Raw genomic sequence first — 57671 nt, 5'->3', positions numbered from 1 at the left:
CACGCTGGGACTGACCGATCGCTTCGATTCGTTTCTCATCGATGTCGTCCAACCACACGCCCTCGTCTCACTCGACCACCGCCTCGGCGGGGGTGGGGGACAGCCGGAGCCGATCCATCTGCGCGAGCTCGCCGAGGAGAACTACATCCAGCTCGATATGCCGTTCTCCCGGCAGTACTACGATGAGCTCTTCCGCATCGCCGGCGTCGTACCGAAGGTCCGGCACAGCTTCGCCGGTTACGAGACCGTGCGATCGTTCGTCGCGATGGGCCATGGGTACTCGCTGCTGAGCCAGAGCGTGTCCCCAGGCACCTACGTCGGGTTGAAGGCCGTCGATGTGCCGCTGCTCGACGACTTCCCAAGCATCGATCTGTCCGTCGTCTGGCCGAAGGAAGTGCGTCTGAGCAGGCGTGCGCGTGCGTTCAGCGAGCTGACCCGCGAAATTCTGGGGCCCGCGGGGCAATAGCCCCATGGGGCAGTAGGCCCACGGATTCCTTGGGTCAGTTTCCCAGTCCGAACAGCCTCTGGATGAGGTTGCCCTTCTGCTTGGGTTCGTCGTCATGTCCTCCGCACCACTGGTGTGCGGGCACCTCGCGCTTGACGGAGTCGACGTGTTGTCCGCATCCGGCCCAGGTGGTCTTGCCGCAGGTCTTGCAGGTAACTGCTCGGCACATGGTTCTTCTCCTTGAATGGTTCGTGCTTGATGATCGGTGTTAGTCCAGGCTGGTGGTTCAGGCCAGGGACAGGAAGAGTTTTTCGAGCTCTTCAATGGTGAGGGAGTCCTCCTCGTGTGCACCGGAGTTTGCGGCGTCAGACGCTTCGACAGCTCCTACGGTGTCGAGGCAGTTCTTCATGGCGTTGGAGACGATGAGGAACCCGGCGCGATCGAGCGCTGTCGACACTGCCGACAGCTGTGTGACCACGTCCCGGCAGGAGCCTTCGTTCTCCACCGCATCAATCACGGCGTCGAGCTGACCGCGAGCCCGATTGAGGCGATTGGCGATCTTCCGCTGGGTCTGCGGGTCTGCGTTCTTCATCGTCTATATCCCTTAGTAGGTGATGCCGAGGCTGGGTGAACTCTCGCTCGAAAATATACCCTATGGGGTATTTGAGAGGCAAAGGCGATCGGCCAGCGACCTGGTGACTGGATGAGAGCCTCATAGATTGTGTTGATGCCTGTGTTCTGCATAATCTGTTGGACTGATGTATCGGGGCGGGCAACAATGGTTCCGATACTGAAGGACGCAGCAAGGGAGCTATCATGTCCGCAACACTCTCGGCATCGACGACGCCATCTGGACAGTCTCGCAAGTCCACGGGCATGCAGAAGAAGGTGCTCGTCGGCGGCAGCATCGGCCAATTCGTTGAGTTCTATGACTTCACGCTCTACGGCCTCTCGGCCGTCATCCTCTCCGAGTACTTCTTCCCCGACGGAGACCGGGTCACCGGCCTGCTCGTCATCTTCGCGACCTTCGGAGTCGCTTTCGTCATGCGGCCCCTGGGCGGACTGTTCTTCGGCTCTCTCGGTGACAAGGTGGGTCGTCGCAAGACCCTGACCATCACGATCTTCCTCGTCGGCTGCTGCACCGCGCTGATCGGCATCCTGCCCGGGTTCGACCAGATCGGCTGGTTCGCTCCTATTCTGCTCATCCTCGCCCGCCTAGGACAGGGCTTCTCCGCCGGTGGCGAATCGGTCGGTGGGCCCTCTTTCGTCTACGAACATGCGCCGGTGGGCAAGCGCGGCCTGTGGATCAACATCACACTGGCCGCCACAGCACTGCCCTCGGTCTTCGCCGGCGGACTCATCCTTCTGCTCTCAACAGTGATGAGCGACGCTTCGTTCGACTCCTGGGGGTGGCGCATTCCCTTCCTCCTGGCACTGCCGCTCTCGGCCGTGGGACTGTGGATCCGGTCCCGGACCGATGAGTCCGAGCTGTTCAAGAAGACCGCGGCCGAACGCCCCAAGGAATTCAGCCCGATCCGCGACTCCTTCCGTGAGAACTCGGTCGGGATGCTTCAGGTCTTCTTCGTCCTCGGGCTCACCGCACTGGGCTTCTACATGCTCTCGGCCTACTTCGTCACCTACATCCAGACCACCGGCGACCTCACCCGCGAACAGTCACTGCTGACCAACGCCATTGCCATGGCCAGCTACACGATCTTCTTGCCCATCGCCGGAGCCATCAGCGATCGGGTCGGACGCAAGCCCATGCTCATCGCCGGTTCCATCCTCCTGGCTGTCACCTCCATTCCCGCATTCGGACTTGTCACCAGCGGAAACATGGGCTTGGCGTTCCTGGGCCAGACGATCTTCGTCATCTCCCTGTGCTGCTACGGCGGCGGTTGCTACACCTTCTTCTGTGAACGCTTCTCCACAAAGACCCGTTTCACCTCGGCGGCGATCAGCTACAACATCTCCTACGCCATCCTCGGCGGGACCGCCCCGTTCGTCGGCACCTGGCTCGTCGACATCACCGGAGTCAACACCGCACCCGGGTTCTACATGACGATCTGCGCCGTGATCGTTGTCGTCCTCATCTTCGTCACCCGCCTCCCCGAGACCCGGGGACGCCTGGGATGAGCGGCACGTCGCTGACCGGGTGCCTCATCGGTTGCCGATCACCTTTGATGCAGGGGATCAGTCTGCAAACTGATCGTCTGTCCCAAACGTGATCGGCACCGCCACCTCCACCGTCACCTCCACCGTCCACACGTGAGCACAAGAGAAAGATACGCACCATGACTACCCCATCCCCCACCCGCTCGAACGCAGCCTCTCCCTCGGAGGCCACCAACGCAACCTCCTCGCATGCAGCCTCCTCGAGTGACGCCACATTCCTCGCCGACTTCCATCACGTCGCCACAATCGGAGCCACCGACAACGACGGTGTCGACCGGCAGGCACTGACGCTAGAGGACCAGCAGACCCGCGACTGGATGCGCTCCTGGGCCGAGGGCAACGGCTTCGAGGTCCGTGTGGATGCGATCGGCAACATGTTCGCCTGTCTCCAGCTCGTCCCGACCGCGGCTGATGCGCCGAGCGCCCCCTACGTCCTCATCGGCTCCCACCTCGATTCGCAGCCGCTCGGCGGGCGTTTCGACGGCGCCTACGGTGTCATCGCCGGCCTCTTCGCGGCCCTGCGCGTGAAGGAGCAGTTCGCCGAATCCGGTCTCCAGCCCACGTTCAATCTTGCCGTCGTCAACTGGTTCAACGAGGAGGGTGGCCGCTTCGCCCCCTCCATCATGGGCAGCTCCGTCTACGCCGGCCTCTTCGACCTCGATGAGATGCTCGCCGTCCAAGATCTCGAGGGCACCTCCGTCTCAGAGGCACTGACCGCTATCGGCTATGCCGGCACCGACACCCCGCCCGAAGCGATCTCCTACGCGGAGATCCACATCGAACAGGGGCGCATCTTGGAACGCGAGGCCATCGACATCGGCGTCGTCGAAGCCAGCTGGTACACACAGAAACTCGACATCGACGTCCTCGGCGAACAGTCCCACACGGGAGCGACCGCCATGGCCGACCGGCACGACGCTCTCGTCGCCGCAGCGAAGGTCGTCCTCGCCGTGGCCGAAGTCGTCGACGAGTTCGAGGAAGAGGCCCTCGTGTCGTCGGTCGGTCAACACGTCGTCGAACCGAACTCGCCGATCGTCGTACCGCGCCGTGTCCACATGGTCGCCGACCTCCGCTCCTCAGACCCGGACGTCGTCAAGGCCGCCAGGGACTCGCTGCATCGGCAGATCGCGAGCATCGCCCTCGAACACGAGATCACCATCAAGGTCGAAGACTTCGACGTCCGTGCCAAACGCTATTTCCCAGAGACTGGGGTCGAGCTGGCCGAGAAGGCCGTGGCCAACGAGGGACTGTCCATCCGACGCCTTGAGACGATGGCCGGCCACGACTCGGTGGCAATGAATCACCGGGTGCCCGCCGTGATGATGTTCGTGCCCAGTGTCGACGGCGTCTCCCACTGCGAACGCGAATTCACCACCGACGAGGACATGATCCGGGGCCTGCGCGTCCTCACCTCGGTTGCGACCGAACTGGTCGGCGGCGAGCTGCGCGAGGAACGCAAGGGCGAAGTCTGGGTCGGCCGTTCGGTCGCCGAGGTGCGCGACTCCGCGCCATCATCTGCTCAGATGCCTGCGTCGACTAGGGTGAATGCATGAGTGCCACACCGTCCAAAGCGGACACCTCTTCGACCGAAACCTGGGCCCTGTCCGCCACCGAGGCACTGTCGAATTTCCGGTCGAAGGAGCTCTCCCCGGTTGAGTATCTCAGCGCCCAGATCGGGCGCATCAGCACTGAAGACGGGCGCATCAATGCGGTCACCGAAGTCCTCGAGGAGGCGGTCACCTCGGCGCGGGAGGCAGAGACGTTCTATGCGAACGCCACCGCAGACGAACTCGCCGAGGCGGCCGCCGGCCGCCCTCTGCTCGGCCTGCCCGTGATCGCCAAGGAGAAGCACGCCCTGGCCGGGCGCGGCCTGACCCAGGGACTCATCCACGAACGCGACAGCATCGCCGAGGCGGACGCCGCGATCATCCGTCGCATCCGTCGAGCCGGCGGATACGTCCATGCCCGTGCGACCTCCCCGGAGTTCAGCTGCGCAACGATCACGCACTCACCGATGTGGGGCGCCACCCGCAACCCGTGGAACCCGGATCTCTCACCCGGCGGGTCCTCGGGCGGATCGGGTGCGGCGCTCGCCGCCGGGTTCGCGCCCCTGGCCACCGCCTCCGATATCGCCGGATCGACGAGGCTGCCGGCCGCCTTCACCGGCACTGTCGGGTTCAAGGCCCCGTACGGTCGGGTCCCCGGTGCCCAGCCCCTGGCTGCCGACTGGTACCGCGGGGACGGGCCGATGGCGCGCACCGTCGCGGACACCGCGCTGTTGGCGCGGGTGATGGTCGGCGTCGACGCGAGTGATCACGCGACGATCGATTCAACCGGGTTCCTCGCCGACTTCGACCCCGCCGAGGCAACCGATCGACTCCGCGGTCGCAGAGTCGCGCTGTGTGTGCGTTTGGGGGACTTCCCTGTCGGGAAGGACATTGAGGCGAATACCCGCGCGGTCGCCTCGGCGCTGGAATCCGCAGGAGCCGTCGTCGAGGAGATCGAAGTGCCGTGGACGTCTGAGCGGATCTTCGAGACCGCGTTCACGCACTTCGGGAACCTGCTGGCGCCGGCCATGCGCGCGGCGACCCGCGGCCACGAGGACACCCTGGCCGACTACACGCTGCGGTTCATGGCCGACGCCGAGGCGGTCGCGGCGCGTCGCACTCAGTACGAGGGGCTGGCGATGGAAGCGCAGATCCAGGCGGAACTGGCATCCGCGATGGAAGGGTTCGATGTGCTGCTGGCGCCCACCTCGGCGGTGGCAGGACTTGAAGCTGGTGCCAGCTACCTGGATGGGATCACGATCGGCGCCGACGGGGTCGGACGTGAAGGTGCTGGTTCGGATGTTGGTGCTGGTCACAGTGCGGGTGGGGACGGTCCAGGTAGCGAGGCCGGGGGAGTGCGGCTCGAGCATTACTGGCAGTCGCACATGACGATGCCGTTCAACATCTGCAACCGGGTCCCGATCGTCAATGTGCCCTCCGGTATGGCTGACTGCGGCATCCCAACGGGGCTGCAGGTCATCGCCCATCCGTTCGACGACCGCGCGGCTTTCGACGTGGCGGCCGCGGTGGAGCAGCTGGTGCCGTGGACGGGGCTCGCACCGGGGTGAGCGGCGGCTGCCGCTGCGCCGTCGTATGAGGCATCAGTTTCCGGAACAGTACACAGGTTGCAACCCATGTACTGTTCCGCAAAGTGACGAGCGGCGGGAACTGGCATGTCCGACATCGCGCGCTGACGTCTTCTGACACGATGGGGATCGTGGACGAGAATCGTGGAATACATCAGGCAGACAGCCCAGTGGAGAGCCTTGAGCAGACCATTGCAGCTGTCGAGGGCATCGGGCGAGAGCTCAATGCTGTCACCTCGGTGATGGGGGATCGTGCACGCACCCTGGCGCGGAAGTCAGCGGAGCGCAGCTCGGCAGGCGAGCCGTCTCGCAACCTCGAAGGTGTTGCCTTCGCGATCAAGGATGTCATCGACGTGGCGGGCTTCCCCACGACGATGGGGTCGAAGGTCAGCAGCGGGCTGGATCCGAGTACATCGGCCCCGGTGGTGAGCCTCTTGGAGCGAGACGGTGCGCTGCCGGTGGTGAAGACGAATTGCCAGGAGTATTCGTACGGCATCCTCGGCGATGAGAGTGCCTTCGGGCGGGTGGTCAATCCGGTCGATCCGCCATTGTGCACCGCTGGATCGAGTTCCGGATCGGCCGCACTCGTGGCCGCCGGAGTGGTGCCGCTAGCCTTGGGCACGGACACCGCGGGATCGGTGCGGGTGCCGGCAGTGTGCCAGGGCGTCATCGGGTTCAAGCCGACTTTCGGAGTGGTCTCGACAGAGGGGGTGTTCCCGCTGTCGCCGTCCTTCGACACCGTCGGCTTGTTCGCGCGTGATCTGCCGCTGCTCACCACGGCATTCGCGGCGATCGCTGGGGACGGCAGGGTTGCTGATCAGCCTACTGAACGGGGTGCTGACAATGGCGGACAGGATGATGACGGTGGCGGATCCGTGCAGACGAAACAGCCGCTGACAGTAGACCTCAGCCTCCTGGAATCCGCCGGCGAATCTGCAGAAGGTACACGCCGCTGGGTAGACCGGGCGTTGACCGAGGTCAGGACAACCTCGGCGAGGTCAGAGGAATTGAGCGAGGTCATCGAACGGCTCTCCGGGATCTACGACATCGTGCGCCGCTATGAGGCCTACGTTCTCCATCAGCAGTTCGCCGAGGAACAAGGCGAGCTGTACCAGCCCGGCGTATGGGCGAAGATTATGTCCGGGCAGACCATCACCGAAGCCGAATACCAGGAGCAGATCGTTGCGCTGGAAGAACTGCGCGCCTCGGCGGCCTCGATCTTCGACGACGTCGACTTCCTCCTCACCCCGGCCATCGAGGGCGAGGTAATTCGGTGGGACGAGATCGGTCCCGATTCTGCCGCCCGGTTCATGCGCTATTCAATGCCGTTCAATGTTCTCGGCTGGCCTGCGGTGACACTGCCGATCGGAGCTTCGGCCCAGGGGACTGGCGCCGAAGAGACAGAGTCGGCACGACCGGAGCCAGCACGTCCGGAGTCGGTGCAGATCGTGGGGCGACCTCACAATGATGAGGGACTCCTCGCATTCGCCGCCCGACTTTCATCGGCCGCTGGCCTGTAGCCGGGGCTGCTCAGCTCAAGGCTGCTCAATGCAAGGCGTTCTCAACGCAGAAAAGTGGACGTTTTGGGCTGAAGAAGGTGCTGACTTCTCCGCTCAAAACGTCCACCCGTCAGAGCGCATTATCGAAAAGCGGCGGCTGAAAACCGACTCCGGGTTCCAGCCGCCGCTTCGGTGCACCAGTTCAGCGATTCTCAAAGCCTCCAGCAGCTGTCGACCGGAGCCTTGCCGTCGAATGTGCGGTTCGTGAAGATCTCGATGCGGGGAACGGTGGCGATGTAGCCTCCGATATGGGTCGGTCCCAGGTTGTCCCGGAACAGGACCTTGTGCCCGGCATCGCACCAGGTGGAGGCCAGGTCCTTTCCGAGTGCGAAGGGCACGACGTCATCGAGCCGGCTGTGATTGACGAGCAGCGGAATGTCGGGCACCTCCGCCTGGCCGATCTTCTGCCTGTCGGCAACGTCGAGGAAGTTCTCCTCGATGATTTCCTGGAACGAGCTTCCATCCTTGGTCAGGGTATTGGTGTCGAGGAAGGCGTTCGAGACGAGTGCCTCGATGGTGCACTGGTTCGAAGCTCGGTCGACAGCGTCGAGGCCCTTCTGATTGAGGAACTCGGTCATGTCGACATCAGCCTGCCGCGCAAACGAATCGACCCCGTACAGGGCGAAGGCCGTGTAGAAGGTCGGGAGCTGGGACACAGCCTTGTACAGATCCGTGGGCACGGCACCAGCCGAGCCGGACGCGACGTTGAGTTCGGGAGCCCAGTCGTTCTTGAGTTCCAATGCTGCCGCGGTGGCCTGACCGCCCTGCGAGTAGCCGCGCAGCTGAAGCTTCGTGTCGGCGTCGATCGAGCTTCCTTTGACTTCTTGCGCAGCCTTGGCTGCGTCGAGCACCGAGCGGCCCTCTTCGACTCGATTGAGAAAGTTGTGGGCGCCTTCCGTGCCCAGTCCCACATAGTCGACGACGACCACGGGTCGTTTGGACGCCAGCGCCGCAGTGACGGAGATGCCTTCGTACTCGGTGCCCATGCCCATCTGCCGGCTGGGAGCGCATTTGTCGGCGATTCCCTGGGTGCCTGGGGCGATGACCACGGCGTCCTTGGCCTTGTCGCTCACGCCTTCGGGGGTCAGCAGTGTGGCGGTGGCCGCTCGTGCGGTGCCCTTTTCGTCAGTAGTCCGGTACATGAACGTCTCTGACTTCGCACTGTGCTCAATGAGCTTGACCGGATCGACATAGAACTTCGACTCCACCTGCTTGACCACGCCGCCGTTCTTCTCCGGCAGTGTTGCTGGGGTCTTGTAGAAGTCCTCGGGGACTCCCGAGTCGGGGAGGTCTTCGAGCGCCGCCGCGTACTCGATGTCGGCGGGAGTGATCTCATCAGACTTGTCGACGGCCTTCTTGGCCTGCTCGACGCTTACGCCTTCGGGAACGTTGCTCTTGTTGAGAGAGCTTGAGTCCTCGGCCTGCCTGTCTTCGACCATCTTCTTGGCTTCCTTGTCCGATTGAGGGACAAGGTCCTGGGCATGGGCCGGAGCGGATACCGCGCCCATCGTGAGCGCCAGGCCGGCAATGGCGGCTGCGCTCGCCGCTGCGATGCGTCGTGCGGGTGGAAGCGTTACATGTCGGGACGTTCTCATCTGCGTACAATCCTATTCTGTCGTGTGTCTCGGCGTTGAGAATTCGCGGACAGTTGTCGTGTCTCTGACCGAGTGGGCGAGGATACTCGTCGTTGCAGTCTTGCCTAGTACGGCGCCGATATGGTGACCGGCATCACAACATTACTCGATAGTAGAACTAGTGAGTAACATTGGGCCGCGGTTTTGCGGGGCAGCTTGCGTGCTTCGAGACGAGCTGAGGTGGCGGCCGCCGCTTTTGCGCCGTTCTCCTCAGGCAGGGCGGCCTGGAGTTTGGCAGAGTTCGTCAGGGCGTTGGGCGCGAGAGGCCCTTGACGGTGCTGACGTATTCGACGTTGAGAATGCCGCAAGTTTACTTACTTAATCATCGTTGGTAGTTTCAGTCCCGACCGGTAACTAGCGCAGTGGATCACTAATGTGCGACTTCACTTCACGTATAACTGAGAAAGGCGATAGTGAAAGATGCCTTGATCCCGAAAGTTGTCCTGGCTGGAGCCCTATCCGTGGGATCGGTGACATCATTTAGCGGAGTGGCGTCTGCCACGGAACCGGCGAATGCGGAACGTGCAGCTGTTAACGAAGCTACGCCCGAGTCACCTACGGATGAACAGCGCTGATGCCGGGGACCCAAATGTGCAACTCGCGCCTCAGGCGAGCATACTCGCGTGCACGGGAGCGATCGCGACAGCCATTGCATCGACTGCCTTTCCAGCGGCGAAGACTCTCACAATCAAAAACTGGGCAAGGCTCTCGGTGGGGTACAGGAAGCCGCGCAGATTATGTAGGGGGCGTCGTTCTCCTATGAGAAGATGCAAGCCTTCGGCGGCGGTGCTGCAGCTGCCTTGGCCGGTGAGCTCATCGGGATCACTGCGGTGAAGAAGGGATGCTTCAAATGAGCAAGTGGCTATTGGCCTCTGTGCCGTTGGCAGGAGCGGTAGCCGCGGCCCTGTTGGCATTCTCGGGTGAGTGGATGGCCGCCAGTCTCGTTATCGTTGCTTCATTGGTTCTGGCGTCTACCGGCGGATCTGAGGTGCTGGGCCGACCTCATGGTCGGCAGCCTGTGAGCCAGCCGGATGCGAAAGCGGTCAGGGATTACCGTGTTACGCACCCCGGAGCCACGATCTCCGAGGCGGTTGACGCTTTGAGTGACTAATGACCGGAACACAGGCAGGTTGCTGAATGCGAAAATTGAGGCCGGGAATGCGAAAATCGCAGCCCGGCCTCAAAGCCGATTGAAGTGAAACAGGGTTTCGCAACTCTCAGCGGCGAGAAGTCCTCAGCTCCTCCACCTCGGGATAGATAGTGGCTTCCGGTGCAACGCTGCGGTTGCGGACGAGGAAGTAGTAGAGGAAGAAGGTGACGATGCTGCCGACGAGCCAGGAGACGTCGGCTCCACCCAGTTTCTCGACCAAGGGCCCGGTATAGAACGACTGCGCAAGGAATGGGATCTGAACGACGACGCCGATCGCGTAGGTGACGAGTGCTCGCCAGTTCCACTTTCCGTAGCGACCCTTGTGGTCGTAGAAGGCCGGGATGTCGAAGCGGTCCTTTGAGATCAGGTAGAAGTCGGTGAGGTTGATGATGCTCCACGGAATGAAGACCATGAGCAGGGTCAGCACGAAGTTCTTGAAGTTCGCGAGGAAATCCGCCGAGGCCATCAGCGCCACGAGCACGGTCAGGGTCACGATGCCGATGACGAAGACTGCGCGTGTCCAGCGGCGGATGTTCGTCCTCTCGCCGAAGGAGGTGAGGATGGTCAGCGTGCACATGAAAGCACCGTAGGCGTTGAGGGTGTTGACGGTGAGCTTACCCAGCAGGATGACGATGAAGATGAGGAGGGCATAGACGCCTCCGCCGACGATGTCGCCGACGAAGCCGACCTGGTTCTCGACAAAGGAGTTGCCGGTCTCCGTCATAGCTGCCGCACCGATGAGTGCGCCCAGGGTCATCGACCACTGTGATCCGATGACGGAGCCGCCGAAGGTGAACCAGAAAGTCTTCGACGATGGCGTGGACCTGGGCAGGTAGCGCGAGTAGTCCGCGACATAGGGGCCATAGGTCATCTGCCATCCGAATGACAGGGCGATCGCGGAGAGGAAGGCAGGAAATGCGAAACTCGAGTTGGAGACCAGTCCGGGAACGTCGATCTTCGTGAAGACGCAGACCGTGATGAACAGGAACCCGAGCAGGCCCGTCACCGAGGAGATTCGGCCGAGCACGTGGATGTACTTGTAGCCCAGCAGTGCCACAGCTGCGGTCAGAGCGCCGAAGATGATGATGCCCACCGCTGGCGTGTTGACGCCGATGATGAGGTTGACGGCCTGGCCTGAGAGAACAGCACCGGTCGAGGCGAAGCCGATATACATGAGCACGACGAGCACCAACGGGATGATCGCCCCGATGATGCCGAACTGAGCCCTCGAGGAGATCATCTGCGGCAGGCCCAGCTGCGGTCCCTGCGCCGAGTGAAGAGCCATGACAGTACCGCCGATGATGTTGCCGATGAGCAGACCGATGATGGCCCACAGGGCATCTGCGCCGAAGACGACAGCGAGTGCTCCGTCGACGATAGCGGTGATCTGGGTATTGGCGCCGAACCACAGTGTGAACTGGGAACGAGGGGTGCCGTGACGTTCCTTGTCAGGCACCATCTCGATGGACCGTTTCTCGATCCCCGAGTTGGACGTGCTCGCCATGGGTTTCTCCTTCGAAAGTGGAATGGAAACAGTCTGGCACCGTTGCGCAGCCGGTTTCGAGGTCCAGGTCACACCTTTTGTCCGAAATATCGGAAACTATCACGAACGACGCCGCGGTGAATGAGCGCGGAAGCTGGTCTCAGGCCGAGAGGCTGCGCGCGATGATCGTCCGCTGGATCTCCGAGGATCCCTCGTAGATCCGGTAGATCCTGGCATCACGGACATAGCGCTCGAGCGGGAAGTCACGGGTGAAGCCGTAGCCGCCGTGGATCTGCAGTGCCTCGTCAGCGATGAAGGCGGCTGCTTCGGAGGCGGCGAGCTTTGCCGTTGCCGAGGAACGGGTGAAGTCCACCTCGGCGTCTCTCTGCTCTGCGGCATCCATCGTCAGCAGCCATGCCGAGCGGTACTTCGTGTACATATCCGCGAGTTTGAAGGCGATGCCCTGCAGCCGGCTCAGCGGCTTGCCGCTGATCTTGCGCTCGCCGGACCAGTCCACGGCTGCGTCGAGGGCAGCCTTCGAGATTCCGAGGCTCATCGCCGCGACTTCGATGCGCCCGCGATCGAGCACGCGCATGGCGGTGGTGAAGCCCTCGCCCTCAACCCCGAGGAGGGCGTCGTCGGGCACGATCGTGTCGATGACGAACTCGTAGACCGGGCTGCCGCGCAGACCCATCGTCTTCTCCGGAGGGTTGAAATCGAGCCCCGCCGAGGCGGTAGCGGTGTCGACGATGAATGCGCTGATTCCCTTGTGACCGGCTTCCGCGTCGGTCTTGGCGTAGACGACGATGAAGTCAGCGAACCCGGCGTTCGTGATGAAGCATTTGGTGCCCTTGAGATGCCAGCCGCCGTCGACCTTCACGGCCTTCGTCGACATTTCGGCAGGGTTGGATCCCGCGCCCGGTTCTGTCAGTCCAAAGGACCCGATGACCTCGCCGGCCGCGGCGCGGGGTAGCCATGATCGGCGCTGCGCATCGGTTCCGCCGAGGAGGATCGAATCGGTGGCGAGGAACTGGGCGGTGATGATCGACGCCGTCGAGGCACACGCCTCGGTCACCGCGGCGACCATCTGGCTCATCGCCACGGACCCCACTCCGGGCCCACCGAATTCCTCGGGCAGATTGAGACCGAGGACCCCCACCTCGGCGAGGGTCTTCAGCGTCTCATCGGCCACGCGTTCGTTCGCGTCCGCGGCCGCCGCCTGCGGGGCGAGGACATCCTTGCTGATCTGTGCGACCGCGTCGACGAGTTCTCGCTCGTCGGTGCTGATGTCGAATCCCATGGTTCTACTCCTTCGTTGAGTGGCGGCGTCTACCAGTTGGTGGTCGTGCGTGGCCGCGGTGCGCGCAGCTCGTCATTGTGCTCGCCGAGGTGAGGCACCGGAAGCGTGGTTGTCGGCCTGGCACCGTCGACGAGGAGCGGGTGGCGCAGGTAGGAATGTCCGGTGCGCTCGTCGGTGTCGGAGAGGTTGCGGCCGTCGGTGATGGGGCCTTCGACCGCCTCAGTGAAGTTGAGGACGGGGGAATTGGGGACACCGGCGATGTCGAATAGCTGGCAGAGTTCGACCACCGTGTGAGTGCTGGTGAACTCCTCGATCTCGGACCGCAGTGCCTCGTCGTTGTCAGACCGTAGGCCGTCGGTGGCGAATCGCTCATCGGTGGCCAGGCCCGGTTTGTTCAGTGTCTGGGCGAGGACGGCGAAGAGCTTGTCGTTGGCGACGGCGATGACGACAAGACCGTCGGCAGCCTGGTAGGTGTCGAAGGGCGCCGAGATCGGGTGGCGGTTGCCGACGCGGTCCGGTGCCGAGCCCGCTGCGTGGATGGCGGTGTTCGTCGGCTGCATGGCCAGCATGACGTCGAGCATCGGAATGTCGATGTGGGCGCCTTCGTCCGTGATCTGCCGATGGAAGAGAGCGCTCGAGACGCCGAAGGCGGCAAAGACTCCGGCAGAGACATCGGCGATGGACTCACCCACCCGGGTGGGGGACCCGTCGGGGAATCCGGTGGCCGACATGAGACCGCTGAGGGCCTGGATGACGGTGTCGTAGGCGGGTCGTTTCGCCTGGGCGCCGGTCTGGCCGAAGCCGGAGATCGAGGCGTAGACAATGTCGGGTTTGACTGCTTTGATGTCCTCAAAGGACAGACCCAGCTTGGCCGCGACTCCCGGCCGGAAGTTCTCAACGACTACATCGCAGGTGCGGATGAAAGCAAGGAGGTGCGCCCGCTGCTCTGGGTCCTTGAGGTCGACCTCGATGGAGCGTTTTCCTCTGTTGAGCGAGGTGAAATAGGCCGAGCCAGTCTCCGTGAAGGGCCCCAGGTGGCGGGAGTCGTCCCCGTGCCTCGGCATCTCGATCTTGAAGACCTCTGCGCCCTGATCGGCGAGCATGGCGGTGGCATAGGGGCCGGCCAGTACGCGCGAGAAGTCCGCGACTCTGACCCCGGAGAGTAGTTGCTTCGTTGCGTTCATGCTCTTCATCCTCTGCGGGGAAGACGGAGGAATACAACGCTCTCACCTCGAGTTTCGTCCGAGGTGTCGGATTGTCTGTGGAGTCGCCAGTCGACTATCCAGTGCTGTGGAGGCATAGACCATGGCTGGCGAGACTCAGAGTTGAGGCACGCCGACAACGCTGTCCGAAATGTCGGACAGAACTTGATCCAGGCCACTATCGCTTTTCCGCGCAGGGGACAGAATGGGATGTGTAGTCAGCGATGACAATGAGGGGGACTGGTTCCCGCTCGCCATGATCCGAACATGAGAATCGTTCCGCTCCGTCAGACAGAATGAAGAAGGAGAGTCACATGACCAGCGTCTCCGAAACCTCGGGCACCTCCAACTCGAGCACCGCAGCGACGAAGCCGTCGTTCACCCAGCATGACCCCTCACGCGTGATCCGCGCCGACCGTGGCACGCAGATCACCGCCAAGTCCTGGCAGACCGAAGCTCCTAAGCGCATGCTCATGAACAACCTCGACCCCGAGGTTGCCGAGCGTCCCGAAGACCTCGTCGTCTACGGCGGCACCGGTCGCGCGGCTCGCTCCTGGGAGGCCTACGACGCGATCGTGCGCACCCTTGATGACCTCGAGGACGATGAGACTCTCCTCGTCCAGTCGGGCAAGCCCGTCGGTGTCATGCGCACCCACGAATGGGCACCACGGGTGCTCATCGCCAACTCCAACCTCGTCGGCGACTGGGCCAACTGGGAGCACTTCCGTGAACTCGAGGCCGAGGGCCTCATGATGTACGGCCAGATGACAGCCGGGTCCTGGATCTACATCGCCACGCAGGGCATCCTGCAGGGTACCTATGAGACCTTCGGTGCCATCGCCCGCAAACGCTACAACGGCACCCTGGCCGGAACCCTGACCATCACCGGCGGCTGCGGAGGCATGGGCGGAGCTCAGCCTCTGTCCGTGACCCTCAACGGCGGCGCCTGCCTCATCATCGACGTCGACAAGACCCGCCTGGATCGTCGCAAGTCCAAGCGCTACCTCGACGAGGTTGAGACCGATCTCGATACTGCGCTCGCCAAGGTCATCGAGGCCAAGAAGAACAATCAGGCGCTGTCTGTGGGACTCGTCGGCAACGCCGCTGAGATCCTGCCGATGATCCTCGACCGTCCTGAGGCTGCAGAGGTCGACATCGTCACCGACCAGACTTCGGCGCATGACCCGCTGTCCTACCTGCCCATCGGTGTCAGCGTCGATGACTGGCATGACGAGGCTGAGCAGGACGCGGAGAAATTCACCATCCGCGCCGAGGAGTCCATGGCCAAGCACGTGCGTGCCATGGTCGAATTCCAGGATCGCGGCGCGGAGGTCTTCGACTACGGCAACTCGATCCGCGATGAGGCCCGCAAGGCCGGCTACGAGCGCGCCTTCGAGTTTCCCGGCTTCGTCCCCGCCTACATCCGCCCGCTCTTCTGCGAAGGTCTCGGACCGTTCCGCTGGGTCGCCCTGTCCGGTGATCCCAAGGACATCGAGGTCACGGACAAGGCACTCAAGGAACTCTTCCCCGAGAACGAGCACCTCCACAAGTGGCTCGACGCTGCGAACGAATACGTCGAGTTTGAGGGTCTCCCGGCACGCATCTGCTGGCTCGGCTACAAGGAACGCCAGCAGGCTGGGCTGCTGTTCAACCAGCTCGTCGCCGAGGGCAAGATCTCTGCCCCGATCGTCATCGGCCGTGACCACCTCGACTCCGGCTCGGTCGCCAGCCCCTACCGTGAGACCGAATCGATGCTCGACGGCACCGACGCTGTGGCCGACTGGCCGCTGCTCAACGCCATGGTCAACACCTCATCGGGTGCCACCTGGGTCTCCATCCACCATGGTGGCGGCGTCGGCATCGGCCGCTCCATCCACGCCGGCCAGGTTTCCGTGGCCGACGGCACCGAGCTGGCTGCCAAGAAGTTGGCCCGCCTGCTCACCAACGACCCGGGTATGGGCGTCATCCGCCACGTCGACGCCGGCTACGACCGTGCCGCCGAGGTCGCTGCCGAGCGCGGCCAGCGCGTGCCCATGATCCCCGAGCTCGACAAGCGCGACGAGGAGTCCGCCGCCCAGTAGGGGTTGCGCAGTTCGGATCGCCACGGAGCGGGGCTCGACTCGCGACCACTTACTTTGCGGAACAGTACACAGGTTGCAACCCGTGTACTGTTCCGCAAGGTGAGTACATGACGGGCACCCCTCATATGTCTGAGCGCCCTACTCATCGAGGAAGAGGTCGAGCTCGAGGCCGTCCTCGCCGGAACGTATGCTTGCGCCGGAGCCCTCAGCCCCATGAGGAGCCGAACCATACCGGTAGACGGAGAAGTCCGTGGTGCCCTCCTCACGCAGCACCTCCTCGTCGATGAAGAAGTTCCCCGACACCGCACGCGGATCCCTCGTGAGGATCGCCCATGCGGCATCCGACACGATCTGCGGGGTGCGACTGCGTGCCATCAGCGCCTCCCCGCCGAGGATGTTCGCCACTGCGGCCGTGCCGATCGTCGTTCTCGGCCACAGACTGTTCGCCGCAACCCCGTCGCCGCGAAGTTCCTCGGCCAGCCCCAGGGTCACGAGCGACATGCCGTACTTGGCCATCGTGTAGCCGAGGTATTCGCCCGCCCACTGCGGATTGAGATTGAGCGGTGGCGAGAGCGTGAGGATGTGGGCGGCCGTGGACTTTCGCAGATGCGGCAGCGCGGTCTTGGCCAGGAGGAACGACCCTCGGGCGTTGATCGACTGCATGAGATCGAACTTCTTCATCGCCAGGTCTTCCGTCTTCGACAGATCGATCGCACTCGCGTTGTTGACGACGATGTCGATCCCGCCGAATGTCTCGGCCGTCCTCGACACCGCCTCGGCGACGGATTGTTCGTCGCGCACGTCACCGAGGATCGGCAGAGCATGACCGCCGGCTTCGTCGATCTGATCCGCGGCGGTGTAGATGGTGCCTTCGAGCTTCGGGTGCGGTTCGCCGGTCTTCGCCAGGATGGCGATGTTCGCGCCATCAGCGGCCGCGCGCAGTGCGATGGCCAGGCCGATCCCTCGGCTGCCGCCACTCATGAGGAGGGTTCTGCCTGCAAGCGTGCGTTCCGGGACGGCCGCAGATTCGCAGCCCTCGGTGAGTATGAAGTCAGTGGTCATTGCGTCTCCTTGAGCGATTGTTTTGCGGCCAGATAGCCGCACATTCCATGAGCGCCCGGGCCCGGAGGAACCGCGGCCGAGCACAGGTATATCCCTGGCCGACCGGCGCTCGGTGCGCTGAGTCGGTAGGGGTTGAACCCAGGAGTCGGACCGAGCACCAACTGCAGAGGGTCCTTGCGACCAGTGAGGATGTCACCTCCGACGAAGTTCGCATTGAGTGATTCGATTGCAGTGGTCCCACGAGGCGTCACCGCGAGGATCCGATCTCGGCACCCAGGGGCGAAGCGTTCGATCTGGGCGAGGATCGCCTCGGTGGCGTCTCCTGTGAAGCCCTGTGGCACGTGCGCATAGCAGTCGATCGGAACGAGTGAACCCTTCCCACGTCCGGGGTCGGCAAGATGTTGTTGGGCGAGGAGGACGAATGGCTTCTCAGGCATCCGACCTTTGGAAGTCTCGCTCTCTGCGAAGGCCGTCTCCTCGTATGACCCCGAGAGATGGACGGTTCCGGCACGCCGGGACGGTTCGTAGGTCCACGGGATCCCGCCGTCCACGGCCAGTGCGAGTTTGAACGCGGCCGGCCCGTTCTTCCACCGTTCCAAACTCCGCACCGCACGCACCGGCAGTGAGCTGCCCGCGATGCGGGTCGCCTCGGCGGGGCCGGTGTTGAGCATGAGCACATCCGGGTTGCCCAACTCCCGAACGTCCTCGACCCTCCGTCCGGTCTCGAGCCGCCCGCCAAGGGACAGAAGGAGCGACTCCATCGCCGAGGTGATTCGACCCGATCCACCGACCGCCACCGGCCAGCCGAAGTAGTGAGCGGCCGAGGCAAGAGACGTGCCGATCGCCGAAGAGAGCGGCGCGTTGAAGGGGCCGAAGGTGTGCGCTGCGACACCCGACCATAGGGCGCGGGCCTCCTCGGTGCGGAAGTACCTCGCGACGGCGGCTGCGGGCAGTGCCGCACGCGCGCCCAACATCGCAAGGTGGAAAGGGTGCCGGGGCAGATGGATGAGGGACTGGAGGAACTCGTCGGCAACGGTCGGCATCCGTGAGGCCACGGGGGAGAAGAATGTCCGGTACCGCTGGGCATCGGCACCGAGGGTGCATGAGGTCTCCACCACGGATCGCACGGCGCTGGCTCCGCGTCCGCCGTCGAGAGGGTGCGCGAACTCGACATCCGTGTAAGCCCAGTGAAGACCGTGCTGTTCTAGTGGGAATACGCGAGCAAACTCCGAGGCCAGCCCGAAGGCGTGATGGCTCGAGCACTCGTCATGGAGCAGGCCAGGAAGGGTGAGTTCGGAGCTGCGGGCGCCGCCCCCTACCCGATTACCTGCCTCGTGCACAGTGACCGAGACGCCGGCAGCGGCCAGGGTGATGGCCGCCGCCAGTCCGTTCGGTCCACTGCCGATCACAGCAGCAGTCGTCATTCTCGGGCTCCTCGTCTGGTCACGCGGGCGCAGTCGGCGACCTTCCAAGTTCCACGCTCCACGATTCCCCCGGCGGCGTCAATGACCATATAGTCCTGGGTCGGCTCATGGAACGCTGGAGTATGCAGCGGCGACAGTGAGTCGCCCATCACGACCTGTCCGAAATATCAGACAAATTCTGCCTGACTCGGTTCTGCCATACGCTCCGGCGGTCCATACTGAGGAAGAACCATTCTCAAACGTTAAGGATCTTGTCGTGCAGCTCTTCACCGGGATCAGCGAATTGGTCGTCAACGACCTCGACAATATGGGCGAGCTCGGCGTCATCGAAGACGCGGCTCTCCTCATCGACGATGGTCGCGTCGTCTGGTCGGGACCGTCTGCTCAGGCGGACATCGTGCTCCGGGACCACCTCGGCGAGGCTCGATCCGACTCCTTGGCCAGCACCGTTCTCAACGACGACGACATCGCCAACGGTGAGGTCACCTCGGCGAGCGCCGGCGTCGAATTCGAGACCATCGACCTCGGGGGCAAGGCCGTCATCCCGGGCTTCGTCGACAGCCACAACCACCTTATCTTCGCCGGCGACCGCTCCGAGGAGTTCGCGGCGCGCATGGCCGGGCAGAAGTACTCGGCCGGCGGCATCGCGACGACCGTCGCGGCCACCCGCGCGGCGAGTGAAGAAGAGCTCGAGGCCAACCTTGTCCACCTCATGGATCAGGCTACTCGGCACGGCACGACGACCTTCGAAATCAAGTCCGGCTACGGGCTGACCCTCGAGGACGAAATGCGGGCGCTGACGATCATCAACCGGCACACCGAGGAATCAACGCTCATCGCCGCCCACGTGGTCCCACCCGAGTTCAAGGACACCCCGGAGGCCTACGTCGACCTCGTCATCGATGAGATCATTCCGGCCGCGACCGGTCAGGCCAAGTGGATCGACGTGTTCTGCGAGAAGGGCGCCTTCACCGAAGACCAGACGCGTCGCATCATCGAAGCAGGCAAGGCCGCGGGCATGAAACCGCGCCTGCACGCCAACCAGCTCACCGACGGGGGAGCGCTCAAACTCGGTGCCGAACTCGGCTGCGTCTCCGTCGACCACGCCACCTTCGCCTCGGACTCCGATCTGGCGGCGCTCGCCGCAGCCGGCACCGTCGTCACGCTGCTGCCGAGCATCGAGTTCTCCACCCGTCAGCCCTATCCGGACGCTCGCCGTTACGTCGAGGCCGGAGTGACCCTGGCGATCGCCACGGACTGCAACCCGGGATCCGGATTCTCCAACTCCATCCCCTTCACGATCGCCATCGGCGTTCGCGACATGCACTTCACCGTCGAGCAGGCCGTCTGGGCGGTCACCGCCGGTGGAGCTCACGCCCTGCAGCGCAGCGACGTCGGTCACCTCGGCGCAGGGGCTAGGGCCGACCTGGCCATCCTGGACGCACCCAGCTACCGCCACCTGGCCTACCGACCCGGCGTCCAACTGGTCGAACGCGTGTACCGCGGGGGCGAACTCGTCGCCGACAACAGACCACAGGTCTGAACTGCTGAGTGCCGGGCCCGGTCCTCCCGCCTCTTCACCGTCTGATGACACCACACGAACGTATAACTCACTCAACCGAAAGGTCCCAGATGTCAGTCTTCATCGATCTCGATCCCGATACCCTCACATTCGCCCAGGTAGTCGACGTCGCCCGCCACGACGCGAAGGTGGCCCTGAGCGAGACCACCCTGGCCCGCGTGAACAAATACCGCGAAGCCATCGACGCACTCGCCCAGGCAGAGAAGCCTGTGTACGGAGTCTCCACCGGCTTCGGGGCACTGGCCCAGCGCCACATCCCCGCCGAACTGCGCACCCAGCTGCAGAAATCACTCATTCGCTCCCACGCGGCAGGCGTCGGCGAACCCGTTGAACGTGAGGTTGTGCGCGCACTCATGCTGCTGCGTGCACGCACCTTGTCCACCGGCCGGGCGGGAGTCCGCGCCGAGGTGCTCCAGACCTACGTCGATCTGCTCAATGCCGGCATCACCCCGGTCGTCCACGAATACGGATCGCTGGGCTGCTCGGGCGACCTTGCACCACTCTCTGCCTGTGCCCTCGTGGTCATGGGTGAAGGTGTCGCCGCGGGCCCCGATGGTGTTGCCGGACCCGCCGACGAGATCCTGGCAGCGGCTGGAATCAAGCCCGTGATCCTGGCCGAGAAGGAAGGCCTGGCGTTGGTCAACGGCACTGACGGCATGCTGGGCATGCTCATCATGGCCCTGACCGACCTGGAGAACCTGCTCACCGCAGTCGACGTCTCCGCGGCTATGAGCATCGAAGGACTCTTCGGCACCGACGCCGTCTTCGCCCCCGAACTCCACTACGCCCTGCGCCCCCACGACGGCCAGTCCGCGGCGGCCGCGAACATGCTCTCAGCCCTCAAGGACTCGGGCATCACCGCCAGCCACCGGGATTCGACCCACCTCGTCCAGGACGCCTACTCGATGCGCTGCGCCCCACAGGTCAACGGCGCCGCCCGCGACGCGGTCGCCTTCGCCACCCAGGTCGCCGAGCGTGAACTGCGTGCCGCGATCGACAACCCCGTCGTGCTCACCAACGGAATGGTCTCCTCCAACGGCAACTTCCACGGCGCGCCCCTGGCTCATGCCCTGGACTTCCTCGCCATCGTCGCCGCCGACGTTGCCTCGATGTCCGAACGCCGCACCGACCGGATGATGGACGTCACCCGGAACCAGAACCTGACCCCGTTCCTCGCCGACGACGCCGGCGTCGACTCGGGCCTGATGATCGCCCACTATACGCAGGCCGCGATGGTCTCCGAGGCCAAGCGCAACGCCAGCCCCGCCTCGGTGGACTCGATCCCGTCCTCGGCGATGCAGGAAGACCATGTGTCCATGGGTTGGTCGGCCGCCCGCAAACTGCGCAAGGTCGTCGACAACCTGGCCAGCGTCATCGGCATCGAGTTCTACGCCGCCTCCCGGGCCTGCGATATGCGCGAAGCCGCACCGGCACCGGTCACCGGCGCCGTGATCTCCACGATCCGCGAAACCGTGCCAGGACCCGGCCCCGACCGCTTCCTGTCCCCAGAACTGGCCGAGACGATCGCCAAGGTCAAGGACGGTTCCCTGGTCGCCGCCGCCGAGTCGGTCTCGCCACTGCAGCACACCGTCACCTCGGCTGCCGGAACCTGGCTGCCCGAAGGCGACTCACCAGCTGTCAACGACCCTGAGTTCACCGCCCTGGGCAATCTCGACGCGGCCGCCGAAGCCTCCGGAACCGACGCGGCCACGACCCATCCGGACAGCGCCAGCCAGAACGCCGCAGGCCAGGATGGAGCGAACTGAGATGAGCGACGTCGTCTCCCTCCTGGCTCAGATCGAGGACACCGGCCGTGACGCCCGCGGTCCCGGCTACCAGCGGCCCGGGTTCTCGAAGACCGAGCGCGAACTGCGTGATTGGTTCCTCGCCGAGGCGGCCCGTCGTGGCCTCGACACCGAGATCGACGACAACGGCATCACTTGGGCGTGGGCGACCGCGCCCGGTGACGATGCCGTCGTCACCGGCTCGCACCTGGACTCCGTCCCCGGTGGCGGAGCGTTCGACGGTCCCCTCGGCGTCGCCTCGGCGCTGGCGGCCTTCGACGAGCTCAAGGCCTCCGGAGCACTCGAACGGGCGAAGCGTCCCCTGGCGCTCGCCGTGTTCCCCGAGGAGGAGGGCTCACGCTTCGGCGTCGCCTGCCTCGGATCACGCCTGATCACCGGAGCCATCGACGCGGACAAAGCACTCGGGCTCACCGACGCCAACGGCGACACCTTCGCCGACGTCGCGGCCGGTTACGGGCTCGACCCGAATCGCATCGGCACCGACCACTCCAGGCTGGACAAGGTCGGATCCTTCATCGAACTCCATGTCGAACAGGGCATCGGGCTCATCAACACCGACCAGGCGGTGGCGATCGGCTCCTCGATCATCGGCCACGGCCGCTGGCACTTCGCCTTCTCCGGGCAGGGCAACCACGCCGGCACCACCCCGATGGGCCACCGCGCGGACCCTGTGGTCGCAGGCAGCCGCGTCATCGGAGACATCCCGGTCCTCGCGGCCAGCCACAACCAGGCGGTGGCCACGGTCGGCCGCACCCTCATCCACCCGGGCGGAACGAACGTCATCGCCTCGGGCATGAGCTTCTGGCTCGACATCCGCCACGCCGATGACGCTGTCGTCAGACAAGTGCTCGAGTCGATCTCGAGGCGCGCCCGCGAGCATGCCGAGGGTGCCGGCGTTGAGGTGTCGATCTCCCAGGAATCGTACTCACCGACGACGTACTTCACCGCCGAACTCAATTCCCGGCTGACCTCCGTGCTGCCCGATGCGCCGCTGCTGCCCTCGGGCGCCGGACACGATGCGGGCATCCTTGCACCACACGTGCCCTCGGCGATGCTCTACGTGCGCAACCCGACCGGAGTCTCGCATGCGCCGGAAGAGGCGTGTGAGGTCGATGACCAGCGCGCCGGAGTGAGCGCTCTGGTCAAGGTCCTCGAAGGGGAACTCGGTGTGGCTGATTCATCCGTCACGACAGACTCCTCCGCCACGGTCGCAGGAGAAGAGTCATGAGCACACGTTTCTGGTGCGAATCCGCCTGGGTCGACGGTCAGGTCGCCACCGGTGTCCTGCTCACCGCCGATGACACCGGCACCCTGATCTCGGTCGAGACCGAGATCGACACCCCACCCACCATCGCCGAGGTGGTCCCCGGGTTCACCCTGCCCGGTGGAGTCAACGCCCACTCCCACGCCTTCCACCGCATTCTGCGCGGACGCACCCACGGGGACGGCGGGACGTTCTGGAGCTGGCGCGAAGTCATGTACTCCGTAGCCGCGAAGCTGAGTCCCGAGAATTACGAGACCGTGGCCCGAGCGGTCTTCGCGGAGATGCTCGCCGGCGGCTACACCTCGGTGGGGGAGTTCCACTACGTCCACCACGCACCCGACGGGACACCGTATGGGAGCGCCCATGCGATGGAACGCGCGCTGGCACGCGCGGCCACCTCGGCGGGGATGCGCATCCGGCTCCTCGACACCTGCTACCTCACGGGCGGCATCGACTCCGATCTCTCGGCCGAACAGGCCCGGTTCGGGGACGGAACCATCGACGGATACATGGACCGGCACTCCTCTTTGTCCGAGGCCTTCTCCACCGAATTCCCGGTCGAATCTGCAGGTGAGAGCTTCGTTTACGTAGGATCGGCCATCCACTCGATCCGTGCCGTCCCGGCCGCGAACCTGCCCCGATTCGCCGAACTCAACGAACCGGTTCATGTGCACCTGTCCGAACAGCCGGCGGAGAACGAAGCCTGCCAGGCCGCCTACGGCACAACGCCGACGCAGGTACTGGCACGTTCCGGCGTGGTCGCGACAAACCTCTCGGCCGTCCACGCCACCCACCTCAGCGAGGACGACATCGCGACCCTCGGCGGGGCAGAAGCCAACATCGTCATGTGCCCGTGCACCGAGGCCGACCTAGCCGACGGCATCGGCCCGGCCCGCGAGCTCGCCGACGCTGGGGCCACCATCTCGATCGGCTCCGATCAGCACGTCGTCCTCGACGCCCTGCGCGAGACCCAGGGCCTGGAAGCCGGGGAACGACTGCGCTCAGGCCAGCGAGGCCGTTTCTCACCGGCCGAGCTCATCACCTCGCTGACGACGGGTGGGGCACGCAGCCTCGACCTGCCCGTCGGAGAACTGGCCGTGGGCAAGGCGTGTGACTTCATTGCAGTGGCCACCGACAGCATGCGCACCTTCGGTTCGGTGGGAGAACAGATCATCCTCTCGGCCACCTCGGCGGATGTGCACATGAGCGTCACCGGCGCCCAAGTTCGGGTCCGCGACGGTGTGCACACCGAACTCGGTGAGATCTCTGAACTGTACCGGGCTGCGTTCGCGGCACTGGAGATGGAGGACTGAGTTGTGGCTGAGGTTCCAGCACTGCGGCGCTCGATCGCGATTCTGCGGCACTTAGCGTCGTCGAATCGCCCGATCACCGCCGGTGCACTGGTCCGGGCGTTGGAGATTCCCCGCTCAAGCGCCTACGAGCTGCTCACCGTGCTCGAGGAGCTGGGACTCGTCGTCCGCACCGAATCCGGCTACGCGCTGGGCGCCGGCGTGCACGAGTTGGGCAGTTCCTATCTGCGCACGAACCCTCTGCAGCGTTTGGCCCAACCCATCGTGCGGCAGCTGGCCGACGACACCGCTGCCACAGCTCAGCTGGCCGTCATCCGCGGTTGGGAAACCGTGTACGTGCTCAAGGAGCAATCACTGAAATCGGTCGCCGTCATCACCGCCACGGGTGTGCGCATGCCCAGCTACCTGACGGCGACGGGGCGGGCGATACTGGCGCATCTGCCCAAGTCAGAAGTGCTGGCGATGTTCCAATCCGAATCCGGGTTCGTCACCCGCACCGGTCAGGGCCCGACCACGGTCAAGGCGCTCAACGCGATCCTGGCCCAGGATCGGCGAGCCGGGTGGGCGATCGAACACGGCGAGGTCACCCCGGGAATCTCAACGATCGCGGCCCCCGTCTACGATGTCCTCTCTCGCCCGATCGCTGCCATCGGACTCTCGCTGGCCGGTGATGCGCTGAGCTCAGGAGCCTCCGGTGACGCGCTGGACGAGGACGCCGACACCGAGCCGCTCGTGGACCGGGTCCTCGCAGCCGCCGCCGAGGTGACCGCCAAGCTGCGGTGACACTCCAAAGAATCAAGCAGCGGCGTCGAGCGGACCACTTGGCGTCGATAGGGCAGGTTATAGAGTCTCCCATCGAGGCTAAGTGGTCCGCTCGGTGAACCTGGAGTCAGAGTCCGAGAACGCGCTTTTCGCGGGCGACTTCCTCAACGATCTGATGGTCGCTGCGCAGCTCCTTGATCAGAGCGATTCCGAGAACGACGACGATGACGGTGAATGGCACCGCAGAGAGCATCGCCGCCTGCTGCAGAGCCTGGAGTCCACCAAGGAGGAGCAGCACGATCGCGCACGCGCCGGTGAGGATTCCCCAGGTGGCGATGACCGGACGGTGCGGCTCGAACGAGCCTCGCGAGGACAGCGAACTGAGCACGAAGGTGTTCGAGTCAGCAGAGGAGACGAAGAACAGGATCACCATGATGACGGTGAAGATCGAGGCCAGAAGCGAGAGCGGCAGTTCTTCGAGCAGGCTGAAGAATGCGGTATCGAGATTGGCCGTAGTGGCCTCCCCGATCTTCGCTCCGCCCATGTCGAGCTTGATCGCAGACCCGCCCATGATGGTGAACCAGAGGAAGAACACGGCACTCGGAACGAGCAGCACGCCGGCGACGAACTGGCGGATCGTGCGGCCCTTGGAGATCTTGGCCAGGAAGATTCCGACGAAGGCGCTCCACGACAGCCACCAGGCCATCATGAAGTAGGTCCAGCCCAGCATCCATTCGCTGTCTGCCGCGCTTGAAGGCGTCATGAAGCTCAACTGCAGGAAGTCGCCGGCGAAGGAACCGACCGAGCGCACGAACAGATCGGCGACGAAGCCGCTGGGCCCGGTGATGAAGACGAACAGCCCGAGGACGGTCGCCATAGTCAGAGTGATCTGGGAGACGTATTTGATGCCGCGGCCGACGCCGGAGAGAGCCGAGCCGGTGAAGAGCAGCGTCAGCACGCCGATGACGACGACCTGCAGAGTCAGGGTGGCGTCGACGCCGAACACGACTTTGAGGCCCTCACCGATCTGAGAGGCGCCGAGGCCCAGTGAGGTTGTCGTGCCGAACAGGGTGGCGATGATGGTGAGGATGTCGATGAACTTGCCGACCCACCCGTCGACGAACCGCCCGAGCACTGGGCGCAGCATCGTCGATACGAGAGCCGGGCGACCTTTCCGATGTGTGGAATAGCCGATGGCCAGGCCGAAGACTCCGAAGATGGCCCAAGCCTGGAAGCCCCAGTCGAGATAGGAGAACTGCATGGCGCGGACCGCGGCGTCCATGGTCTCCGGCTCTGCCAAGCCATGTGGCGGGACCATGAAGTGCGACATCGGCTCGGCCACACCGTAGCTGACGAGGCCGATGCCCATGACCGCTGCCAAGATCATCGCCAGCCAGGCAAAGGTGCTGTATTCCGGCCTCGAATCCGCGGACCCGAGACGAAGACGGCCGAATCTGCTGGCCGCAAACCACACGAGCATGACGATCGCGGCGAATGGCACGACGAGATAGATCCAGCCGAAGCCCGATGAGACTGCGGTCATCGCAGTGGTCATGATGTTGCCCAGGCTCTCCGGTGAGATCGCAGCCCAGAGCACGAAGGCGATGACGAAGGCCACCGACCAGTAGAAGACGCTGCCGATGGGGCTTCGCTGAGCGGAGTCGGCATCCTGTGATTCTGCTTGCGCGGCTGCCGCGTCCGCGGCGATCCTTTCGGATGCAGTGGTCCTTGCCGCGGGGGCAGGCTCCGAGTCGGCTTCAGGCCCGGGGTCAGGCTCCGGTTCAGGTACGTGGTTGTCCAGCATCGTCATCGTGGTCTCCAAGCTCAAGCCAGCCTCGGCGGCGGGCAGTAGTCTTCGTCAGGGGGGCGGTGGGGGTAGTGCGCAATGGCAAGAAACAGGCTCCGCGAACTGGGGTGTTCGTGGAGCCTTGTAGGTGACGAGTGTATTCGCTTTCGATTGGAAAGACCGACTCGTTTCGGCACATCAGTGGAGAGTGTGACGTTTCTCGCCCCAGTAGGCCTAGTGCCAGCGACCCCTCCTTTTCGCCGAAAGCACACCTTAGCGTCGAGCGCATACTCCCTAAAATATGCGCTCGACGCTAAGGTGTGCTTTCGACGCGCGACCCGGCGCCGGCTCACAGATAGGGCTGGGTGATGAGCTCCAAATACATGCCCGACGGGTCCAAAAAGTACACGCCACGGCCCCCATGCTCGGTGTTCGTCTCATGCAGTCGAGTCCGCTGCGGGTCTGCCCAGAAGTCGAGGCCACGTTCGTCCAACAGCGCCACCGCGCGATCGAAATGATCATCCGTGCAGACGAAGGCCATATGCACGGGCTGTATGTCGAAGGTCTGCGGGGGAGACGCGAACTGCAGCATCACACCCCCGTCGAGCATGATGTTGGAGAAGACTCCCCACGACTGAGTGTGCTCGGCCTCGAGGATGTCGACGTAGAACTGAGCGGATGCCGCCGGATCGGCGGCGGCGATGATGGTGTGGTTAAAGGTTGCTGACATGGTGTCCTTTCGAAAAGTGGGTTCAATGAGAGAGCTTCTCGAAAGGGGGCGGACCGCGAACTCTGGGCTCGCGTCCACTGCGGCTCAACTGAGGACCGGGTTACCGATCCGTGAGCGGCTGAAGGCCTGTCCGGTCATAGATCACAGCTTAGTCCAACCGACCCGCAGTCGAAGCGCAATCGCGACAGGCATACACTGGTCGCATGCGTTTTTCCCGACTCAACTGGTGGTGGCTGCAACTGGCAGCCGACTGACGCATTTTCGCGGGCTGCATGGCAGCCCGCTTCACCTGTGGGACCCCTCCGTGCAGCCCTTTACGCATTGGAGAACACATGGATTCCTACGACGCCACACTGTCCCGCATGCCGCGCCTTCACAACGATGTTGACGCGAATCCCGGAAACTATCGCATGCTCTCGGGCGAACGGCCGACGGGCCGACTTCACCTCGGGCATCTCTTCGGTTCGGTGCTCGAGCGCGTGAGGCTGCAGAACAAGGGGATTGAAACCTTCATCATCCTCGCGGACTATCAGGTGATCACCGACAGGGACACCTCGGCGAATGTGAAGAACAACGTTGCTGAGGCGATCCTCGACTATCTGGCGGCAGGGATCGACCCGGCAAAGACGACCATCTTCACGCATTCCTCGGTCCCGGCCCTCAACCAGCTGCTGTTGCCGTTCCTCAGCCTCGTCACCGACAGCGAGCTGCGACGAAATCCCACGGTCAAGTCCGACCTCGAGGCCTCCGACCGGCCACTCAGCGGTCTGCTGCTGACTTACCCCGTCCACCAGGCCGCCGACATCCTCTTCTGCAAGGGCAACCTAGTGCCGGTGGGCAAGGACAATCTGCCGCATGTCGAGATCACGCGGACGATCGCCCGGCGCTTCAACGAGCGTTACGGGCACGTTTTCCGAGAACCCGAGGCCATGGTCACCGAGACGCCCGAGGTGCCGGGCATCGACGGGCGGAAGATGTCGAAGAGCTACGGCAATGCGATCGCTTTGGGGATGAACGAAGACGAGACGACTCGGCTCATCCGTAAGGCCCGCACCGATTCTGATCCGCATATCAGCTTCGACCCCGAGCAACGACCAGGTGTGTCCGCGCTTCTGACGACCGCTGCCTTCTGCTCCGGATCCACTCCGCAAGCCATCGCGGATGAACTGGGTGATGCGGGATCGGGTGCGCTCAAGGCCACCACTGCCGAGGCGGTCAATGAGTTCTTATCGGAACATCGCAGCCGTCGTCGGCAGTTGGAGGCGGACAAGACGTACGTCGACGGAATCCTGGCGGAAGGCAACGATCGCGCGAACGCGATCGCCGATTCCACCCTCGCCGAGGTTCGGGCCGCGATGGGCATGGACTACTGAGCGGCGTGATATCGCAGCAGAACTGCAATCGCAGTCTGTTGAGTGTGACTAATTGTGAGGGTTCAAGCCCTTCCGGGATCCTGTTTTCAGCCGTGCCACGTTCTCAACTTCGCCGCGATTTCGGCCGTCTCCATGCTGCCGCTCGCGATCGAAATGACAAGAGCGTAGGCATCGTCGTCCGGCGCATCGAAACTGACCCCATTGAGATCATAGAAGACGGCGAGGCTGAGCCAGCCCAGCCGCTTATTGCCATCGACGAGAGGATGATTTCGGACGATCGACTCCAGCAGGACCGCGCCCTTCTCGTCTGTGCTCGGATAGACCTCGGTGGCCCACAAGGTCGTCGTAGGTCGGTGGGCAGCGGAATCAAGCAGACCGAGGTCCCGAACCGGTCCAACATTGAGATCGGCGACCAATTCGAGGAGATCTTCAGTGTGGAGGTAGATCGTCACTTTCCGAGCCGGTCGAGCAGATCGCCATACCGTTCGCGGGCGCGCTTCGAGGCGTCGCTGACTTGTGCCTCGTGGCCCCGCCTCTCGGCCACCTCGTGGATTGCATTGATGATGAGCGCCTGGCGGCTCACCCCGTCTTGCTCCGCGAGGCGAGTCAGGAGCTCTTCGTCATTCTTGTTCAAACGCAGTGTCATTGCCATGTGTCAATGATACCAATGTGGTATCAGATTTGGCTACGGCGCTGGAAGGGAAAATGTCATGTCAGCTGCTTCACCGTCATGCTGATGAGATGGCTGATGTCACCGCCGCCGCAGCACCACCGCAACTTCGAGGTGTTTGGTGTGCGGGAACATGTCGAAGACTTGCGCCCGCTCGACGGTGCAGCTGGGCATCCGGTCAAGGTCCTTGGCCAGAGTGAGCGGATTGCAGCTCGAATAGACGATGTGATCGATCCCGGATTCCTCAAGAGCCGCTGACAGCCGTGCCCCGATCCCTCGCCGAGGTGGGTTGACGATCACACAATCCGGTCGTTCGCCGGTCGCCAGGTTCGCCTCAGCGAACTCAGTGGCATCATCGGCGATGAACTCGACCGTGGTACCTGACTGGGTGCCGAAGCCGAGTTCGGCAGCGCTGATCTTCGCGGATTCGATGGCCTGCTCACTCAGTTCGACACCGGTGACCGTGCGCGAAGTCTGCTGATCAGACTCCTTCGCGCAATACAGCGCGAACCCGCCCACTCCGCAGTACAGATCCCACAGCGAGCTGGGTGAGATCTCGTCCACCCACTCAGCGACCTGATTGTAGAGAGCGATCGCCACTTCGGTGTTCGTCTGGAAGAAGGACTGCGGGCGCAGATGCAGGTCGACCCGGTCGAGATTCATGCGCAGCGAGTCCCCCAGCAGCAACTCTTCGTGACTGCCTTCGAGCACTGCCTTATGCTCGGGCAGCAGGTTGACGGAGATGACAGTGGCCATGGGTATCAGCTCGATGAGCTGGTCACGCCTGGACCGCAGCGCGTCGAGTCCGTGCTGGCTGCGGACGACGAACCTGATCATCAGGTCTCCGGACGGTGCCGCGGTGACATGGACGAACTTCAGCTCACCTCGGCGAGCTTTGATGTCATAGGGGTCGAGGTTCGTGTGGTCGAGAAAGCCCGCAAGGGTCGGGATCACAGTGCGGATCTGTGCGGACTGGATCCCGCACTCGCGCAGGTCGACCCCGTGGAAGTCCTGGTCCAGGATGCCTAAGGTGACGGCGCCGGCCGAGCCGCCCACCGCCAGCTTCGCTCGGTTGCGGAAATCGCTGTCGGCCCCGACCACGGCAGGCAGCCAGACATCGGGGGAGTGGTCGGCCAATACCTCGCGGCACCATGCCTCTTTGTTCGAGACCTGATCGATGTGGGTGGTTTCGATGAAGGTGCAGGAGCGGCACAGTCCCTCGTCGAAGTAGTGACAGTCCAAAACCCCGTGAGCCGCCGAGGTGGGGGTGAGGGGCAATGATGTCATAGCCCCATTTTACTGCGTCGGTTCGGTGCGTGCTTCACCGTCGTTCGCCAAGCCGGCCACGGTCTCCCCGGCCGTTGACGCGCACCGCCGCTGCCGCGTAGACTGAAGAGAACCAAATCGATTTGGCTCGCCTTTGACCGGCGACCTTTCGGTATCGTGGACCACGAGGAAATGCAGGGTCGAAGAGGCCCCTGCGACGACGAAGGATGACATGACCCAGCTGCGCACACTGCACCAGGCCCCGACGCTGCTCGTTCCCGAACAGGTCCTCCTTCCCGAAGGCCCGCAGCGCGATCATGCGGTGCTCATCGCTGAGGGGCGCATCGTCGACGTCGGACCCCTCGAGGCTGTCACAGCAGCGGCTCCGGAGAATATGGTGCGCATCGACCTGCCCGGCCGGCTCCTCATGCCGGGCTTCATCGACTCGCACCATCACCTCACACAGTCCTTCGGCAAATCGCTCGTCTTCGGCGAACCCTCCGAGATCTTCCAGCGCGTCTGGGTTCCGATGGAGGCGAACATGGACGCCGAGGCCATCGACGTCGCCACCCGACTGGCCGCCTGGGAATCCTTGCGCGGCGGGTTCACGACGGTCGCCGACGCGGGCACTCGCGCCAGCGTCGACGTCTCCGCCATCGCCGATGTCACTTCCGCTGTCGGACTGCGGTGCGTCCTCGGCGTGATCTGCAACGATTTGGGGGGAGGGGCGAAAACCGCGAACCTCGCCGAGGTTCTCGCCGCCGCCCAGCATCACCTGAGCAGGTGGGTCGCCGAACCTCTGGTCCACCCCTCGCTGGCCGTGTCCATCCCCGAGGTCGCCTCGGACGAGGCCCTTGTCGCGATTACACAGCTGGCACGCGAAGCCGGAGTCCCCTTCCAGACCCACCTCAACGAACACCTCGCCGCGGTCGAACGATCCCTCATCGCCAACAAAGAGCGTCCGCTGGAACGACTGGCCCGCCTCGGCGCCCTGGGACCCGAACTTCTGGCCGCGCACGCAACACTGCTGACTCCCCGCGAAATAAGACTGCTGGCCGACAGCGGAGGAGCCATCGCCTACAACCCTGTCGCGAGTTCCTGGAAAGGCAACGCGGTTGCACCGGCACTGCTCATGCACGAACTCGGCATGCGCATCGGTTTGGGCACCGACGGGACCCGCTCCGATGCCTTCCGCCTCCTGGACGCAGCCGAAACAGCACAGCGACTGACTGGCGGAACCGTCGTCGGCGACTCATCGAGCGGCGGTGGCTGGACCTGGCTCGAACAAGGGCTGCGCGGGGGCGCAGACGCCGTCGGACTGGCCGGACAGGTCGGAGAGATCGGCCCAGGAGCACTCGCAGACCTGCTCGTGGTTGATCTCGACGTCCCCGAATTCGTTCCCTCCTGGGATGTGCCCTGGGAACTCGTGCGCATCGCCAACCGCGATCAGATCGAGGCAGTGATCGTCGATGGCAGACTCCGGCTTGAGAAGGGGTGGCCTGTCGACTGGGACGGACGTGCCTTCTTAGAGCGTGCCCGCGAGGTCTCAGGCCGAGTCGTCGCCGATTCTCCGATCACCCGCATCGACCCATCGGCGAGCGAACACCGCGCCGCGTGGATGAGTGAGCACCGACTGTGACGGTCCTGGGCCTGTCGATCCTCGCCTTCAGCATCGTCGCGGTCACCGTGCTGCTCTCGGCCTTCGTGCAGGGCTCGACAGGCATGGGCTTCGCGATGATCACCGCCCCCGTCGTCAGCTTCATCGACCCGAGCCTGATCCCCGTGATGCTGCTCGTGCTGATGATTCCGCTGAACTTCTACGTCGCGGCCCGGGAGCGATCCGACATCCATTGGCACGGGGTGAAGTGGATCAGCGTGGGCCGTTTTGCCGGCACGTTCTTCGGGCTCTGGATCCTCGTCATCGTCAACCTCCACCAACTCGCCCTGCTCATCGGCTGGTCGACGCTGGTGGCCGCCGTCATCGCGCTCCTCGCCCCGAAGTTCGCTCCGAACAAACCCGTTCTGGCCATCGTCGGCCTCATCACCGGTGTCACAGAGACCTCGACGGGTATCGGCGGACCGCCCTACGCCCTGGCCTACCAGCACAGTCCCGGCCCGGAGCTGCGCTCCACGGTAGCCGTGTGCTTCCTCGTCGGGGAGGTCATCTCACTGATCGTCCTGGCCATCAGCGGTCAGGTGAATGGGCCGACGATGCTGTTCACACTCGCCATGCTGCCCTTCTTGGCCATCGGTTCGTTCCTCAGCCGATACGTCCACCACCGCCTCGACGGCCCGGTGCTGCGCTACATCGTCCTGGGCTTCGCGATCGTCTCCGGTGCCATCGTCATCATCCAGTCGTGACTTCCCATCCAGTAGGCTGAAACCATGGGTGAAACTTCGCGACCGGTCCGAGCCACGATCGCTGATGTGGCACGTGAGGCCGGTGTCTCACGCACGACCGTCTCCCATGCCCTCAACGGTCTGGGCAAGGTCAATTCCGCGACTCGGGACAAGGTCAAAGAGGTCGCCGCCCGCCTCAACTATCGACCCAGCGTCCGGGCTCAGAGCTTGCGCTCCGGCCGTTCCCAGACGCTCGCGCTGCTGTCGTCGATGCCCTCGGCGGTCTCCGCCGGGCCCTCGCAATTGGGCTTCTTCACCGAGCTCGCGATGGGCTGCGCCCGCACGGCACTGCTCGAGGGCTATGTCTTCGTCCTCGCCCCGCCCGACGGCGACGCCAGCCCCGTCGACCGGCTCGACATCGACGGCGCGATACTCCTTGAACCCGCGACCGATGATCCCATCGCCGCAGCACTGAACGAACGAGGAATTCCGTACGTGGCGATCGATAGTCCGTCGAGTCAACGGACAGTGGACCTGCACCATGAAGAGACCGCAGAGCTCCTCGTCTCACATCTCGTGGAGCGCGGAGCACAGCACCCGGGGCTCGTCGTGGGTTCGGATCGGCGCAGATCACAGGCTGCCGCCCGGGAGGTCTATGAGGCTGCTGCCGCGCGTATCGGCTTCACCCCTGTGATCGCCGAGGCGGACGAAAGTGATGGTGAAGACGGCGGGTACCGCGCATCGACTCGGCTGCTGGCCGAGCATCCGGAGGTCGACGGACTGGTCGTCCCCATCGATGCATTCGCGACCGGCGCCGTGCGAGCAGGTCAGGAAGCGGGACGGACCATCGGAGGCGATCTGCTCATCGCCACACGGTATGACGGTCTGCGCGCCCGCACGAGCACTCCGCCGCTGACCGCTGTCGATCTGGGACTCGATGCGATCTCGAGCGAGGCCGTCGAACGCCTCGTGGCCATTCTCGACGGCGATTCCGGGCCGGAAGCGTCGAGCGGAGCATCCGCACCGACCCTCGTCGCCAGAGAATCGACATCCGGTCCCGCCTGATCAGTCGTAGAAGAGCGGTGCCCGCCTGATCAACCGCTGCGGGGCGGTGCCCGCCTGACCAGCTCAGATCCGGTAGTCGCCGGGACGCTGATCCAGGTGGCTGGGATCGTCGATCGCCGTACGACTCTTCGGGTGCCGGTTCCGTTTGCCTGTGTGATGGAAGAGCAGATTGAGCACGACCGAGACGAAGGCGGCCATCGCGACTCCGCTGCCCAGCAGTGATGCGACGTTTGGAGTCAGCTGCGAGTACATGCCCGGAATGAGGACTGGGAGCAGTCCGGCTGCCAGTCCGACGGTGGCCGTGATGAGGTTGCCTGTCTGGTTGAAGTCGACCTTGGCGAGCATCTGTATGCCCAGGACTGCGATGATCGCGAAGACCACGACTGCCGTTCCGCCGACGACTGCCGCCGGGATGCCGTTGAGGATCCTGGCGATGGGGCTGATGCCGATGATGATGAGGAGGACACCGGCGAAGGCTGTGACGAACCTGCTGCGCACGCCCGAAGCACGCACGATGCCGACATTCTCACCACTGGTGACCATCGCCGGTGTGCCGAAGAGCCCACCGAAGATCGTCACGATGCCATCGGCGCGGATCAACCGTGGAACATCGCGACTGGGGTCGACCTTCTTCTCGACGATCTCACCGTTGATGATCGTCTGTCCCGTCGCCTCGGCCATGGAGGCCAATGCCCACAGCAGCATCGGGATCGCGGCGATGACATCGAACTTCGGGGTACCGAAGGGGAAGAGCGTCGGGGCTGCCAGCAGCGGGCCGCTGGTCTGTGCTGCGAAGTCGGTCACGCCCATGAACGCGGCGACGATGGTGCCGCCGATGAGTCCGAGAGCCACGGAGAGCTTGCCGAGCATTCCGCGCAGGAAGCGGAAGCACAGCACCGTGATGACAACCGTGATGAGGCCGAGCAGCAGGTTCTGCGGATCACCGAACTCCTTCGTATCGGCCTCACCGACGATGAGTTTGCCGGTGACTTGGACGAGGTTGACGCCGATGACGATGACCATGATTCCGATGACCAGCGGCGGGAAGAACTTGAGCAGCTTCACGAAGAGGGTGACTGCCAGGATGTAGAAGACGCCGGTGAGGATGACCGCGCCCACGGCCGTCTCGATGTCGGTGCCCTGGCCGATCGTGATGAACAGGACGGTGGCCGCACCGCCTGGAAGCATGACGAAGGGCAGCTTGACCCCGATCTTCCACACGCCGACGGATTGGAGGATCGACCCAAGGCCGGAGAAGATGAAGACCGCAGCCAAGACCGCCGAGGTGGCCGCTTCATTGAGGTCCAATGCGCCGGCGATGAGGAAGACCGAGGAGATCGGTGTGGCCACCATGACCAGAACATGCTGGATCGCGAACGGGATGAGTCGGTGCATCGGCCGGAGCTGATCGACGGGGTGGACGGTCTCGGCTGCTTCTGGTGCGGCGGTCATAGGACTCTCCTCGGAAACGCATCATGATCGGGCCTGGCGACATTGGCGGCCAAATCGATTTGTCTAATCGTCCCTGGCGACGCGGATCGTGTCAAGAGTCAGTCTGAATGTCGGATGAAACCGAGTCGAACGATGGCCTCAGGCGATGGCGAGGCTCAGGATCATGAAAAGTCCGAAGGAGATGAATGGGGCCAGGACGGCGATGGCGATGGCGATGATTCCCTGAGTTCTGGCGCGGTCGCTGGCAGCTGAGACGATGCCCATGATGAGGCCGGTGACCCCAAGAGCCGCGCACAGGACTTGCAGGCCGGCAAGTGCGATCGCAAGGTTCTGGTACCAACTTGGAATGTCGGTGAAGAAGTGGCCGTGTTCGTTCTCCACCGGGCCGATGGTGACGCCGAGGGTGATCGAGGCGAGCAGAGACAGTCCTGCGGCAATGATTGTGATGCCCAGGGCGACCTTGCCGAGCAGCGGCCGGTTCGCATCTGCGGGCGACGAGACGGGTGAGCGACTCAAGGTGCTCACCTGACTTCCCAGCGCCGCGGTATAGGGCTGCTGTGCGGCCAATTCGTCATCGGTGGGCTGGGGGTACATGAAGTCCGGCGAGGTCATGTCTTCGACACTATGCGCGCCGACCACCACCCGCCCATGCGGCTTCCCTGTGACCCAGGTCGGGAAAACCTGACCGTCCCCCGGAGGTTGGAATACTACAGTCCGCCGAGGAGCGGGAGGACTATCGCTCGGCGACGATGAGGAAGCGCTTCTGCGCCACCTCAATCGGCGATCTGCGGGCCGCCAGTCGGTCAAGGGCCACAAGATTGTCCGCCACGTTGAAGCCGGGAACGTCCCAGGGGACGTAGGCGAGATATTCGATGATCGCCTCGACGTCGGCGAATTCCATCGTGCCTGTCCACTCATCGGCATCGCTGATCGTGAAACCGTGCGCCTCGAGTTCGTCAATGCAGGGCTCGAGGCGATTGTCGGGAGCCTCAGGTGTGCCGCCGAACCAGAGCCTGAACTCGCCGGCCTCGGATCCGTCGACCTGCTGGGTGAGGAAGCGTCCGTCTGGCATCACCACGCGGGCGAGCTCGGACGGATCGTAGCTCTCATGTCGGTTCATTACGAGTTCGAAGAAATCGTCGGGCCAGGGCATGGGTTCGCCGGTCTCGCTGTCGTACTCACGAACCTCGATGCCGTATTCCGCCAGCGCCGAGGTGGCCAGCTCCAGGTTGGGCTTCCACCCCTCACTGGCAAAGACCGAGGATCCGCGATTGAGGAAGCCTCCAATGGTGCTGACATGTTTGACGAGTTCGCCGAGGCGCTCGCCTCCGCCGGTTCCCATGTCGAGGCACGGCATCGACTGCGCCATCGCTTTAGCGCAGGTTAAGTCGAAATCCCAGGGCGGGTCATCGGCGACGACCCTGGAGCCGAGGGGGTCGAAGTTCCAGCCGGTCATCACTGCGGTTTCGTGGATCCATGCCCAGCGGGCGTATCGGTCCTCTGCTGATTCGGCCACGCCGCCAATCCCTCCGTCGCGGAGCCGAACTCTCGGCTCTGACTCCACTATGAAATCTCCGGCGGGTGAAAACAAGCATCCAGGTAAGCGGGTCCGAAGGTGTTCGAACTTTCCCAGTGGCAGTGGCTCAGGTGAGGAAGCAGAAGACGAGGATGAGGATGTTGAGCACGAGCAGCCCCAGGCAGTTGACCCAGAAGTCGCGGCCGACGTAGTGGGCGCGCAGATGGGCACCGGCGGCGGTGAGGAAGTAGGCGATGAGGCCGACGGTCGCTGCCAGGCCGACGCCCGGGATCCAGAAACCGGCGACCAGGCCCGCCACCGCGAGGAACTTCACCACGGCGAGGGCCCACCACCAGTCGCTGGGGAGTCCGACTCCGTCGAGGCAGTCGACGATGGCCTTCGGCGGCCAGAATGTCATGAGGCCGTCGACGAGGACGATGAGAGCCATCACCGCCACAGGCCACCAGGGATCGGGGAACAGGGTCATGTGGACTTCCGTATTTCGGGAGGCGGCCTCATGCGGGTCTCCTCAGTTGGGTGTGGAACGCGATGCTCTGAGAGAGCGCCTCGGTCGCCTCGGGCAGGCTCATATCGCTGGCCGCCCATCGGAACAGGATTCCGAGGTAGGAGTCGTAGAGCGCCACGGCGCTGGCCAGTGCATATGCTTCGCTGATCCCGATTGAGATCAAGCTCGAGGACAGCTTCTCCTGGAGGTCAACGGCAAGAGTCTCAAATACCTGGGGCTTGCCGGGCACCCGCATCAGCGCGGCCGCATAGTCCCGAGACAGGTTCTCGTGAGCCGCGAAGAATTCGAGGAACGGCAGGAAGATGCCCACCAAGTGGTTCTGCACCGCCGAGGTGGCCGCTGGCTTCACCCGGCCACGTGCAGACGATGCCGGCTGACTTCGTGCCGATGCCGCTGACCCCGTGCGCGCTCGAACTGGAAGGGTATAGGTCCCGGACTGGAGCTGTGCGATCCAGCGGTCGTAGCAGCGAATGAGGAGGACATCCTTGTCGCCGGCGGCCATCACCCTGCCCACGGACACCTCGGCGCGGGTGGCGATGCCTCTGACCGTCGTGGCTTTGTAGCCGGATTCGAGAAACAGATCGGCGGCGGCGGAGATGATCTTCTCCTCGGTGCGCAGTCGGCGGTCTGTAAATGAGTGAACGTGTTCAGTAGGCATGGTCGAAGCGTAAGCCTTTCCGTGTTCAGTTACCAGATGCGGTCGCAAATTGAGGCCAATTGAGAAGATGTTGCCCGCGAGGTAGAGTTAATGTACCTTAACTTTATGAACGTCGATCCACCGGACTCCGGCACCTCCATCGCCGCTGCACGTCCGAAGAAGGTCTCCACCTTCTTCCTTCTGGGTCCGGCCTTCGTCGCCGCGATCGCGTACGTCGATCCGGGCAACGTCGCCGCCAATCTCAGCGCGGGTGCCGAGTACGGATACATGCTGGTGTGGGTCTTGGTCGCGGCCAATCTCATCGCCGTTCTCGTGCAGTACCTGTCCTCGAAGCTCGGCCTGGTCTCCGGGCAGTCCCTGCCCGGCCTCCTCGGCGACAGGCTCAGTCGACGATCGCGGCTGGCATATTGGGGGCAGGCGGAGATCGTGGCCATCGCCACCGACATCGCCGAGGTGATCGGCGGTGCCATCGCGTTGAAGATCCTCTTCGACCTGCCGTTGCTGCTGGGTGGTCTCATCGTCGGCGTCGCGTCTCTGTTCCTGCTCTCGATCCAGTCCACCCGTGGTCAGCGTCCCTTCGAAACGGTGATCATCACCCTGCTCGCAATCATCGCCATTGGATTTCTAGCAGGCCTGTTCGTCGGCGATGTGAACTGGGGGCAAGCGGCAGGTGGAATCGTGCCCAGGCTCGAGGGCACGAACTCCGTTGTCCTGGCCGCCAGCATGCTTGGCGCGACCGTGATGCCCCACGCCATCTACCTCCACTCGGCACTGTCCGTCGACCGACACGGCAGTGCCCCGCGTGCCTCGATTCCCCAGCTGCTCAAGGCCAGCCGGTGGGACGTCGTGCTCTCACTGGTCATCGCCGGTTCGGTCAATATCGCGATGCTGCTGTTGGCCGCGGCATCACTGCGGGGTCAGACCGGGACCGACACGATCGAGGGCGCGCACGCGGTCGTGCAGGCCAACCTCGGCGAGGTTGTGGGTCTGTTCTTCGGTGTCGGACTGCTCGCCTCCGGCTTGGCCTCGAGCGCGGTCGGGTCCTATGCGGGGGCCTCGATCATGCAGGGACTGCTGCGGATCAACGTGCCGATCGTGTGGCAGCGCGCGGTGACGATGATTCCCGCGCTCATCATCCTGAGCCTCGGGGTGGATCCGACCTGGTCACTCGTGCTCAGCCAGGTCGTGCTCAGCCTCGGCATCCCCTTTGCCATGGTTCCCCTGGTCAGGCTGACGACGAACCGGACGGTGATGGGTCAGTACGCGAACTCGCGCATCATCACGATCATCGCCATCCTCGCCTCGGTGCTCATTATCGCCCTCAACATCGTGCTCATCGTGCTCCTGGCCCTCGGTGTCGACTGATCGGAGCATCGGGGCCCTCGTGACGCCGAAGACACCCTCGCTTCATGCGCCCGCGTCTGCACCGATGAGGTCTCGACGTCTCCTCCGTGCAGACAATCGGCGTCCGATGAGCCCGTGGCGGGGGCTGAAGAGGTAGACCAGCGCGAAGATCGCACCTTGGGAGAGCACGACCATCCCACCCGAGGCGGTGTCGAGGTAGTAGCTCGAATAGAGCCCGGCCACCGCACAGGCGATCGAGATCGCCGGCGCAATGAACAGCATCCGCTGGAAGCGGTCCGTGAGAAGGTATGCGGTGGCGCCGGGGATGATGAGCATGGCGACGACGAGCACCACCCCGACGGCCTGCAGCGCGACGACGGAGGTGAGCGCGAGCAGGCCGAGCAGAGTCGCACCGAGGAGCTTCGGATTGAGCCCCAGAGCATGAGCGTGAGTGGGATCGAAGGCGAAGAGCGTGAAATCCCTGTTCTTGGCCACGAGCACCGTCAGAGTGATGGCGCCGAGGATCGCCACCTGGAGCAGCTCGGACCATGAGACGCCGAGGAGATTGCCGAAGATGATGTGATTGAGGTCTGTGTGCGAAGGCGTGACGGAGATGAGGACCAGACCCAGCGCGAACAGGGACGTGAAGACGATGCCGATCGCTGCGTCTTCCTTGATCCGACTGGTGTCGCGCACGGCACCGATGAGTCCGACGGCGAGGAACCCGAAGACCACGGCACCGAGGGCGAACGGCGCACCGAGGACGTAGGCGAGGACGACGCCGGGCAGCACCGCATGGGAGACAGCGTCACCCATGAGCGACCAGCCGATGAGCACCAGCCAACAGGAGAGGACAGCGCAGACTATCGATGCGATCAGCGTCGTCGCCAGGGCACGGAGCATGAAATCGTAACCGAGAGGCTCGAGCACGAGCTGAATGGCGCTCATGCTCCATCACCGCTGTTCATCACATCGAGCCCGAAGGCCAGGGCGAGGTTCTCAGGCCGGAGCACCTCCTGGGGGTCGCCGTGGAGCAGCACTCTGCGCATGAGCAGGATCGCCTCGTCGGCGAGGTCCGGCAGCGCATGCAGGTCATGGGTGGACACGAGCACCGTGGCACCGTCCTCGGCGAGCTCTCGCAGCAGTCGCGTGATCGTGGCCTCGGTGCGCTTGTCGACACCGGCGAACGGCTCGTCGAGGAGCAGGATCGTGGCCCCCTGCGCAATGCCGCGTGCGACGAATGCCCGCTTCTTTTGACCGCCGGAGAGCTGGCCGATCTGGCGGTCGGCGTACTCGGTGAGTTCGACGCGTTCGAGGGCGCGGTCGACGGCCTCACGGTCGGTCTTCCGCCGTATCCGCAGCGGTCCCATATGCCCGTACCGACCCATGGTGACGACTTCCCGCACAGACAGTGGGAAGTCCCAGTCGACATCCTCGCTCTGCGGCACGTAGCCGAGAATGCCCGACCGGCGTGCGCTCGTCGTGGATGCGCCATTGATCAGCACACGTCCCTGGTCGGGTTCCAGCAGTCCCATGATCGTCTTGAACAGGGTCGACTTTCCGGAACCGTTCATGCCGATGAGCCCGCAGATCCGCCCGGTCTCGAGGGTGAGGGCGGCCCGATCGAGGGCCAGGACCTGTCCATAGTGGACGGTCACCTCGTCGACGGCGATGGCGGGGGCGCTCATGAGCTCTTCCCGGTCAGGGCGTCGGAGATGACCGCGGAATCGTGCCGGATGAGATCGAGGTAGCTGGGAACCGGGCCGTCGGCTTCGGAGAGCGAATCGACGTAGAGGGTGCCGCCGAAATCAGCCTCGGTGGCCTCGACGACCTGCTTCATGGGTGCCGCGGAGACAGTGGATTCGCAGAACACCGCGGGCACCCCGTTGTCCTCGACGAACTCGATCGCCGAGGTGATCTGGCCGGGTGTCGCCTGTGCCTCGGCGTTGACCGGCCAGATGTACTTCTCACTCAGGCCGGCGTCTCTGGCGAGGTAGGAGAATGCGCCTTCGCAGGTGACGAGTGCTCGCTGTCGCTTCGGCAGAGCCGACAGATCCTCCACGAGTTCGTCCTGGACCGTCTGCAACTCGGCTTTGTAGGCCTCCGCCTGGGCTGTGAAGTCGTCGGCGTGCGCGGGGTCGAGGTCACTGAAGGCCTCGGCCATGTTGTCCGCGTAGATCTGGACGTTGAGCGGACTCATCCAGGCGTGGGGATTGGGTTTGCCGGCGTAAGCATCCTCGGTGATCGATAGCTCCTCGATGCCTTCGCTGACGACGGCATGGTGAACGTCGAGGTCGCCGACGAACTGTTCGAACCACTGTTCGAGGTTGAGCCCGTTGTCGAGGACTAGGTCGGCCTGCGATGCTCTGCGAATGTCTCCGGGAGTCGGTTCATAGCCATGGATCTCGGCGCCGGCCTTGGTGATGGACGCGACGTCGAGATGGTCGCCGGCGACGTTCTCTGCGATGTCGGCGAGCACGGTGAAGGTGGTCAGCACGACCGGCTTGTCTCCCTCGCCGTCCGCCGATCTAGCCGAGGGGGCGCCGGCTGTGCAGGCGGTGAGGCCGAGCGTGAGGGCGGACGCGATGGCGGCTGTGAGTGTGCGGGAGAGATGGCGGGGGCAGCTGAGATGTGGATGGCTGGGGTGGGGCAAGGTGGCTCCTGCTTCGGAAACTGGTGCCCGAGCCTAAGTCAGGATCGGAAAGTTAATGTAGGTTAACTTTAGATCCGTCCGGTCTCCGTGGCAACTTTCTCATCTGCGCAAATGTGCAACCCAGTCCGATGGTGTTGCGGCGTCTTCAGCCCTCGCGCAGGTCCGTGGGTTCGACCATGGTCCGGGGATCCGAACGCACCCACCACGGCCGAGGCGCCCCCTTGTTCGCTGCCTGGCGTCGCTCCTCGTCATCGGCGTAGCGATAGGTGAAGACTCGGACGCGGATGAGGGCCGGTGCCTGCCCACCGAAGGGGTCAGGGCCCAGCAGCGTCCGAATGAGCGGATCGCCTGAGCCGATACGCTCGAGCAGACGGTAGAACCACGACTGCCGGTAGTCACCGAGGGCCGCGAACCACATCAGCCAATCGAGTCGCAGATGATAGGGCGCGATGATCGGTGAGCGTCGGGCCACGTCGCCGGGCTTGCCCTTGAACACATAAGGTCGCCAGTCCCCGTCGGTCATCGTCGCCTCTGGGTCGAGGGTGCCCTCGATGATGATTTCCTCGCGGGTCTCGGTCATCGAGCCGAAGGCACCGTAGGCATTGCCCAGTCCCCACCGGTTGAAGCTGGCATTCATCTTCTGTCGGCGCGAGAACAGATTGCGCAGGGCGGGGACGTTGAGCACGCACTGCCAGACGACGAAGGCGGTGACGAGGACCGTCCACCACAGAGGCAGAGCCGCCGAGGAGGCGAGGGCACTGGTCGATGTCGACACACCGTCCGCCTCGGCGCCGGACAGACCGGACAGTCCCCACCCGGGCCACGGGCCGCCGATGATCCAGCCCAGGAACGAGTCGCTGATTCCGGCGAAGGCGAGGAGGATCGTCGCCCAATTCAGCCAGGCATAGTTGCCGGTGATGACGAGCGCGAGTTGTGTGATGATGATGGTCGCGGCGGCGAAGGAGGCGATGGGTTGGGGCAGGAACAGCAGCCACGGTGCGCTGAGCTGGATGACGTGACTGCCCAGAGTCTCACCGCGATGCCACCATCCGGGCATGAGGTGGGCTCGGCGGCTGAAGGGGCCCGGCATCGGCTGGGTCTGATGGTGATAGTCCATGGCGGTGAGATCCCGCCAGGAGCTGTCCCCGCGCATCTTGATCATTCCCGCCCCGAACTCGACGCGGACGACGAACCAGCGGAGGAAGAAGATCATCAGCAGGGAGGGAGCCACCTCGTGGGAGCCGAGGAATCCGATGAGGAACCCTGCCTCGAGGAGGAGTGACTCCCAGCCGAAGCCGTAGAAGCGCTGCCCGATGCTCGAGATGGAGAAGTACAGCCACCACATCAGCAAGAACACCGGAATCGTGGTCCACGCGGGCCCTGCCTGGGGGAGTCCGATGATGACGGTCATTGCTGCGAGAATGCCGATGCCGCACACGATGTGCAGCCGCCGGTCGGTGTAGGTGAAGCGCTTCCACCGGAACAGGCTCGGTGCCTGCGCGGAGGTGGTGGCCGCGATGAAGCGCGGTGCCGGGGTCAGCCCGTGCTCACCCAGCAGGGCGGGGAACTGGTTCCAGGCACTGAGGAAGGCGATGAAGAACAGGAGGGCGAAGCCGCGCTGGATGACTTCGCGCGCGATCGTGTAGTCGCCGGCTGACAAGAACGACAGCACCGCGGTCATCTCCACGCAGGCCACCTCCCGGTTCGTGCGTTCGCATGGTTCTCGAGTTCCCAGTCTCGACTATGGTGCCAAAGACGACTTCGTGCAATATCCTGCTGAATGCGCCGAGGCTGCCCCCGGTTTCGGGGACAGCCTCGGTTCATGTTCGTCGACGGTGTGCCGGCGTTCGGATTCAGCGCATCAACACCCTGCGTCTCATCAGCGTCGTTCGCCAGCAGGCTCCGGATCAGCTTCGCCGATCTCCTCGACCTCATCCGCCCAGGTGGGCACCGCCGGAATCGCATCCGTGGCCGGAGGGGTCGGCGGGGTCACGACCGACTGATACGAGTGTTCGTGCGAGTAGGCGAGGAACGACAGGTGGTTCTCGTAGCGGTCGAGGACGTCGTCGATGATCTGCTGGCTGCTCAGCCCCATGAGGTCATAGCCCTCGGACCCGGTCTGTGTGAAGACCTCGACCCTGTAGTACACGTCGTCGCCGCGAGGTGCATTGCGTGCGCCGAAGGTGGGGACATTGTGTTCGACAGCGGCGATCTGATAGTGGAAGTCGCGCTGCTGGCCCATGTCGACGAAGAGGGTGCTCTCCGTGATTCCCGACTCCGGGCCGGGTTCCTTGGTGAGGTCGACCGTGTAGTCGAGTTCCCGGAATTCTGCGGCCACGGCTTCGAGGGCAGGTTCGACCACCTCGGTGACGAATCGGTCCACGGACTTCTTCGAAGGGTAGGAGCGGAGGGTGGCGAGTCTCTGCCGCCAGGTCTTCTCCGGAGTCCTGCCACCGTGGACGGCAGTTGTCCGACGCTTGCGGGTCCTGCCCTCGCGCTCGGCTCGCTCCATGCGCAGAACCTTCGAGAAGGAGGCCATGACGAGGTAGGCGATGACGGTGACCGGCAGAGCGAAGATCAGGGTCGCATACTCCATCGTCGTCACTCCGCCGGCAACGAGCATGGCGATGGTGAGCACGGCGGTGACGAGGGCCCAGAAGATGCGCAGCCATTTCGCCCCATCCTCTTCCGGGTTGGGGATCGTGGACGAGAAATTCGACATCACCATGGCGCCCGAATTCGCACTCGTGAGGTAGAAGAGCAGACCCGAGAGCGTGGCGAGTCCGATGAGGAAGGCCGCCCCAGGGAACATGTCGAGGAGGGCGTACCAACCCTGCTCCGGTGAGTCGATGGCGAGTTTTGCGAATTCGGAGTTGCCGTCGAAGACCTCCGCCAGTGCGGAGTTTCCGAAGATCGTGACGATGATGAAGTCGCAGAGCACCGGTGCGGTGATGGCGGCGATGACGAATTCGCGCAGAGTACGTCCACGAGAGATGCGGGCAAGGAACAGTCCGACGAAGGGACCCCAGGCGAGCCAGAAGGCCCAGAAGAACAGGGTCCAGGCACCCATCCAGGCGGAACCGTCATCGACGTAGGCGAAGGTGGCCAGGGTCCGCTCGGGCAGGGTGAAGATGAAGCGCCCGATGTTCTCGACCATGGCGTTGAGCAGGAACGCGGTCTTGCCGGTGATCAGGATGTAGAGCATCATCGCGGCACAGGACCACAGGTTGAGCTCGGAGACCAGGCGGATGCCCTTGTCCACACCCGAGGTGCAGGCCGCGATCGTCATGACGACTGCGACGAGGACAAGGGCGATCTGGAGGCCGAGGCCCTGCGGGAGGCCGAAGAGTTCGGAGAATCCGACGTTGAGCAGGACGACGCCGATCCCCATCGAGGTGGCCACACCGAAGACGGTGCCGACGAGGGCGAAGATGTCGATGACATCACCGGTGGCCCCGCGCACACGCTTGCCCAGCAGCGGGTAGAGGACCGCACGGATCGACAGGGGCATCCCCCAGCGGTAGGCGAAGTAGCCCATGGCCATACCCAGCAGCGAGTACATCGACCAGCCGGCGATGCCGTAGTGGAACATGGTCCACACAACAGCGTCCTGGGCGGCGGCCGCTGATTCGGGATCGGCATTGACAGGCTGAAGGAACTGGGTGATCGGTCCGGTCACCGAATAGAAGAGCATGTCGATGCCCACACCTGCGGCGAAGAGCATCGCGACCCAGGTGAACAGGTTGTACTGCGGCCGGGAATGGTCTGGTCCCAGCCGGACCGAGCCTTCCTTAGACAAAGCGACCCAGAGGACGAAGGCGATGACGACGGTGACGGTGAGGACGTAATACCAACCGAGGTTGGTCGCGATCCAGTCGACGATCGACTTCATCGTCGACTGCGCAAAGTCAGGCATGAGCATCGCCCACACGGAGAAGGCGAGGATCACCGCCGAGGAGATGAGGAAGACCTTCCAGTTGACGCGAGATCCCCGCTCATCCGTGAGCTCCGCTGGACCGCGGCTCATCTCCGTGCTGGAGATCGGAGGGAGCTTCTCGCGATCGACGTCTCGGGCAGGTCTGTCGGTTCCGCCGAAGCGCTCACGCTCGACGATCGGCCGTTTCATCTCATCGTTGGGATCCTGCACGCATAACCTCCGGTCGGGAACTCTGGACTCGCCCAAAAGGGCACCGATACATACTAGACTCTCGGGGTATTGCCAGGGACTCCGCCCCCTATTTTCAGGGCGAGTTCGCTAGCTTCAGGCAGCCCGCGTAGCCCGGCAGAGGCAGTGAGGAGGTGCCGTGACGGTCCGGTTCTCAGCCGCGGACCAGTCTGCTCTCAGCTGCGGAGCTGTCCGGTTCGTGCGAGACGGGTGACCGCCTCGGCGAAGGCACGGGACTGCTCGGGATCTCCACCGACGACGCGCATGTCCTGGCGGTCGCGGAAGTGCGCAGTGGTCATCAGATCGTGGCCTACGCGCTCAGAGCTGGCGCCGAGGAGCTGCCCGGGACTGGCCTGTTCGAGAATGAAGGTCCGATCGGATCCGAGGATCGAGGCACGGACGAACCTCTGATTCGTGGCGATGAGCATCTGCGGTTCTGGGGTTCGCTCGCTCTTGAAGTGCATGAGCAGTTCCTCTCCATCTCGGAGCATGTCGAACGGCGGCGGACCTGGAGCGGGCCGGCGTTGAAGATCGGGGCCGAACTGCTCCGAACGCCGTCTCTCCCGAGCACTCAGTCGGGGGTGGTTCGCATCGTAGCGATTCACTCGGGCGATGGCCCAAGAGCGGGCACCGATGACGGCGATCAGGGTCAAAGGCAGAGCGAGTGCGGCCATCGTCAGCGCCGGGCCTGTCGACTGCTCCGGGAGGAATATGAAACCGACAGTGACGCCGAGGGAGACGATGAACATGATGACCATCGCCGTGATGAAGAGACCGAACCGATCACGGTTGAACGCCTCGGCGATGGAGGCGAACATGAACCCGATATTGGTGCTGGCCCAGCACAGGAAGAAAAGGGCGAGGGCGGGAGCTGGCGATGTGGCGTAGTCACCCCACACCGTTCCCGGACTTCCCGGGAATTCGGCAAACGAATGCCAGATGAACACCGAGGCTGCGCAGAAGACCGCGAAGATGAGCCCCACCGACAGCACCTTGTACCAGGACTGTCGGATGAAACCGGTGTACGAATCGGGTGCCCTGGGGAGGTGGGAATCGGCGGCCGCAGCGGCTGGCTTCGATGAGTCATCCTCGTCGAAGAAGATGATCGCAATCGAATGATAGAGGCCGAGCAGGCCGAAGCACACCGTCGCGGCGCCTTTGGGGTCGAAATCACCGATGCGGTTGGCACGCGGGTCGATGCCGGCGTTCGTAAGGAAGAAGATGACCAACATGAATAGTGCGAGCGTCATTCCATAGACCAGGGTCGTGCTCAATCTATGCGTCCTCATCCTCATACTGTGATTCTTCCAGGCTGTATCTTTTCCCGCAGACGAAAGATGTTCCAGATCCGTGACCCCTCCTGTCGGCGCAAGAGCCAGACTTGACCTGAGCCGAAGGCCAGACTCGGGCCCGGGTCGGCAGCATCGTCGGATCTCAACGGCCGTCCGGCATTCATCGCACTGGATCTGCTCAGGTCTCACCCTCGACTGTCGACGAGGACCGATTCTGATCCCATGGGCTACGCTGAGCGCATGCGTGCAGGCGAAGTGTCCGAGGTCAGCCAGGACTATCTCAAGGCGATCTGGTCGGCTCAGGAATGGGGCGGGACACCGATGACTGCCACCGAGTTGGCGAACCGCTTCGGCACCACCAAGGCCAACGTCACCGAGGTGCTCAAACGTCTCGACGAGCTCGGGCTCATCGTCCGCGTGCCCTATCGTCCTCCGGTGCTGACCTCGAAGGGGGAGACGATAGCCCTATCGATGGTGCGCAGGCATCGCCTGCTCGAAACGTTCCTCGTCGAATCCCTGGGGTATGGCTGGGACGAAGTCCACGACGAGGCGGAGATCCTCGAACATGCGGCCTCGGATCGGCTTGTCGATCGCATCGACGCGTTCCTCGGCCGTCCCCAGGCCGATCCTCACGGGGACCCGATCCCCGGCCCCGACGGGAAGATCGAGTCCCATGGTTCCTCGCTCCTCCTCGCTGAGGCGGAACCCGGGTCCTACACGGTCATCCGGGTCTCGGACGCGGATCCCTCAGTCCTTGCCCACCTCGCCGAGGTGGGGGTGCGCCCGGGTGCACGCCTCGACGTCACCGAGAGAGAAAGCGGCGGAGCTGTCTCGATTTCGGTGTTCAGCGAACCTTTCGAATCGGAGCAGCCCGGAGCAGGACAGAGCGACGTGAAACGCATAGACGTGGATCGTCCGGTCGCCTCGGCGGTGTATCTGAAGGCATCAGGTTGATGTCGCGAACAGGAGCACCAGTTCGGCCGCTGTCCCCGGTGAGAAACCCTCTTTGAGCACCAGCCGTGGCCACTCTTGCCAGAGCTCGGCTTCGAACGGGACGCCCGGAACTTGGTTGCGGTGGGTGACCTGGCGATGGTGCGGATGTGACCTGAAGGAATTCGGATCGATCGCATGGAGCACTGCGAATAGCGAGTGGTAGAGGATCGGTGTGAAACCACAGTCGCGTGCCTGTTCGGCCGTCCGAGCCCAACCAGATGCCGCGACCGGAGTTCCTCTCCTGATCGCCGCCGACATCTGAGCCTTGATGCTGGCTGGCAGGGGGCCAGGAGAATGGTGGAGGATTACACGGCTCCATTCGAGGGCTTCTGTTTCGGAGAATCCCGGCCAGCGTTCGGTTGCCTCGTGAGACACAGTGACACTCGTTTCTCGGGCACCATGCGCCCGGATCGAATCTTGCCAACGCCATGTGGCGCTGACCCGTTCTATCCCTGGGGCACCCGGTCGATGACGGGTTGCCGCGTGGCCGGCCAGGTACCGATGGCCACGACTCGTGAACGTGTGAATGATTCTAACGGCAGAGGCTGACACGGGTGTCAGGAGCGGAACCGTCGGTGTCGATATCCCCACCGGTGTCGGTGAATGAGGAAGTCGCCTCGGGGCCCGCTGTGCAGGCCGCCGAGGCGACTATCGGAGGGTCAGCTCAAGAACGTGCGTAAGGTGAGGACGCTGATGGCACCGATGCTCGCGGCGGCCGGCAGGGTGATGACCCAAGCCATGGCGATCGGCTTCATCAGCTTCCAGTTCGCCGATCGGTTGACCAGACCTACGCCGATGATCGCACCGATGAGGATATGGGTGGAAGAGACGGGCAGACCGCTGACTGAAGCTGCCATCACGACGGTCGCGGCGGCGAGTTCGGCGGCGAAGCCGGATGCAGGGTGGATCTCTGTGAGTTTGGTCCCGACCGTGGCGATGACCTTGCGGCCGATGAACCAGAGGCCGGCAACGAGGGCGATCCCGCAGGTGAGCATGGCAGCGAAGGGGACGGTCGCCTCAGAGCTGATGTTGCCGGTCTTGAGCACGTCGAGGACTGCGGCGAAGGGCCCGATCGCGTTTGCAATGTCGTTGGAGCCATGACTGAAGGCGAACGCCGAGGCGGTGAACACCTGCATCCAGGAGAAGAGGACGTAGGTCGCACGGGGAACTGTCTGCTTGCGCAGGGTCTTGGCGAAGACGAATACTGCCATCCACACAGCGAGGCCGATCATCGCCATGATGAGGGTGCCTCCGACGGCGCCGACTGCCACGTCGAGATTCTTCAGGCCCTTGAACAGGAGCATTGCGGTGAGGATGACGGCACCGCCTGCGGCGATGAGCGGAACCCAACGTTGAAGTGTGGAGTGTGAACCGACCGATTGATCGGCCGAAGCCGCGGTATCTGGATCGCGCTTAAGGTCCATTCCGGCGTCTGCAGCGTGGCTGCTCGTTCCGGTGGGAGCCAGCATGTGGGGTTTCAGGGTCTTTGACAGGGCATCGCCGAGGACGTACTTCTTGATCGCCCCGTAGATGAGGAAGGCGACGAATGCGCCGAGCGCGGGGGAGAGGACCCATGAGATAGCGATCATGCCGACCTCTGACCACTGCACCATGGCGAAGCCTCCGGTGCCGGTGACGAAGCCGATGGTCAGGGAGGCGCCGATGATGCCGCCGATGATCGAGTGCGTAGTCGAGACCGGCCAGCCCATGCGGGTGGCGATCAACAGCCACACTGCCGCACCGAGGAGGGCGGCCATCATGATGTAGACGAACTCCATCGGGTCGAGGGAGACCGCACCCAGGTCGACGATTCCGCTCTTGATGGTGTCAGTGACATCGCCGCCGGCCAGCAGTGCACCACTGACCTCGAAGACAGCCGCAACAAGGAGCGCCTGCTTCATCGTCAGGGTGCCTGCACCAACCGAGGTGCCGAAGGCGTTCGCCACATCGTTGCCGCCGATGTTGAAGGCCATGAACGCACCGAAGATGACTGTCGTGATCAGCACCATGCGTGGTGCGCCCTGGCTGACATAGCCGAACGACCACAAGGTGAAGGCGATGAGAGTGATCGCGAGCAGCAGACCGAAAGCCAGGTGCCAGCGACGATCATTGCTGCGGCCGACGGTCTGCGCCGGTGTGAAGGTCTCTGGTGCCAGAGCCTGGGTCATGCGCGTCTCCTAGCGAGGATCATGAGATGTATTTCCAGCTGTCTCCCATGATTCGCACTCTGGGTGTCCGCAAGGTTAAGGGGTTGATGAATGGAAGATGAACACATTCACCTCCTCCGGCGAACAGAAGATGCACAATAGCCGTAGTTTATCTCGTGTTTACGTGAAGTTCCTGGTCAGATGGTATGCAGCCGCCATCTGATCCGAGCTCAGTGAGTATGTCTGCCGAGGGGAATTCTGGTTGTGATGATGGACACGCGGGCACGATTGGCTCGTGCCCGCGTGTGGTGTGGCCGTCAGCCGTCAGCCGTCAGCCTTGGCGCCGTGGCAGATTCCATCGCGGCTGAGGCTGGGACGGCTTGCCGTGCTGCGGCATGAAACCGCGCTCGGCCTGCAGGTGTCCCTTGTCGTGGCTCTTCGTCTTGGCCTCAGGGTCGACTCCCGGAATCTGGGCCTCGAGCTTCTTTGCCGCCTGGTCGGCGCCGACGATGGGAATCTCGCCCGTGATCACCGGTTTCTCGGCAATCACGGGGATCTCTCCCGTTCCGGCCGCGACGCTGGGGTTCTTGTGTCGTTTGTCGTTTCGCATGGTGTTTCCCTTCTTCTGTGATTTCCTGTTCTGCTTCTGTGCAGTTGGTGGGTTCTTCGTGGTGCTTGTCTCGGTCGTGCCGAGGGCCGAGTACAGTCCGGCCCACTGTTGGGGTTCGAGGTCTCGTGGCAAGGTGTCTCCTCTGACGTCGTTGCGGTCCATGGTCGATTGCAGCGTGGTGCGGTCAGTGAGGTTCATCGTCGTGAGGATTCCTTTCATCCCACGTCCGCGTCCGGTGAAGGCTGTGCGGACGAATTGTTGGTAATGAGACCTGTGCCGGTTCGGCACGAGGCTGGCTTCTAAGCGATCGATGGTGAGGATTCCACCATCGACGCTGGGCTTCGGTGTGAAGGCGTGGGCGGGTACGCGTTCGATGAGGCGGAAGTTGAACCAGGGAGTCCACTGGGCCGTCAGCATGGTTGAACCGCCGACTCCGGCGCGTTTGCGCGCGACCTCCCATTGAGTGAGCAGGATAGCGTTCTGCCATTTCCTGGCGCGCAGGAGTCTGCGCAGAATGGGTGTGGTCAGGTGGAATGGCAGGCTGCCGACGATCACCGGCTGGTCGAGCCGGGTTGTCAGGATGTCTGCGTGCTCGACCTGGGCGCGCGGGAATGTGTGTTCAAGGTGACTGATCCTCGTTTCGTCGAGTTCCACGAGCGTGAGTGGTCGCCCGAGCTTGTAGAGCTGGGCAGTCACTGCGCCGGTGCCGGGTCCGATCTCCAGGATCGGGCCGGCGGTGGCGCGGGTGAGGTTCGCGATCGTGTTGAGGGCTGAGGGTGAACGCAGGAAGTTCTGGCCGAGTTCGTGTCGGCCGCCGAATGATGAATGAGGTCGCATGGGCGCGCTCCGGAAGTGAAGAAGGGAGCACCCAAGGCAGCGCAATGCGCAAAGACATGTGTCAGAGAATTGCGGCTTCGCCCCGGATGCTGATGACTGTCCGGGTCGACAACGCGCTGCTACAGATCCTGCTCGATCGGTTCGGCAGCGACCAGTCCATCAACGGACCGGTGGTGCCGAGACTTCGATGAGGTCAGCGGATCACAGGAAGTGAATCGAGCGCGCTGTCAGGCGCGGCGATTGCGAATGTAGAAGCTCAGCGCTGTCGTTGCGCTGCGATTTAATGTTCCCATGGTCAATAAGCTAGCACGGGACCTTGCCAATGATCCAGGGTTTTGCCCGAATTCATCGGAAGCCGGCGGACCAGAACATCGAGTGAACCAGTTATCGCCGAGCGGACCAGCTGTAACCTGTGCCCTCGGCGATAACTGGTCCGCCTGGCAACTGGACTGCCGGCGATAACTGGTCCGGCTGGCAACTGGTGGCTGACCTCGCCGAGGCGGTCGAGGCCTATTCGATGATCTCGCCGCTGATGACGTCGCCGCCACCGTCCTCTGGTGGCCTGCGGTGTGGGTCCTGACGAATCCTCTGAGCGGTCTTACGCAGACGCCACCCGAGTGCGACCAAGGCGATGCCGACGACGACGATGAAGCCCGCCAGAGTGAAGATCAATGTGGTGATGCCGGCGCCCGGATCCAAGAGGAAGAATCCGCCGAGGATGATTCCGGCGACTCCGATGATGGTCAACAGCCACCACATGCGCACCCCGACGCGGCGAATGAACAGGGAGGCAGTGACCGCGAGGAAACTGAAGAAGATGACCGCGAACCCGGTCAATATGGTGACGAAGGATGCGAACAGCATGGGCGAGAAGAAGATGAGCGCGCCCAGCAGAATCAACAGGACGGAACGAGCCACCAGACTTCCCGAACGCGTGCCCTTCGGCGCCAGGACGAAGGATGAAACGGCGATGACGGCCAGCCAGATGGCGAAGATGCGCACGACCACCTCGGCGATGGTGCCAGGCCAAACCAACATCAGCAATCCGACGAGAATCGCGATGACGCCGTTGACGATGACTGATCTGCTGGTGCGTTTCAGGTCCATGTCTCAAGCGTAGTCACTCGGGATGGAAGCTCGCTGAACACCGCCGATCATGTCGGCGTCTTTTCGTCGTTCGCGGCTCTGCTCGCCGGGGTGGCCGTGCCGTTCTCGCTGCCGGGCAGCTTGAGCGATGCGGGCAGGTTCATCGACTCATTCAGCCGCATAGAATCGGAGAGGGCCCGGACCATTCCGCCCAGATCATCCAGCGAGTGTTCGGTGTCCTTTGCTCCGAAGGTGGCACTCAACGAGGCATTTGCTGCCGAGGTGGTGCTGTCGCTGCTCGACGTCCCCGCGGGGACGTCCTCGGCTGAGGGTGACGCCGCCTTGGGTGTGTTCCCCTCGAGGAAACGGAGCAGCTCGACCGGGAAGGGCAGAACCAGTGTCGAATTCTTCTCGGAAGCGACTTCGACGATCGTCTGGAGCAGACGCAGCTGCAAAGCTGCCGGCGTATCCGCCATCGACTCTGCGGCCTGAGCGAGCTTGGCCGAGGCCTGGAACTCACCATCGGCGATGATCACCCGTGAGCGACGTTCCCGCTCGGCCTCGGCCTGACGCGACATTGAACGTTTCATCGACTCGGGCAGGGCGACGTCCTTGATCTCGACCCGGTCGATGTGGACACCCCAGTCGACGGCCGGGCTGTCGATCATGATGGCCAGCCCCTGATTGAGCCGCTCTCGGTTGGTGAGCAGATCGTCGAGTTCGCTCTGACCGATGATCGAACGCAGAGACGTCTGCGCCACCTGCCCGACGGCGAGCTGATAGTTCTCGACATCGACGATGGCCCGCTTGGGGTCGACGACCTTGAAGTAGATGACCGCATCGACCCGGACGGTGACATTGTCACGGGTGATGCCTTCCTGGGCTGGGATCGGCATGGTGATGATCTGCAGATTGACCTTCTCCAGCTTGTCCACGAATGGGACGATGGCCGTCATCCCTGGGCGCTTGGGTTCACTGCTGACTCGGCCCAAGCGGAACACGACACCGCGCTCGTACTGTTTGACGATCTTCAGGCTGTTTCCAAAGCCGATGGCACCGAGCACGATCAGACCGAAGATGATGTACAGGAAGAACATCGAACCGCCTCCTCAGACGATTGCCTGTCCTTTCAGATTAACCCCGTTGCGGCAAAAAAGACCCGGCCCGATGATAATGCCGATCCGACTCTCGGCGACGGTTCAAGGAGTCGCGCACTCGTCCAGGGTCTGTGAGCAGAATCGCTAGTGACTCAGAGCGTTGTTGCGGTTGCCCGTTCCCGAGCCAGCAGGCGTTTGCCCGCAGGATAGGCATCAAGGGACCGTGGCAGTTGGATTCGGCGGCCCGAGGCATAGGTGGCGATGACCTCACCGGTATCGGGCTGGTTCGGGCTCAGCCCGTGTGCTTCGACGCCGATTCTGCGCAGGGTCTGCTTGGCCACTGGAATCGGGGAGTCGAAGAGCGTGATCGCCCCCGCCCGAGCGGCCATGATCCGTTCGGCGACCAAGCCGTAGTGGGTGCACCCGAGCACGATGGTCTCCATGCCGGGGTCCATCTGGTTCAGGGCTGCGTCGATCGCGGAGTCGATGGTGGGCAGATCAGCTTCATTGATCGCCTCGGCGAGGCCCGGACATGCCACTTTGGACACGGTCACCTCGGCGGCGAAGGTGCCGATGAGGTTCTGCTGATAGGCGCTGCCCGTTGTTGCCGGGGTCGCCCAGATGGCGAAGTCCTGCCCGGTGCCGGCCGCCATCTTCACCGCGGGGACGGTGCCTATGACGGGGATGTCAGGTTCGTAGCGGGCGCGTACGGCCTCCAGGGCTTGGACCGAGGCGGTGTTGCAGGCGATGACGATCGCATCGGGGTCCCACTCGGCGAGCACGGCCGCAGAATTCAGTGCCCTGGCCTCCAGCGCTTCGGGGCTGAGGCTGCCATACGGGGTGAAATCCGGGTCCATCGCGAGAACCAGGTCGGCATGAGGTGCCAGATGGAAGAGTGCATCTGCGGTGCCGAGCAGTCCCAGACCGGAATCGAGCAGACCGATACGCGTCATGAAGCCTCTTTCGGGTAGGCGAATTCCTTGATCTCCTTCAGGTGCGCCTTCGTCAGGCCCTGCGCGAATTTCGGAGCAATGAGTTTGAGTCTGCTCGTCGAATAGTGCTCGACGAAGTAGTCGTGGGTGGCTGGTGCGGCGAGATCGTCATCGATCCACACGGCCCGACCTTGCTCGTGCGCTGCGAGCCACTCCTCCATGGCACGGGCCTTCCACCACAGGTGCGGATCGTTGGCGTACCGGTTGTGGGTCTCATCTGGCATCTCGATGACGTCGAAGGAGTTGCGCAGACCGAACTTCGGCTCCAACTCCGTCTTACACCGCTCTGACCAGGTGGAGAGCCATACGACATCGACTTCATGGGTTTCGACGAGACGATCGAAGAACGCGATCACCGCGGGCTTGTAGTGCAGTTCGTAATGCCAGGCCTGCAGCTTCTTGCGCCCTTCGATCATGATGCGCAGTTTGGGTACTGGGTACGAGTTGAGGACTCCATCGACGTCGAGGAAGACAGTGACATGCCGTGCCTGCCGACGTGCTGAAGACGTCGAGGGGGATGCAGTTGCCATTGTTCCTTCCTGGGGAGTCGAGTACCGGCTAGTCTGAGAACAGACAGCGTTGGAATTGGAGACGGCGTCGACTCGGGAGACTGCCGACGAGTTTCAAGAATACCGCTCGAAACTGAAGAAGGACGAGCGCCCCTATGTACACGGAGATGCGCATCCCCAGGCTCCGCGCTTCGCTGTGGACGTCGGCCCCCGACGCCCGCCCGACATCGGCCCTCGCCGAGGTGGCTGTGAGCGTCCCGTCGAAGCCTTCCCTCATCGTGCCCGACGGCTGCATGGATCTCATCGTCATCGATTCCCTCGTCGTCGTCGCCGGAGCAGACTCCACCGCACGAACCTTCCATTCTGCGTCGACGAGTGGTGCAGCCCAGCCGGTCGTGGGTCTGCGCTTCGACCCCGGCGTGCTCCCGCAGCTGCTGGCCACCTCGGCGGCCGAGCTCGCCGACAGGGTGCCCCCTCTCGATGCTGTGGTGACTGCAGGCAGTCTCGCAACCGTCCCCGAGCCCGGACCCGGTGTCGGGCAGAGGCGGCTGTTGGACATCGCCGAGACGCTGACGGCTCGGGCCGACATCGATTCGACGCCGCTTGAGCTGGCAGGTCTGCTCGGCGTGCGTGAGGAATCACCGGCGCCGGACATCGCCGAGGTGGCCGCACAGTTCGCATACTCACCCAGACAGCTGCGGAGGCTGTCTTCCGCACGGTTCGGCTACGGACCCAAACACCTGTCGAAGGTCCTGCGCTGGCAGGCCGCACGGGCACTCATCGACGCAGGCTCCACCCGCACAGCGGCCGCAACGGCAACGGGCTACGCCGATGCGGCCCATCTGTGGAGAGACGAGAAGTCACTGCTGGGCCGGTGAACCCAGTGCCGCGAAGAGGTCGACATAGTTGTCGTCGGGATCGGAGACCACGGCGTACCGCTGACCCCAGAACGCATCCCAAGGTTCGTGAACGACTCCGGCCACGGGATCTGAACCCGCACCACCGGCAGTGAGCTGGGTAAATGTCGTATCAACCGCCTCGGCGGTGGAGCAGTCGAAGGCCAGGGACATCTTGTGGCCACCGGTCGGCCAGGTCCATTCGGGATCGATGCTGAGCATGACCGCCTCAGTGTCGAGGAGCAGGCGGAGGCTGCCCGAGGAGAACTCCGTGTGCGGAGCATCCGCGCCGCCGTC

Annotated in this window: 50 protein-coding genes, 1 pseudogene and 1 riboswitch (1 of these 52 running past the window's edge); of the genes and pseudogenes, 19 read left to right on the top strand and 32 right to left on the bottom strand. The window is 63.7% G+C overall.

Annotated features, from left to right (window positions below):
* Positions 1 to 466, top strand: partial view of a LysR family transcriptional regulator gene (locus BSP239C_RS12735; RefSeq protein ID WP_101573432.1) — the 3' portion only. It extends 455 nt beyond the left edge of the window; 466 of the gene's 921 nt are visible here — the last part of the coding sequence; its start codon lies beyond the left edge, outside the window; it ends in the stop codon at positions 464 to 466.
* A gap of 34 nt (positions 467 to 500) precedes the next feature.
* Here the strand turns inward: BSP239C_RS12735 and BSP239C_RS20760 are convergent, their stop codons facing one another.
* Together BSP239C_RS20760 and BSP239C_RS12730 are read right to left on the bottom strand one after the other, a co-directional pair.
* Complete coding sequence (locus BSP239C_RS20760; protein WP_180959015.1) at positions 501 to 674, bottom strand: hypothetical protein; 174 nt, start codon at positions 672 to 674, stop codon at positions 501 to 503.
* Positions 675 to 731: 57 nt separating this feature from the next.
* Positions 732 to 1037, bottom strand: a complete 306-nt coding sequence (locus tag BSP239C_RS12730) for a metal-sensitive transcriptional regulator (RefSeq protein WP_101573430.1) — start codon at positions 1035 to 1037, stop codon at positions 732 to 734.
* A 224-nt stretch (positions 1038 to 1261) separates the two neighbouring features.
* Here BSP239C_RS12730 and BSP239C_RS12725 point away from each other — a divergent pair, with 224 nt between their 5' ends.
* The 4 genes from BSP239C_RS12725 (at position 1262) to BSP239C_RS12710 (ending at position 7273) form a co-directional block, all read left to right on the top strand.
* On the top strand, positions 1262 to 2581 hold the full coding sequence (locus BSP239C_RS12725; RefSeq protein WP_257930199.1) for an MFS transporter: 1320 nt from the start codon (positions 1262 to 1264) through the stop codon (positions 2579 to 2581).
* A 158-nt stretch (positions 2582 to 2739) separates the two neighbouring features.
* A complete protein-coding gene (locus tag BSP239C_RS12720; RefSeq protein ID WP_101573427.1) occupies positions 2740 to 4173 on the top strand; it encodes a M20 family metallo-hydrolase in 1434 nt (477 codons plus the stop codon).
* Positions 4170 to 5735: an amidase gene (locus BSP239C_RS12715; RefSeq protein ID WP_101573425.1), complete on the top strand. Its 1566-nt coding sequence runs from the start codon at positions 4170 to 4172 to the stop codon at positions 5733 to 5735. Before BSP239C_RS12720 ends, BSP239C_RS12715 begins: the two co-directional genes overlap by 4 nt.
* Before the next feature lie 149 nt (positions 5736 to 5884).
* Positions 5885 to 7273 (top strand): amidase, encoded by a 1389-nt coding sequence (locus BSP239C_RS12710; protein ID WP_180959014.1) that lies wholly within the window; start codon positions 5885 to 5887, stop codon positions 7271 to 7273.
* Positions 7274 to 7464: 191 nt separating this feature from the next.
* Here the strand turns inward: BSP239C_RS12710 and BSP239C_RS12705 are convergent, their stop codons facing one another.
* The gene (locus tag BSP239C_RS12705; RefSeq protein WP_101573421.1) at positions 7465 to 8907 is read right to left on the bottom strand and encodes a lipase family protein; all 1443 of its coding nucleotides are present in this window, start codon (positions 8905 to 8907) and stop codon (positions 7465 to 7467) included.
* An 889-nt stretch (positions 8908 to 9796) separates the two neighbouring features.
* Between BSP239C_RS12705 and BSP239C_RS12700 the strand changes: the two genes are divergently transcribed.
* Positions 9797 to 10057 carry a hypothetical protein gene (locus BSP239C_RS12700; RefSeq protein WP_101573419.1) on the top strand — a complete coding sequence of 87 codons (261 nt, stop codon included), beginning with the start codon at positions 9797 to 9799 and terminating at the stop codon, positions 10055 to 10057.
* 106 nt (positions 10058 to 10163) lie between these two features.
* Here the strand turns inward: BSP239C_RS12700 and BSP239C_RS12695 are convergent, their stop codons facing one another.
* The 3 genes from BSP239C_RS12695 to BSP239C_RS12685 form a co-directional block, all read right to left on the bottom strand.
* Entirely contained in the window at positions 10164 to 11600 is a 1437-nt protein-coding gene (locus BSP239C_RS12695) for a cytosine permease (protein WP_101573417.1), read from the bottom strand.
* A gap of 139 nt (positions 11601 to 11739) precedes the next feature.
* A complete protein-coding gene (locus tag BSP239C_RS12690) occupies positions 11740 to 12879 on the bottom strand; it encodes an acyl-CoA dehydrogenase family protein (RefSeq protein ID WP_101573415.1) in 1140 nt (379 codons plus the stop codon).
* Positions 12880 to 12908: 29 nt separating this feature from the next.
* A complete protein-coding gene (locus BSP239C_RS12685; protein ID WP_101573413.1) occupies positions 12909 to 14063 on the bottom strand; it encodes a CaiB/BaiF CoA-transferase family protein in 1155 nt (384 codons plus the stop codon).
* 332 nt (positions 14064 to 14395) lie between these two features.
* Between BSP239C_RS12685 and hutU the strand changes: the two genes are divergently transcribed.
* Complete coding sequence (gene hutU / locus BSP239C_RS12680) at positions 14396 to 16162, top strand: urocanate hydratase (RefSeq protein ID WP_101573411.1); 1767 nt, start codon at positions 14396 to 14398, stop codon at positions 16160 to 16162.
* A gap of 138 nt (positions 16163 to 16300) precedes the next feature.
* Here the strand turns inward: hutU and BSP239C_RS12675 are convergent, their stop codons facing one another.
* The gene (locus tag BSP239C_RS12675) at positions 16301 to 17224 is read right to left on the bottom strand and encodes an NAD(P)-dependent oxidoreductase (protein WP_101573409.1); all 924 of its coding nucleotides are present in this window, start codon (positions 17222 to 17224) and stop codon (positions 16301 to 16303) included.
* Positions 17221 to 18648 carry an NAD(P)/FAD-dependent oxidoreductase gene (locus BSP239C_RS12670; protein WP_101573407.1) on the bottom strand — a complete coding sequence of 476 codons (1428 nt, stop codon included), beginning with the start codon at positions 18646 to 18648 and terminating at the stop codon, positions 17221 to 17223. Before BSP239C_RS12670 ends, BSP239C_RS12675 begins: the two co-directional genes overlap by 4 nt.
* Positions 18649 to 18904: 256 nt before the next feature.
* Here BSP239C_RS12670 and hutI point away from each other — a divergent pair, with 256 nt between their 5' ends.
* The 5 genes from hutI to BSP239C_RS12645 all read left to right on the top strand — a co-directional run bounded on the left by hutI (position 18905) and on the right by BSP239C_RS12645 (position 25392).
* The gene (hutI, locus tag BSP239C_RS12665) at positions 18905 to 20191 is read left to right on the top strand and encodes an imidazolonepropionase (protein ID WP_257930198.1); all 1287 of its coding nucleotides are present in this window, start codon (positions 18905 to 18907) and stop codon (positions 20189 to 20191) included.
* A gap of 89 nt (positions 20192 to 20280) precedes the next feature.
* Positions 20281 to 21996, top strand: a complete 1716-nt coding sequence (hutH, locus tag BSP239C_RS12660; protein ID WP_101573405.1) for a histidine ammonia-lyase — start codon at positions 20281 to 20283, stop codon at positions 21994 to 21996.
* A gap of 1 nt (position 21997) precedes the next feature.
* Positions 21998 to 23263 carry an allantoate amidohydrolase gene (locus BSP239C_RS12655; RefSeq protein ID WP_101573403.1) on the top strand — a complete coding sequence of 422 codons (1266 nt, stop codon included), beginning with the start codon at positions 21998 to 22000 and terminating at the stop codon, positions 23261 to 23263.
* The gene (locus BSP239C_RS12650; protein WP_101573402.1) at positions 23260 to 24612 is read left to right on the top strand and encodes a formimidoylglutamate deiminase; all 1353 of its coding nucleotides are present in this window, start codon (positions 23260 to 23262) and stop codon (positions 24610 to 24612) included. The genes BSP239C_RS12655 and BSP239C_RS12650 overlap by 4 nt, the downstream gene beginning before the upstream one ends.
* A 3-nt stretch (positions 24613 to 24615) precedes the next feature.
* Positions 24616 to 25392, top strand: a complete 777-nt coding sequence (locus BSP239C_RS12645) for an IclR family transcriptional regulator (protein ID WP_096159453.1) — start codon at positions 24616 to 24618, stop codon at positions 25390 to 25392.
* Positions 25393 to 25498: 106 nt separating this feature from the next.
* On the opposite strand, the gene BSP239C_RS12640 is transcribed toward BSP239C_RS12645, so the two are convergent.
* Positions 25499 to 27181, bottom strand: a complete 1683-nt coding sequence (locus BSP239C_RS12640; protein ID WP_101573400.1) for a BCCT family transporter — start codon at positions 27179 to 27181, stop codon at positions 25499 to 25501.
* Between the two features lie 325 nt (positions 27182 to 27506).
* A complete protein-coding gene (locus tag BSP239C_RS12635) occupies positions 27507 to 27887 on the bottom strand; it encodes a VOC family protein (RefSeq protein ID WP_101573398.1) in 381 nt (126 codons plus the stop codon).
* Between the two features lie 332 nt (positions 27888 to 28219).
* On the opposite strand from BSP239C_RS12635, the gene trpS reads away from it, so the two are divergent.
* A complete protein-coding gene (trpS, locus tag BSP239C_RS12630; protein WP_101573396.1) occupies positions 28220 to 29260 on the top strand; it encodes a tryptophan--tRNA ligase in 1041 nt (346 codons plus the stop codon).
* A gap of 86 nt (positions 29261 to 29346) precedes the next feature.
* Here trpS and BSP239C_RS12625 read toward each other — a convergent pair whose 3' ends face one another.
* The 3 genes from BSP239C_RS12625 to BSP239C_RS12615 form a co-directional block, all read right to left on the bottom strand.
* A complete protein-coding gene (locus BSP239C_RS12625; protein ID WP_101573394.1) occupies positions 29347 to 29712 on the bottom strand; it encodes a type II toxin-antitoxin system death-on-curing family toxin in 366 nt (121 codons plus the stop codon).
* Positions 29709 to 29912 (bottom strand): CopG family transcriptional regulator, encoded by a 204-nt coding sequence (locus tag BSP239C_RS12620; RefSeq protein ID WP_101573392.1) that lies wholly within the window; start codon positions 29910 to 29912, stop codon positions 29709 to 29711. The genes BSP239C_RS12625 and BSP239C_RS12620 overlap by 4 nt, the downstream gene beginning before the upstream one ends.
* A gap of 99 nt (positions 29913 to 30011) precedes the next feature.
* On the bottom strand, positions 30012 to 31217 hold the full coding sequence (locus BSP239C_RS12615; protein WP_101573390.1) for a methyltransferase domain-containing protein: 1206 nt from the start codon (positions 31215 to 31217) through the stop codon (positions 30012 to 30014).
* Positions 31218 to 31428: 211 nt separating this feature from the next.
* Here BSP239C_RS12615 and BSP239C_RS12610 point away from each other — a divergent pair, with 211 nt between their 5' ends.
* From BSP239C_RS12610 to BSP239C_RS12600, 3 genes are read left to right on the top strand one after another with little or no spacing between them, the layout of a single operon-like run.
* Complete coding sequence (locus BSP239C_RS12610) at positions 31429 to 32835, top strand: amidohydrolase family protein (RefSeq protein WP_101573388.1); 1407 nt, start codon at positions 31429 to 31431, stop codon at positions 32833 to 32835.
* Positions 32832 to 33557, top strand: a complete 726-nt coding sequence (locus tag BSP239C_RS12605; RefSeq protein WP_257930197.1) for a sulfite exporter TauE/SafE family protein — start codon at positions 32832 to 32834, stop codon at positions 33555 to 33557. The genes BSP239C_RS12610 and BSP239C_RS12605 overlap by 4 nt, the downstream gene beginning before the upstream one ends.
* Before the next feature lie 24 nt (positions 33558 to 33581).
* Entirely contained in the window at positions 33582 to 34601 is a 1020-nt protein-coding gene (locus BSP239C_RS12600; protein WP_101573386.1) for a LacI family DNA-binding transcriptional regulator, read from the top strand.
* Between the two features lie 63 nt (positions 34602 to 34664).
* On the opposite strand, the gene BSP239C_RS12595 is transcribed toward BSP239C_RS12600, so the two are convergent.
* The 5 genes from BSP239C_RS12595 to BSP239C_RS12575 form a co-directional block, all read right to left on the bottom strand.
* The gene (locus tag BSP239C_RS12595; protein ID WP_101573384.1) at positions 34665 to 36053 is read right to left on the bottom strand and encodes a uracil-xanthine permease family protein; all 1389 of its coding nucleotides are present in this window, start codon (positions 36051 to 36053) and stop codon (positions 34665 to 34667) included.
* A gap of 138 nt (positions 36054 to 36191) precedes the next feature.
* Complete coding sequence (locus tag BSP239C_RS12590) at positions 36192 to 36665, bottom strand: hypothetical protein (protein WP_145997447.1); 474 nt, start codon at positions 36663 to 36665, stop codon at positions 36192 to 36194.
* A gap of 121 nt (positions 36666 to 36786) precedes the next feature.
* Positions 36787 to 37569 carry a methyltransferase type 11 gene (locus BSP239C_RS12585; protein WP_101573379.1) on the bottom strand — a complete coding sequence of 261 codons (783 nt, stop codon included), beginning with the start codon at positions 37567 to 37569 and terminating at the stop codon, positions 36787 to 36789.
* A gap of 127 nt (positions 37570 to 37696) precedes the next feature.
* Entirely contained in the window at positions 37697 to 38056 is a 360-nt protein-coding gene (locus BSP239C_RS12580) for a DoxX family protein (protein WP_101573377.1), read from the bottom strand.
* Between the two features lie 28 nt (positions 38057 to 38084).
* Positions 38085 to 38753, bottom strand: a complete 669-nt coding sequence (locus BSP239C_RS12575) for a TetR/AcrR family transcriptional regulator (protein WP_101573375.1) — start codon at positions 38751 to 38753, stop codon at positions 38085 to 38087.
* 105 nt (positions 38754 to 38858) lie between these two features.
* Between BSP239C_RS12575 and BSP239C_RS12570 the strand changes: the two genes are divergently transcribed.
* Complete coding sequence (locus BSP239C_RS12570; protein WP_101573373.1) at positions 38859 to 40118, top strand: Nramp family divalent metal transporter; 1260 nt, start codon at positions 38859 to 38861, stop codon at positions 40116 to 40118.
* A 42-nt stretch (positions 40119 to 40160) separates the two neighbouring features.
* Here the strand turns inward: BSP239C_RS12570 and BSP239C_RS12565 are convergent, their stop codons facing one another.
* The 6 genes from BSP239C_RS12565 to BSP239C_RS12540 all read right to left on the bottom strand — a co-directional run bounded on the left by BSP239C_RS12565 (position 40161) and on the right by BSP239C_RS12540 (position 48189).
* Positions 40161 to 41045: a metal ABC transporter permease gene (locus BSP239C_RS12565; RefSeq protein WP_101573371.1), complete on the bottom strand. Its 885-nt coding sequence runs from the start codon at positions 41043 to 41045 to the stop codon at positions 40161 to 40163.
* The gene (locus tag BSP239C_RS12560) at positions 41042 to 41785 is read right to left on the bottom strand and encodes a metal ABC transporter ATP-binding protein (protein ID WP_096158071.1); all 744 of its coding nucleotides are present in this window, start codon (positions 41783 to 41785) and stop codon (positions 41042 to 41044) included. The genes BSP239C_RS12565 and BSP239C_RS12560 overlap by 4 nt, the downstream gene beginning before the upstream one ends.
* Positions 41782 to 42750 carry a metal ABC transporter substrate-binding protein gene (locus BSP239C_RS12555; RefSeq protein WP_219618897.1) on the bottom strand — a complete coding sequence of 323 codons (969 nt, stop codon included), beginning with the start codon at positions 42748 to 42750 and terminating at the stop codon, positions 41782 to 41784. Before BSP239C_RS12555 ends, BSP239C_RS12560 begins: the two co-directional genes overlap by 4 nt.
* Positions 42751 to 42895: 145 nt before the next feature.
* The gene (locus BSP239C_RS12550; protein ID WP_257930203.1) at positions 42896 to 44431 is read right to left on the bottom strand and encodes a lipase maturation factor family protein; all 1536 of its coding nucleotides are present in this window, start codon (positions 44429 to 44431) and stop codon (positions 42896 to 42898) included.
* Positions 44432 to 44629: 198 nt separating this feature from the next.
* Positions 44630 to 46876 carry a choline BCCT transporter BetT gene (gene betT / locus BSP239C_RS12545; protein WP_101573555.1) on the bottom strand — a complete coding sequence of 749 codons (2247 nt, stop codon included), beginning with the start codon at positions 46874 to 46876 and terminating at the stop codon, positions 44630 to 44632.
* A 215-nt stretch (positions 46877 to 47091) separates the two neighbouring features.
* Positions 47092 to 48189, bottom strand: coding sequence for a hypothetical protein (locus tag BSP239C_RS12540; RefSeq protein WP_145997446.1), 1098 nt, complete (start codon positions 48187 to 48189; stop codon positions 47092 to 47094).
* 258 nt (positions 48190 to 48447) lie between these two features.
* On the opposite strand from BSP239C_RS12540, the gene BSP239C_RS12535 reads away from it, so the two are divergent.
* Positions 48448 to 49161 carry a metal-dependent transcriptional regulator gene (locus BSP239C_RS12535; RefSeq protein ID WP_101573553.1) on the top strand — a complete coding sequence of 238 codons (714 nt, stop codon included), beginning with the start codon at positions 48448 to 48450 and terminating at the stop codon, positions 49159 to 49161.
* On the opposite strand, the gene BSP239C_RS20495 is transcribed toward BSP239C_RS12535, so the two are convergent.
* From BSP239C_RS20495 to BSP239C_RS12505, 7 genes and pseudogenes are all read right to left on the bottom strand, one after another.
* Positions 49153 to 49575 carry a hypothetical protein gene (locus BSP239C_RS20495; RefSeq protein ID WP_145997445.1) on the bottom strand — a complete coding sequence of 141 codons (423 nt, stop codon included), beginning with the start codon at positions 49573 to 49575 and terminating at the stop codon, positions 49153 to 49155. The genes BSP239C_RS12535 and BSP239C_RS20495 overlap by 9 nt on opposite strands.
* Positions 49576 to 49608: 33 nt before the next feature.
* A riboswitch (SAM riboswitch) is annotated at positions 49609 to 49720 on the bottom strand.
* A gap of 139 nt (positions 49721 to 49859) precedes the next feature.
* Entirely contained in the window at positions 49860 to 51368 is a 1509-nt protein-coding gene (locus BSP239C_RS12530; RefSeq protein WP_101573365.1) for an inorganic phosphate transporter, read from the bottom strand.
* A 667-nt stretch (positions 51369 to 52035) separates the two neighbouring features.
* A pseudogene (erm, locus tag BSP239C_RS12525) lies at positions 52036 to 52794 on the bottom strand (23S ribosomal RNA methyltransferase Erm); the annotation flags it as partial.
* Positions 52795 to 53304: 510 nt separating this feature from the next.
* Positions 53305 to 53901, bottom strand: a complete 597-nt coding sequence (locus BSP239C_RS12520; protein ID WP_101573361.1) for an HdeD family acid-resistance protein — start codon at positions 53899 to 53901, stop codon at positions 53305 to 53307.
* Positions 53902 to 53948: 47 nt separating this feature from the next.
* Complete coding sequence (locus BSP239C_RS12515; protein ID WP_101573359.1) at positions 53949 to 54977, bottom strand: slipin family protein; 1029 nt, start codon at positions 54975 to 54977, stop codon at positions 53949 to 53951.
* Between the two features lie 152 nt (positions 54978 to 55129).
* Positions 55130 to 55930, bottom strand: a complete 801-nt coding sequence (locus BSP239C_RS12510) for a glutamate racemase (protein ID WP_096158079.1) — start codon at positions 55928 to 55930, stop codon at positions 55130 to 55132.
* The gene (locus tag BSP239C_RS12505) at positions 55927 to 56499 is read right to left on the bottom strand and encodes an HAD domain-containing protein (RefSeq protein ID WP_101573358.1); all 573 of its coding nucleotides are present in this window, start codon (positions 56497 to 56499) and stop codon (positions 55927 to 55929) included. Before BSP239C_RS12505 ends, BSP239C_RS12510 begins: the two co-directional genes overlap by 4 nt.
* 134 nt (positions 56500 to 56633) lie before the next feature.
* On the opposite strand from BSP239C_RS12505, the gene BSP239C_RS12500 reads away from it, so the two are divergent.
* Positions 56634 to 57356 carry a helix-turn-helix domain-containing protein gene (locus tag BSP239C_RS12500; RefSeq protein ID WP_101573357.1) on the top strand — a complete coding sequence of 241 codons (723 nt, stop codon included), beginning with the start codon at positions 56634 to 56636 and terminating at the stop codon, positions 57354 to 57356.
* On the opposite strand, the gene BSP239C_RS12495 is transcribed toward BSP239C_RS12500, so the two are convergent.
* On the bottom strand, positions 57339 to 57671 hold a 333-nt coding region (locus BSP239C_RS12495), incomplete at its 5' end, for a VOC family protein (RefSeq protein ID WP_101573356.1). The genes BSP239C_RS12500 and BSP239C_RS12495 overlap by 18 nt on opposite strands.

Source organism: Brevibacterium sp. 239c, from assembly GCF_900169365.1.
Taxonomy (GTDB): Bacteria; Actinomycetota; Actinomycetes; order Actinomycetales; family Brevibacteriaceae; genus Brevibacterium.
Note: the sequence above shows the minus strand (reverse complement) of the source record. Positions and strands in the feature narration are given on the sequence as shown.

Coding starts and splice junctions, on each gene's coding strand:
- BSP239C_RS20760 (WP_180959015.1), bottom strand. CDS start 674: ATGTGCCGAGCAGTTACCTGCAAGACCTGCGGCAAGACCACCTGGGCC.
- BSP239C_RS12730 (WP_101573430.1), bottom strand. CDS start 1,037: ATGAAGAACGCAGACCCGCAGACCCAGCGGAAGATCGCCAATCGCCTC.
- BSP239C_RS12725 (WP_257930199.1), top strand. CDS start 1,262: ATGTCCGCAACACTCTCGGCATCGACGACGCCATCTGGACAGTCTCGC.
- BSP239C_RS12720 (WP_101573427.1), top strand. CDS start 2,740: ATGACTACCCCATCCCCCACCCGCTCGAACGCAGCCTCTCCCTCGGAG.
- BSP239C_RS12715 (WP_101573425.1), top strand. CDS start 4,170: ATGAGTGCCACACCGTCCAAAGCGGACACCTCTTCGACCGAAACCTGG.
- BSP239C_RS12705 (WP_101573421.1), bottom strand. CDS start 8,907: ATGAGAACGTCCCGACATGTAACGCTTCCACCCGCACGACGCATCGCA.
- BSP239C_RS12700 (WP_101573419.1), top strand. CDS start 9,797: ATGAGCAAGTGGCTATTGGCCTCTGTGCCGTTGGCAGGAGCGGTAGCC.
- BSP239C_RS12695 (WP_101573417.1), bottom strand. CDS start 11,600: ATGGCGAGCACGTCCAACTCGGGGATCGAGAAACGGTCCATCGAGATG.
- BSP239C_RS12690 (WP_101573415.1), bottom strand. CDS start 12,879: ATGGGATTCGACATCAGCACCGACGAGCGAGAACTCGTCGACGCGGTC.
- BSP239C_RS12685 (WP_101573413.1), bottom strand. CDS start 14,063: ATGAACGCAACGAAGCAACTACTCTCCGGGGTCAGAGTCGCGGACTTC.
- hutU (WP_101573411.1), top strand. CDS start 14,396: ATGACCAGCGTCTCCGAAACCTCGGGCACCTCCAACTCGAGCACCGCA.
- BSP239C_RS12675 (WP_101573409.1), bottom strand. CDS start 17,224: ATGACCACTGACTTCATACTCACCGAGGGCTGCGAATCTGCGGCCGTC.
- BSP239C_RS12670 (WP_101573407.1), bottom strand. CDS start 18,648: ATGACGACTGCTGCTGTGATCGGCAGTGGACCGAACGGACTGGCGGCG.
- hutH (WP_101573405.1), top strand. CDS start 20,281: ATGTCAGTCTTCATCGATCTCGATCCCGATACCCTCACATTCGCCCAG.
- BSP239C_RS12655 (WP_101573403.1), top strand. CDS start 21,998: ATGAGCGACGTCGTCTCCCTCCTGGCTCAGATCGAGGACACCGGCCGT.
- BSP239C_RS12650 (WP_101573402.1), top strand. CDS start 23,260: ATGAGCACACGTTTCTGGTGCGAATCCGCCTGGGTCGACGGTCAGGTC.
- BSP239C_RS12640 (WP_101573400.1), bottom strand. CDS start 27,181: ATGACGATGCTGGACAACCACGTACCTGAACCGGAGCCTGACCCCGGG.
- BSP239C_RS12635 (WP_101573398.1), bottom strand. CDS start 27,887: ATGTCAGCAACCTTTAACCACACCATCATCGCCGCCGCCGATCCGGCG.
- trpS (WP_101573396.1), top strand. CDS start 28,220: ATGGATTCCTACGACGCCACACTGTCCCGCATGCCGCGCCTTCACAAC.
- BSP239C_RS12620 (WP_101573392.1), bottom strand. CDS start 29,912: ATGGCAATGACACTGCGTTTGAACAAGAATGACGAAGAGCTCCTGACT.
- BSP239C_RS12615 (WP_101573390.1), bottom strand. CDS start 31,217: ATGACATCATTGCCCCTCACCCCCACCTCGGCGGCTCACGGGGTTTTG.
- BSP239C_RS12610 (WP_101573388.1), top strand. CDS start 31,429: ATGACCCAGCTGCGCACACTGCACCAGGCCCCGACGCTGCTCGTTCCC.
- BSP239C_RS12600 (WP_101573386.1), top strand. CDS start 33,582: ATGGGTGAAACTTCGCGACCGGTCCGAGCCACGATCGCTGATGTGGCA.
- BSP239C_RS12595 (WP_101573384.1), bottom strand. CDS start 36,053: ATGACCGCCGCACCAGAAGCAGCCGAGACCGTCCACCCCGTCGATCAG.
- BSP239C_RS12590 (WP_145997447.1), bottom strand. CDS start 36,665: ATGACCTCGCCGGACTTCATGTACCCCCAGCCCACCGATGACGAATTG.
- BSP239C_RS12580 (WP_101573377.1), bottom strand. CDS start 38,056: ATGACCCTGTTCCCCGATCCCTGGTGGCCTGTGGCGGTGATGGCTCTC.
- BSP239C_RS12575 (WP_101573375.1), bottom strand. CDS start 38,753: ATGCCTACTGAACACGTTCACTCATTTACAGACCGCCGACTGCGCACC.
- BSP239C_RS12570 (WP_101573373.1), top strand. CDS start 38,859: ATGAACGTCGATCCACCGGACTCCGGCACCTCCATCGCCGCTGCACGT.
- BSP239C_RS12565 (WP_101573371.1), bottom strand. CDS start 41,045: ATGAGCGCCATTCAGCTCGTGCTCGAGCCTCTCGGTTACGATTTCATG.
- BSP239C_RS12560 (WP_096158071.1), bottom strand. CDS start 41,785: ATGAGCGCCCCCGCCATCGCCGTCGACGAGGTGACCGTCCACTATGGA.
- BSP239C_RS12550 (WP_257930203.1), bottom strand. CDS start 44,431: ATGACCGCGGTGCTGTCGTTCTTGTCAGCCGGCGACTACACGATCGCG.
- betT (WP_101573555.1), bottom strand. CDS start 46,876: ATGAAACGGCCGATCGTCGAGCGTGAGCGCTTCGGCGGAACCGACAGA.
- BSP239C_RS12535 (WP_101573553.1), top strand. CDS start 48,448: ATGCGTGCAGGCGAAGTGTCCGAGGTCAGCCAGGACTATCTCAAGGCG.
- BSP239C_RS12530 (WP_101573365.1), bottom strand. CDS start 51,368: ATGACCCAGGCTCTGGCACCAGAGACCTTCACACCGGCGCAGACCGTC.
- BSP239C_RS12520 (WP_101573361.1), bottom strand. CDS start 53,901: ATGGACCTGAAACGCACCAGCAGATCAGTCATCGTCAACGGCGTCATC.
- BSP239C_RS12515 (WP_101573359.1), bottom strand. CDS start 54,977: ATGTTCTTCCTGTACATCATCTTCGGTCTGATCGTGCTCGGTGCCATC.
- BSP239C_RS12510 (WP_096158079.1), bottom strand. CDS start 55,930: ATGACGCGTATCGGTCTGCTCGATTCCGGTCTGGGACTGCTCGGCACC.
- BSP239C_RS12505 (WP_101573358.1), bottom strand. CDS start 56,499: ATGGCAACTGCATCCCCCTCGACGTCTTCAGCACGTCGGCAGGCACGG.
- BSP239C_RS12500 (WP_101573357.1), top strand. CDS start 56,634: ATGTACACGGAGATGCGCATCCCCAGGCTCCGCGCTTCGCTGTGGACG.